Origin of the sequence: Streptomyces sp. T028 (assembly GCF_048159505.1) — a bacterium.
Lineage (GTDB): Bacteria > Actinomycetota > Actinomycetes > Streptomycetales > Streptomycetaceae > Streptomyces.
The window spans coordinates 1-57671 of record NZ_JBLRVZ010000038.1 but is presented as its reverse complement, the minus strand read 5'-3'; the positions used below and the strand labels follow the sequence as shown (position 1 = coordinate 57671).

The window sequence follows — 57671 nt, the reverse complement described above, 5'->3', positions numbered from 1 at the left end:
ACGGCGTACGCGGCCGGTCCCTCGCTCGCCGCGGCCGTCGCCGCCCACGGGCCGCTGCCCGAGCACACCGTACGGGTGCTGGGGGCGGGGCTCGCGGAGGCGCTGGCGGCCGTGCACGAACTGGGGCTGGTGCACCGGGACGTGAAGCCGTCCAACGTGCTGCTCACCGTGGACGGCCCGCTGCTCATCGACTTCGGCATCGCCCGCGCGACGGACGGCACCGCCTCGCTCACCTCGACCGGCGTCTCCGTCGGCTCGCCCGGCTACATGGCCCCCGAGCAGATCCTCGGCAAGGGCGTGTCCGGCGCGGCCGACGTCTTCTCCTTCGGCGCGGTGCTGGCGTACGCGGCGACCGGCGAACCGCCCTTCCCCGGCGACTCGTCGGCCGCGCTGCTCTACAAGGTCGTCCATGAGGAACCCGTGCTCGGGGAGCTGGAGCCGGGGCTGCTGCGGGAGGTCGTCGAGGGCTGCCTGGTCAAGGACCCGTCGGCCCGGCCGGCCCCCGGCGAACTGGCCCGGCGGCTCGCTCCGGAGGGGGCGGCGCGGCTGGTGGCGGGCGGGTGGCTGCCGGGGGCGCTGGTGGAGCAGGTCGGGCGGAGCGCCGTACAGCTGCTGAATCTGGAGGCGGCGGGGGCAGGGGGCGAGGTCTCGGCTTCCGGGCCGGTGGGGTTCAGCCGGGTGGCCGTGGCGGCCGAGCAGCCGGTGACGGTGGGGGAGTTCGGGCCGCCGCCGGTGATGGACGCGGTTCCGGGGCAGGGGCCGGGTCCGGGGCTGGGTCCGGCGACTCCCGTGGACGCGCCCGCGGACGCGCCCGTGCCTCGGCAGGGCGGCGGAGGTGAGGGTCCCGGGAACGAGCGTCCCGGGAACGAGCGTCCAGTGAACGAGCGTCCGGGGAGGGTGTCCGTCACCGTCTCCGCCGCGGCGGCGCCGGGGGAGGGCGGGCGCGGACGGCGGCTGAGCTGCACCGTCGCCCTGGCGGTCGCGGGGGCGCTGGCGGCGGTGACGGTCGGCTCGGTGTTCGTCCTCGACCTGCTGCCGGACGGCGGTGACGCGAACTCCGACGCCGGGAGCGGTGCGTACTCCGCGGCGCCCACGGCCGAGCAGAGCCCCGCCGACGGCGGGACGTCCGGCGCCCTGCCGGCACGCTACGTCGGCACCTGGGAGGGCGAGGGCACCGGACTCGGCGGCACGCTCCCCATGGGCACCTTCCGGGTGACCCTGAGCCAGGCCGCTGTGGGCGAGAAGGTGGGCGAGCTGCGGCAGACCGATGTGCTCGGCGGGGTGTGCGTCGACGTGCTGACGCTGAAGAAGGTGACCGCGAAGGAGGTCGTCGCCGGCTCGGTGGGCGCGAAGTCGAACCACTCCGGCTGCAACCCCGACCCGCACACGATCCGCTTCACCCCGACCGGCGACGACCTCACCTACAAGTCCGACAGCAGCGCGGAGGGCAACCCGACGGCGCGCCTGTCCAAGGTGGGGTAGGGGACGGCCGATGACGACACCTCCCTCCACCCTCACCCTGGTCGCCTTCGCCGCTCTGTGGGGCGCGCTGGCCGGGGCACTCCTGCCGCGGCCCGCCCACCGCTTCTCGGTCCCGTCGGAGCAGGCGGGCGAGGGGTGGCGCGGCACCTGTCCGACGGGGCACCCGTTGCGCGGGTGGCTCGGGCGGGCCAGCTGCGGAGAGTGCGGGCCCTGCGGACCGTCGTACGCCCCCGGCGCGCTCCTCCTCCCCACGGTCACCGCGCTCCTCTGCGCGGCTCTGGCCGCGGCCACCGGGATCCGCCCGGAACTGGCCGTATGGCTGCTGCTGGCGCCGGCGGGGGTGCTGCTGGCGGTCGTCGACGTACGGGTCCAACGGCTGCCCGACCCCCTCACCCTGCCCCTCGCGGCAGCCGCCCTGGCCCTCCTCGGCGCGGCCGTGCTGCTGCCCGAGCACGCCGGAAGCTGGACGACGGCCCTCCTGGGCTCCCTGGCCCTCGCCGCGGGCCATCTCGTCCTGCATCTCATCAACCCCGGCGGCCTGGCCTTCGGCGACGTGAAACTGGCCCTCGGGACCGGCGCCGTCCTCGGCTGGTACGGCTGGCCCACGCTCATGCTGGGCACCTTCGCCGCCTTCCTCCTCGGTGCCCTCTACGGCATGACCCTCGCCCTCGTCGGCCGCGCCACCCGCCGCAGCACCGTCCCCTTCGGCCCGTTCATGCTCACGGGAGCCTTTCTGGGCCTGCTGATCGGCGCGTACGCGGCCTGAGGTGAGGTGGGGGAAACCGCTGGCGTAGGCTGGTTCGGTCCTTCCACAACCCTTGACGAAAGGGACGCTGCCGGTGACCGAGAAGGCCGACCTCCAGTCTGTGCTCGACCGCGCCGCCGAGGGTGGGCGGATCACCCCGGAGGAGGCGCTCGACCTCTACCGCGACGCGCCCCTGCACGCCCTGGGCGCCGCCGCCGACGCCGTACGCCGCCGTAAGTACGCCGGGACCGAGCACATCGCGACGTACATCATCGAGCGGAACATCAACTACACGAACGTGTGCGTCACGGCGTGCAAGTTCTGCGCGTTCTACGCCGCCCCCAAGGACACGGCCAAGGGCTGGACCCGCGACCTCGACGACATCCTGCGCCGCTGTGCCGAGACCGTCGAACTCGGAGGCACCCAGATCATGTTCCAGGGCGGCCACCACCCCGACTACGGCGTCGAGTACTACGAGAAGCACTTCTCCGCCATCAAGGAGGCCTACCCCCAGCTGGTGATCCACTCGCTGGGCGCCTCCGAGGTCGAGCACATGGCCCGGATCTCCGGAGTGCCGGTCGAGGAGGCCATCACCCGTATTCACGCGGCCGGCCTCGACTCCTTCGCCGGCGCGGGCGCGGAACTGCTTCCCGCACGCCCCCGCAAGGCCATCGCGCCCCTCAAGGAGTCCGGCGAGCGCTGGCTGGAGATCATGGAGACCGCGCACAAACTGGGCGTCGAGTCCACGTCCACCATGCTCATGGGCACCGGCGAGACCAACGCCGAGCGTATCGAGCACCTGCGGATGATCCGTGACGTACAGGACCGGACGGGCGGCTTCCGCGCCTTCATCCCGTACACCTACCAGCCCGAGAACAACCACCTGAAGGGCCGTACGCAGGCGACCCTCTTCGAGTACCTGCGGATGATCGCCGTCGCGCGTCTCTTCATGGACAACATCCAGCACATCCAGGGGTCCTGGCTCACCACCGGCAAGGAGGTCGGCCAGCTCTCCCTGCACTACGGCGCGGACGACCTCGGCTCGATCATGCTGGAGGAGAACGTCGTCTCCTCGGCCGGCGCCAAGCACCGCTCCAACCGCCTGGAGATCATCGACCTGATCCGCAAGGCGGGCCGGGTCCCGGCGCAGCGCTCGACGACCTACGAGCACCTCGTCGTCCACGACGACCCCGCGAACGACCCCGTCGACGAGCGCGTGATGTCCCACATCTCCTCGACGGCCATCGAAGGCGGCACGGCCCACCCGGAGTTGAAGCTGCTCGCTTCCAACTAGGGCCTTCCTTCGGCATGCTGACGATTCACACCGCCGACCTGCTGGTGTTCGGCGATCCGAAGCGGCCTTCCCTGCCCGGCGGCGCGGTAGTGGTCGAGGGCAGGGAGATCGCCGCCGTCGGCCTGTACGAGGAGCTGGCGGACGCGCGTCCGACCGCCCGTGTGCGGCGCTGGCCGGGGCTCCTGGCTCCCGGGCTGCTGAACCCGTACGGCCCCGAACTCCTTGAGCAGGCCTACCATCCGGACCCGCGTGAGGCCGACGAGCTGGGCACCGAGCCGCTCACGGGCGCGGCCCTCGCGGCCCTGCCGATGACCGACGCCCGCTGGGGCGCGAGTGCGCGGCGGGGTGTACAGCGGCTGCTGGCCCACGGGACCGTGGCGGTCGCCGGAGACCTGTGGCGGCCCGGCGTGGTGGACGCCGTGCGCCGGGCGGGGTTGAGCATCGAGGAGCGGTTCGAGGACCCCGCGGGCCCGCCGGGTCTCGACCCGCTGGTCGGACGGAGCCTGGCGGACGCCGTCCTGATGCCCCTGTTTCCGCTCGCCGCCATGCCCGCCACCTTCACGGTCTTCGACGCGGAGGACGAGGCGACGTTGACGGCGAAGGGCGCGTCCTGCTGTGTGGCGACGGTGATCGAGGGCAGATTGCTGTACCGGTCCAGGTGAGGCTTCCGGCCTGCCACAGAACTCCCCTCCCCCTACCCCGAGAACGCCTCGGCGAACGCCCCCGAACTCTGCTCCACCCCACTGCAGTTGGTCAGCGCATCATCCGTATCCGTCCCGTCCTCACACTGCTGATCCCGAAACGTCGCCCACATCGAAACCCACGCGATCCCCTTCTCCGCGGCGAACTCCCGCACCTCGGCCGCATCGGCCAGCGTGAACGTCTCGTTGTCCACGTCATTCGTGCCGATCATCGAGGTGAGCGCCATCCCCTTCCACGCGGTCTCGTCCGACGTCCCGAAGACGTCCCTCAACTGCTCCTGCGCCGCCTTCGCCGAGGTGATCGCGTATGCCCCCATGTCCCCGGTGTACGACTCGCCGTAGTTCATCGTCATCAGATTGACCGTGGAGACCTGGACGTCGTACTTGTTCGCGGACTCCAGCAGCGCGAGCCCGTCGTCGTCCAGCCCTGACGGCATCACCGGGAGGGTGAAGGAGACCTCCAGGTCGGACCGCTCCTCCTGGAGCAGCGCGATCGCCTTGGAGCGCAGGGCGACCGAGTCCGAGTCGGTCAGCTCGTCGCCCTCGATGTCGAAGTCGGCCTGGGTGGAGCCGGCCGCGTCCAGGGCCGCGCCGTAGGCGTTCGCCAGCGCCGACGCGCTGTCGCAGGTGGACGCCAGCTCCTTGCCGGAGGCCCCGCCGAAGGAGACGCGGACCGTGGCCCCGGAATCGGTGAGCGCCGAGATACGGGAGGTGACCGCCGAGTCGTCGACGGCATCCGTGCCGTTCCACTTCGCCGTACAGCTGCTGCCGTCGGAGATGACGAAGGCCAGGTTGTACGTCACCGGCGAGCCCGCGGAGTCGTTGTCGGAGGCGTCCGACGCACTGACGTACGGCGCGTAGGACGTACCGGACGAAGCCTCCTCCGTGGCGCTCGCGGACGGGGACGACGAGCTCCGATCGGGCGGCTCGGGTGCCGCGTCCGAAGTGCCGTCGGACCCCGCGGAGCACCCCGCCGTGGCCAGGGCAAACAGGCAACTGAGCCCCGCCATCGGCTTCAGGAAACTCCTCATGTGGCATGCACCAGCTCTCGTGATTTGTGTCTCAGGGGAAAATAGGAGTACGTATTTCAAAGGAAAATGTCTCACACAATGCCGCACAAATTTTGGACAGGGAACGTACAGGGGCCTCACGGACACGGCACGGCAAAAACGGACAATCACCCCCTCAAGAGGGGCATTCAACCCTCCCTCATCGAGGGCTGCTCGCGCAGGCTTTCTCAGAGACTCTCAGGAAAGAGACAGGTTAAGGCGTTTCTCATGGGTCTCTCACATGGATTTCCGGGTTCCCGGCACATAAAGACTCCCTAATATCCGGGGAATGCATTCCGAGTCTTCCGAGCCTGCCGTCGATAGTCATGACGCCGTTCGCGGTCGCCGTCGCAAACGCGAGGGCAACGCCGCCGACGGTCCCGTGTTCGTGGACAACTCCGGACGCAGGTCCAAGCTGCTGCGCCGCATCGGCATCCTCCTCGGTGTCGGCTGCCTGGCCTACGCGACCGTCCTCGGCGCCGCCTTCATGGGCTGGGGCACCTCCCTCACACCGTCCTCGCTGCTGCCGTTCGGCGGAGACGGCCAGAACCGGCAGGGCCCCGCCGGCGGCATCCGCCCCAACGGGGGCCTGGGCAACGAGATAGGCGCGCCGGGCGGCGCCGGCCGCTCCTCGCTGCCCACCGGCACCGCCTCCCCGTCCGCCTCCGCCTCCGCCAACTGACGGGACCGCCACCACCGCCATGACCACGACGACGACTCCCTCCCGCGGGCGCCGCCGCGCCCCCACCCGTATGAAGCGGGCGGCGGGCAAGGCCGCGGCGCTGCAGAAACCGCGCGTCATCCTCGCCCTGCTGCTTCTGCTCGCGCTGACCAGCGTGATGCTGCTCGACGGCTATCTGCGCGCCGAGGTCGGCGGCGACCAGCGCGTGCGCACCGGCGCCAGCTCCAGCAAGGTCCCGGACGAGGTCCTGGACGGCGGCCCGATCCTCACCTTCCGGGGCGGCCAGGCGACGACCGTGTCCGTCCCGGACAAGACGATCGCGCTCACCTTCGACGACGGCCCCAACCCGACCTGGACGCCGAAGGTCCTGGAGATCCTCCAGGAGTACGACGTACCCGGCACGTTCTTCGTGGTCGGCTCGATGGTGTCCCGCTACCCGAGCATCGTGAAGACGATGGTCGACCAGGGAAATGAGGTGGGCATCCACACCTTCACCCACGTCGACCTCTCCTACCAGAGCGACACCCGCGTCGACCGGGAGATGCAGCAGACCCAGCTCGCGCTCGCGGGCGCCGCCGGTATCACGACCACGCTCTTCCGCGCCCCGTACTCCTCCGAGACGGACGCCATCGACAACTACAGCTGGCCCGTCTACAAGGAGCTCGGCGCGGACGGCTACACCAGCGTCTTCGTCGACACCGACAGCGACGACTGGAAGAAGCCGGGCGTCTCGAAGATCATCAAGTGGGCCACGCCGGACGACGATGAGGGCGCCTCGGTGCTCTTCCACGACGCGGGCGGCGAGCGGTCGCAGACCATCAAGGCGCTGCCGAAGTACATCAAGAAGATGAAGGCGAAGGGGTACACCTTCACCACCATCAGCGGTGTGCTGGAGGAGCAGAACGCCGACGGTCAGCAGGCTTCCGGCTCCGGTGCGGGGGCCGCGGCGGGGCAGCAGGCCGGCCAGCAGCCCGGTGGCGCGCCGAACGGCGAGGGCAACGGGAACGGCACCGGGAACGGCACCGCGAACGGGTACGGCACCGGGATCGGCAACGCCGGCGGCGGTTCGGGCGCGGCGGAGGCCCGCAACCCCCTCCAGGCCGCCCACCGCGAGGCCACCGGAGTCACCCTCTACGAGGGCAAGGCCCTCATCGGGGCGGTCGCGCTCGCCGAGTGGACGGTCCCGGCACTGTCGGTGGGGCTGATGGTCGTGGGCGTGGCCGTCATGGGCCGGTTCGGGATGATGCTCATCCTCGCCCGCCGCCACTACCGGCTGCGCAACAAGCGCCGCTTCAGCTGGGGGCCGACGGTCACCCGGCCGGTGAGCGTGATCGTCCCGGCGTACAACGAGAAGGAGTGCATCGCCAACACCCTTCAGTCGCTGGCGCAGAGCACCCACCCGATCGAGATCATCGTGGTCGACGACGGTTCGACGGACGGTACGTCCGAGATCGCGCGCGACGCGGCCGCCTCGCTCGGCATGAGGAACGTCCGGGTCATCCGGCAGGAGAACGCGGGCAAGCCCGCCGCCCTCAACAACGGGGTCCGCAACGCCAGTTACGACATCGTCATCATGATGGACGGCGACACCGTCTTCGAGCCCGACGCCGTGCACCAGCTGGTGCAGCCGTTCGCGGACCCGAAGGTCGGCGCGGTCGCCGGCAACGCCAAGGTCGGCAACCGCAACACCGTCATCGGCGCCTGGCAGCACATCGAGTACGTGATGGGCTTCAACCTCGACCGCCGTATGTACGACCTGCTGCGCTGCATGCCCACCATCCCCGGCGCGATCGGCGCGTTCCGGCGCGATGCCGTGCTGGAGGTCGGCGGCATGAGCGAGGACACCCTCGCCGAGGACACCGACATCACCATCGCCATGCACCGCGCGGGCTGGCAGGTCGTCTACCAGGAGCACGCCAAGGCCTGGACCGAGGCGCCCGGCTCGCTCAAGCAGCTGTGGTCGCAGCGCTACCGCTGGTCCTACGGCACCATGCAGGCGCTGTGGAAGCACCGCAAGTCGCTGACCGACAAGGGCCCCTCGGGCCGCTTCGGCCGCGTCGGCATGCCGCTGGTGGTCCTCTTCCAGATCGTCACGCCGGTCTTCGCCCCGCTGATCGACGTGTTCACCGTCTACTCGATGATCTTCGTCGACTTCCAGGCGGCCCTGCTGGCCTGGTTCGCGGTCCTCGGCATCCAGCTGGGCTGCGCGGCGTACGCCTTCCGCCTCGACAAGGAGAAGTACCGCTACCTGCTGATGATGCCGCTGCAGCAGCTGGCCTACCGCCAGATGATGTACCTCGTCCTCATCCACTCCTCCATCACCGCCCTCACCGGCGGCCGCCTCCGCTGGCAGAAACTGAAGCGGACCGGCGAGGTCGGCACCCCGGCAGGGGTGAGCGGATGAGCTGGGAACAACAGCAGACGTACGGCTACGACCAGCAGCAATACGGCTACGGCTACGACTACGGGCAACAGCCCCAGTACCCGTACACCTACGAGGACTACGGCCAGCAGCCCCAGCAGCCCCAGCAGCCCCAGCAGCCCCAGTACGCCGAGTACGTCGAGTACGCCCAGACTCCCGAGGCGACGACCCCACTCCCGGTGATGGACCCCGAGCCGCACCCGGAGCCGCAGCCGGCGGCCGAGGCCGCGATCGCGACCGCTGTGGGCAGTCGTTCCGCAGGGCGATGGGGGTCCCCCCGCTCGAGCGAAGCCGAGAGTGGGGGAGGGTGGGCACAGCCGACAGCACAGGGCACCGACGAAACGGACACCAAGGACCCCAACCCCCCGCCGCCCACAAGAGACCGCTACTTCGACACCCTCAGAGCCCTCGCCCTGATCCGGGTCGTCACCTATCACACCTTCGGCTGGGCCTGGGCCGGCATGGTCTTCCCCTCGATGGGCATCATGTTCGGCCTGGCCGGCACCCTCATGGCCAAGTCCCTGGAGCGCCCGGCCCCGAAGGTGATCAAGAGCCGCCTCCGCCGGCTGCTACCCCCGTTCTGGTTCTGGGGCGTCTTCGTCGTCCTGGCGATGCTGATCCACGACTGGATGCCGAACTGGGAGATCGTCTACTGGATCGTCCCGCTGGGCGACCCCCCGGGCAACGCCTGGGGCGAGCAGGCCTGGGAGATCCTCTGGTACCTGCGCACGTACCTCTGGTTCGTCCTGCTCTCCCCGCTCCTGCTGAGGGTGTTCCGCCTGGCCCCCCTCCCGGTCCTCGCGCTCTCCCTCACGCCCGTCCTCGTGCTGAACTTCGTCTGGTCCGGCCCGGACAACCGGCTGGGCAGCGCCCTGTGGGACCTGTCGACGTACCTCTTCTGCTGGATGCTCGGCTTCGCACACCGCGACGGCGTGCTCCAGAAGCTGAAGCCGGCCCTCGTCGTCGTGCTCTCGCTCGCCGCGGTCGGTTTCGGCGGCTGGTACGCCTTCGCGCACCAGGCGGACTTCGGCACCTACGACCTCGACGAGAACCCCCTCGCGCAGGCCTTCTGGTCGGCGGGCTGTGTGCTGCTGCTGATGTGGGCCAAGTCGTACTTCGGCATCGACTTCGCGTGGCTGACCCGCTTCCGCCGTACGAACCGGATCGTCACCGTCTTCAACGCGCGCGCGGTCACGATCTACCTCTGGCACGAGATCGCCCTGATCCTCGCCGTCCCGCTGATCGACCAGTTCTGGAACGTCCCGGCGTTCGAGAAGTACCTGCCGCTGGAGAGCCAGTGGTTCATGTTCGGCATCGGCTGGGTGCTGATCGCGGTCTTCGTGCTGCTGGCCGGGTGGGTGGAGGACGTGGCGGCGAAGAAGAAGCCGAGGCTGCTGCCCTGAGGGTGTCCTGCCGCGCGCCGAAGCCGTGCTGCAAGAATGGCGAGGTGACCCGCGCTTCCCTGAACAAGCAGCCCCACGAAGTCGCCTCGATGTTCGACCGCGTGGCGGAACGGTACGACCTGACGAACGACGTGCTGTCCCTCGGTCAGGACCGCAGATGGCGCAAGGAGGTCGCGAAGGCGGTCGACGCCCGCCCGGCGCAGAAGGTCCTGGACCTCGCCGCGGGCACGGCCACCTCCTCCCTGCCGTTCGCGGCGACGGGGGCGTACGTCGTCCCCTGCGACTTCTCCCTCGGCATGCTCCAGGTCGGCAAGAAGAAGCACACCTGGCTGCCGTTCACGGCCGGGGACGCGACACGGCTGCCGTTCAAGGACGACACCTTCGACGCCGTCACCATCTCCTTCGGCCTGCGCAACGTGCAGGACACCGACGCGGCCCTGCGCGAGATGTACCGGGTGACCCGGCCCGGCGGACGCGTCGTGATCTGCGAGTTCTCGCACCCGACCTGGGCGCCGTTCCGCACGGTCTACACCGAGTACCTGATGCGCGCCCTGCCTCCGGTGGCCCGCGCGGTCTCCTCGAACCCGGACGCGTACGTCTACCTCGCCGAGTCCATCCGCGCCTGGCCCGACCAGCCCGCGCTCGCCGAGCTGCTCCGCAAGGCCGGCTGGTCCCGGGTCGCCTGGCGCAACCTCACGGGCGGCGTGGTGACCCTCCACCGGGGCTTCAAGCAGGCCTGAGCGGGGCTGTCAGAGCGCGAGGGGCTCGAAGGGGTCCTTGGGCCGGTCCAGCTCGCGTTCCAGTCCTCCTCCGCCCGGTCTCGGCACGCGCGGCTCCCGTACGCCCGCGCCTCCGCCGCCCTCGCCCTCGGCGAAGTCGAACCACACGGTGACGACGGCCCCGCGCGGTATCTCCACCCCGGGCGGTGGGTACTGCCGTACGACGTAGTCGACGACGGCTCGGTGGAAGTCGGGCCGGTCCGGAGCGGCCAGCAGCACGCCCTGTGCCGCGGCCGTCTCGCGCGCGTCCACGGCCATCAGGCCGACGAACCGTGGCACACGCACATCGGGTGTTTTGGGTGGTATGAGCACAGATGTCACCCCCAGCGGTACTGGAAGGGTAACCGCACAGGTGTGCCGTTCGGAAGCGCTGTGTGTCCATCCGTGACTTTTCGCTACCCAGCGTCACGAATGCCGGGGCGGGACGGGGCGGGGCGGCGTCACCGGGGCTGGAGGTCCAGCCGGTAACAGTGGCCCTCCCGCTTCGACTCCGGCGTCGTGAAGACCTCCTCGAGCCGCATCCCCAGGCGCTGTGTGACCGCGATGGAGCGCGCGTTGTCCGCGGCGACCATGGCCACCACCGTCGGCACGCCCGCCGCCCGTACCCGCTCCAGCGTCATCTGCGCGGCCGCCGTGACGTACCCCTGGCCCCAGTGCTCCCGCCCGAGCCGCCACCCGATCTCGATCTCGCCCTTGGGCCCCCACTCCCGCGGCCAGGGCTGCGCGCCCGTGAAGCCGATCACCCGGTCGTCACGGTCCAGCATGGTCCACAGGCAGAAGCCGTACTCGGCGTCGTGCCGGCGCTGGCGGGCGGTGAGCTCCTCGTAGACGGAGAGTTCGGCCGGCCTGCCGCCCTGGAACTCCATCACGTCCGGGTGGGCGAAGACCCGGTGCCAGGCGACCGCGTCCTCGTCCGTGGGAACGCGCAGCCGTACTACGGGGAGAGCTCGGTTCACGGGGCAGCCCTTCAGCCAGGTGATCAATTCTGCTGAATAGACTGCCCATGTCCAGTGCCGGACGGCACGCAGATTACGAACTTGGGGAGATCCCGCCGTGACCGTCGAGACCGAGCCCCACTCCGAGTCCGCCTCCGAGTCGCTCTCCGCGAACACCGCAGACGTCATCGTCGTCGGCGCGGGGCCGGCCGGCTCCACGACCGCGTACTACCTCGCCAAGGCCGGACTCGACGTACTCCTGCTGGAGAAGACCCAGTTCCCGCGTGAGAAGGTCTGCGGCGACGGCCTCACCCCGCGCGCCACCAAGCAGCTCGTGGCCATGGGCATCGACATCTCCGAGGAGGCCGGCTGGCTGCGCAACAAGGGCCTGCGGATCATCGGCGGCGGCGTACGCCTCCAGCTGGACTGGCCGGATCTCGCCTCCTTCCCCGACTACGGCCTCGTCCGCAAGCGCGACGACTTCGACGAGCAACTCGCCCGCCAGGCCCAGAAGGCCGGGGCCCGCCTCCACGAGCGCTGCAACGTCGGCGCCCCGATCGTCGACGACCGCACCGGCCGGATCACCGGCGTCCACGCCAAGCTGGGCGAGGACAAGCGCGAAGTCACCTTCCACGCCCCGCTCGTGGTCGCCGCCGACGGCAACTCCACCCGGCTGTCGCTGGCGATGGGGCTGCACCGCCGCGAGGACCGCCCCATGGGCGTCGCGGTCCGCACCTACTTCACCTCCCCGCGCCACGACGACGACTACCTGGAGTCCTGGCTGGAGCTGTGGGACCGCCGCGGCCCCGGCGAGGACCGTCTCCTGCCCGGCTACGGCTGGATCTTCGGCATGGGCGACGGGACGAGCAACGTGGGGCTGGGCGTCCTCAACACCTCCGACTCCTTCAAGGAACTCGACTGGCGCGAGGTCCTCAAGGCCTGGTGCGCGTCGATGCCGGAGGACTGGGGCTACACCCCCGAAAACATGACCGGCCCGATCCGCGGCGCCGCCCTCCCCATGGCCTTCAACCGCAAGCCCCACTACACCAAGGGCCTGTTGCTCGTCGGCGACGCCGGCGGCCTGGTCAACCCCTTCAACGGGGAGGGCATCGCCTACGCCATGGAGTCCGGGCAGATCGCCGCCGACGTCATCGTCCAGGCCCACGCCCGCGCCACCCCCGCCCAGCGCGAACTCGCCCTGCGGCGCTACCCGCAGATCCTCGCCGACACCTACGGCGGCTACTACACCCTGGGCCGCGCCTTCGTGAAGCTCATCGGCAACCCGAAGGTCATGAAGGTCGCGACCCAGCGGGGTCTGACCCACCCGATGCTGATGAAGTTCACCCTGAAGATGCTCGCCAACCTCACCGACCCCACGGGCGGCGACGCGATGGACCGCATCATCAACGGCCTGAGCAAGGTGGCCCCGAAGGCCTGACGGGCCGTACGGAGCCCACGGACGACGCGTAGGGCCGCTGCCCCCGAGCGGCAGCGGCCCTTACGTGTGTGTGGGTGTCGTGGTGGCGAGTGGGGCGGGTCTCAGAGGACGCGCACCGCACCCGTCGCCGGGTATCCGGACAGCTGCTGGATGACAACACCCTTGGAGGGGTTGGCCGCGTCCAGGTACTGGCCGTTCCCGATGTAGACGCCCACGTGGTAGGCGGAACCCTTGGCGCCCCAGTAGAGGATGTCGCCGACCTGAAGGTTGGACAGGGAGACGTCCGTGCCGGACATCGACTGGTCCTCGGAGACGCGCGGCAGGTCGACGCCGACCTGCTTGAAGGCGGCCTGGACCAGGCCCGAGCAGTCCCACGCGTTGGGGCCGGTGCCGCCCAGGACGTACGCGTCGCCCACCTGTGCCTTGAGGAAGGCGATGACCGTGGCCACGCTGCCGCTGGCGGGCGCGGAGGCGGTCGTGGAGAGGGTGGAACGTCCCGCGGAGCGGGAGGCGGCCTCCGCGGCGGCCACACGGGCCTCCTCCGCCTTCTTCTTCGCCTCGGCCTTCTTGGCGGCGGCGAGGTCCTTCGCGGCCTCCTTGGCCGCCGCGGCGGCGGCCGCGTCACGCTCGGCCTCGAGCTGGTAGTTCGCGGCCGCCTGCTGCGTCGCCTGGGCGGACTGCGCCACCTGGGCCGCCAGGTCGCCCGTGAACATGGGCAGTTCCAGCGTCTGGGTCACCGGCTCGGCGGCGTTGGCCGAACCGGCCGCCGTGGCGACCGCCAGCGTGCCGAGGACACCACTGGCGACTCCGGCCCGCATCGCGATGTTCGACGCGCTGCGGCGGGGCTTCCGGTGGCTGCGTATGTGAGCGGTGTGGGACATGAGTCCAACCGGTATCAGGGGATCCTCCATACCTTCAAGAAACGTGTCCTGCGCCACATTTGTTCAACGTGGGCCTCAAACACCGTTCGCGCCACTCTTTATTGACGCCGTAACGGACATTGCGGACATGGGCATTCGAGCCTGTGATCACGGGCTTTCATTGATACGCCCGAATTGCCCTCGGCCTACCATTGGCCGGGATCGTTGGCCAAGCCCGGTTCTCAGAGGTCTCTCATTGATGTGGCGGAGGTCACGGAACGGTCACCGGTACGACCGCGTCACGCGCGTAGATCACTTTTCGTCCCGCTCGTGAACGCGTGCACGCGTTCACATCCGACCCCGGGTCCCCTCCGATGTGTGAACGCGTCCCTCTATCAACCCGTCGCGTCCACCACCAATTTGCATGCAAGGGAACTCTCTTGATATTGAGACGCCCCTCGCTGCCTGCGGTGACGAGCGCAAATGTCACTTCTTGTGATCACTCTGGCGCTTCCGGTGCGAAGATCGCCGCTGATATGACTTCATGATCCTTCGTTAGGTGGTGGAGATCACAAAGCTTCTGCAATACCCCGTGTCGCAGATCACAGAGCGGCGGGCATAGGATGCGGAGCAGTTGGGCTTGTGACCTGCTTCACATGTTCGCGATCTTCGCCGGGACGGGCGGGACTTGTGTAACGCGTGAGGCGGATGTGAGTCCGATGCCATCGCCAGCAGTCAGTGCCGACTGAGAGGAGCGAGGAGCGGTGAACGCGTATGCGCCCATCCTCGTACTGGGAGCCCTCGGGGCAGGCTTTGCGATCTTCTCCGTGGTCATGGCCACGCTGATCGGGCCGAAGCGGTACAACCGCGCCAAGCTCGAGGCCTACGAGTGCGGAATCGAGCCGACCCCCACGCCGGCCGGCGGCGGGCGCTTCCCCATCAAGTACTACCTGACGGCGATGCTCTTCATCGTCTTCGACATCGAGATCGTCTTCCTCTACCCCTGGGCCGTCACCTTCGACGCCCTGGGTGTCTTCGGGCTCGTCGAGATGCTGCTCTTCGTGCTCACCGTCTTCGTCGCCTACGCGTACGTCTGGCGGCGCGGCGGCCTGGAATGGGACTGAGGGGCCTTTAGCCATGGGACTCGAAGAAAAGCTGCCGAGCGGTTTCCTGCTGACCACCGTCGAACAGGCCGCGGGCTGGGTGCGCAAGGCATCCGTCTTCCCCGCCACCTTCGGCCTCGCCTGCTGTGCCATCGAGATGATGACCACCGGCGCCGGCCGCTACGACCTGGCCCGCTTCGGCATGGAGGTCTTCCGCGGCTCACCCCGCCAGGCCGACCTCATGATCGTCGCCGGCCGGGTGAGCCAGAAGATGGCACCGGTGCTGCGGCAGGTCTACGACCAGATGCCGAACCCGAAGTGGGTCATCTCCATGGGCGTGTGCGCGTCCTCGGGCGGCATGTTCAACAACTACGCGATCGTCCAGGGCGTCGACCACATCGTCCCCGTCGACATCTACCTTCCCGGCTGCCCGCCGCGCCCCGAGATGCTGATGGACGCGATCCTCAAGCTCCATCACAAGATCCAGAACTCCAAGCTGGGCGTGAACGCCGAGGAAGCGGCCCGCGAGGCGGAGGAAGCGGCGCTCAAGGCCCTGCCCACGATCGAGATGAAGGGGCTGCTGCGGTGAGCGACGCGAACGGCACGCATGCGGACGGCGTGAATCCCGAGAAGGATCTCTCCGCCTCCAACCTCCCCGGCCAGCGCGGCCAGGGCGGCGAGGAGGTCCGCGTCCAGCGGGGTATGTTCGGCGCCAACAACGGCGGCGACACCTCCGGCTACGGCGGGCTGGTCCGCTCCGTCCGCCTCCCGGGCCCGGCCGCCCGGCCCTACGGCGGCTGGTTCGACGAGGTCGCCGACGAACTCGAGGGCGCCCTGGAGGAACAGGGCCTGGTCCCCGAGAACGCGATCGAGAAGACGGTCGTCGACCGCGGCGAACTCACCTTCCACATCGAGCGTGAGCACCTGCTGCGCGTCGCGCGCACCCTGCGCGACGACCCTGCCCTGCGCTTCGAGCTCTGCACCGGTGTCAGCGGCGTCCACTACCCGAACGACAAGGGCCGCGAGCTGCACGCCGTCTACCACCTGCGCTCGATCACCCACAACCGGCTGATCCGCCTGGAGGTCAGCGCCCCGGACGCCGAGCCGCGCATCCCCTCCCTGGTCTCGGTCTATCCGACCAACGACTGGCACGAGCGCGAGACCTACGACTTCTTCGGGATCGTCTTCGACGGTCACCCGGCCCTGACGCGGATCATGATGCCGGACGACTGGCAGGGCCATCCGCAGCGCAAGGACTATCCCCTCGGCGGCATCCCCGTCGAGTACAAGGGCGCCCAGATCCCGGCTCCGGACCAGCGGAGGTCGTACTCGTGAGCACGCAGTCAGCAGCCGCCCGCGAAACCACCGAGGGCACCGTCTACACGGTCACCGGTGGCGACTGGGACGAGGTCGTCCAGTCCGCGTCCCGTGCCGACGACGAGCGCATCGTCGTCAACATGGGCCCCCAGCACCCCTCCACCCACGGCGTGCTCCGCCTGATCCTGGAGATCGAGGGCGAGACGGTCACCGAGGCCCGTTGCGGCATCGGCTACCTCCACACCGGAATCGAGAAGAACCTCGAGTTCCGCACGTGGACGCAGGGCACCACGTTCGTGACGCGCATGGATTACCTGACGTCCTTCTTCAACGAGACCGCCTACTGTCTCGCCGTCGAGAAACTCCTCGGCCTCGAGGACCAGATCCCCGAGCGCGCCAAGATCATCCGGGTGCTCCTGATGGAGCTGAACCGCATGTCCTCCCACCTGGTGTGCATCGCCACCGGAGGCATGGAGCTCGGCGCCACCACGATCATGATCTACGGCTTCCGCGACCGGGAGATGATCCTCGACCTGTACGAGCTCATCACGGGCCTCAGGATGAACCACGCGTACATCCGCCCCGGCGGACTCGCCCAGGACCTGCCGCCCGGCGCGGTGGACCAGATCCGCGAGTTCGTGAAGAAGATGAAGAAGAACCTCCCCGAGTACGACAAGCTCGCCACCGGGAACCCCATCTTCAAGGCCCGTATGCAGGACGTCGGCTACCTCGACCTGGCCGGCTGCATGGCCCTCGGCGCCACCGGCCCGATCCTGCGCTCCACCGGCCTGCCGCACGACCTGCGCAAGACCCAGCCGTACTGCGACTACGAGACGTACGACTTCGACGTCCCGACCGCGGACTCCTGCGACTCCTACGGCCGCTTCCTCGTCCGCCTGGAGGAGATGCGCCAGTCGCTGAGGATCGTCGAGCAGTGCCTGGACCGGCTGCAGCCCGGCCCGGTCATGGTCGGCGACAAGAAGATCGCCTGGCCGGCCCAGCTCGCCCTGGGACCGGACGGCCTCGGCAACTCCCTCGACCACATCAAGAAGATCATGGGCACCTCCATGGAGGCCCTGATCCACCACTTCAAGCTGGTCACCGAGGGTTTCCGCGTCCCGCCGGGACAGGCGTACGCGGCGGTCGAGTCGCCCAAGGGCGAACTCGGGGTGCACGCCGTGTCCGACGGAGGCACCCGCCCCTACCGGGTCCACTTCCGGGACCCGTCCTTCACCAACCTGCAGGCCATGGCGGCGATGTGCGAGGGCGGCCAGGTCGCCGACGTCATCGTCGCCGTCGCGTCCATCGACCCCGTGATGGGAGGCGTCGACCGGTGACCACCTCTTCTTCCGACCGGGGCGTCAGCCTGGGCATGCCCGAACTGCCGGCGCCCCCCTACCCGGACGACGTCCGGGCCAGGCTGGAGGCGGACGCGCGCGACATCGTCGCCCGCTACCCCGACTCCCGGTCCGCGCTCCTGCCGTTGCTGCATCTCGTGCAGTCGGAGGAGGGACACGTCACGCGCACCGGGATGCAGTTCTGCGCGGACGTCCTCGGCCTGACCACGGCCGAGGTCACCGCGGTCGCCACCTTCTACACCATGTACCGCCGCCGCAAGAGCGGCGACTACCAGGTGGGCGTCTGCACCAACACCCTCTGCGCGGTGATGGGCGGCGACGCGATCTTCGAGGCGCTCCAGGAGTACCTCGGCGTCGGCAACGGTGAGACCACCGACGACGGAAAGATCACCCTGGAGCACATCGAGTGCAACGCGGCCTGCGACTTCGCGCCGGTCGTGATGGTCAACTGGGAGTTCTTCGACAACCAGACCGTGCAGAGCGTGAAGCGCCTGGTGGACGACCTGCGGACCGGAGGTGAGGTGTCGCCCACGCGCGGGGCGCCGCTGTGCACCTTCAAGGACACCGCGCGGATTCTGGCCGGCTTCCCCGACGAGCGGCCAGGGGCCGTCGAGGCGAGCGGCAGTGCGGGACCGGCGTCGCTGGTGGGCCTTCGCCTGGCAAGGGGAGAGGCCGCACCCGCGCGCGTGGTCCATCCGCGGGAGGAACCCGAGGACGCGCGCCCCACGGACACGGTCACCGAGGAGGGGGAGTGATGACCTTGGCACCCGAGCTGAAAGGCAGCAGCCCCGAGAAGCTGCTCGCACCCGTGCTGTCGGCCTTCTGGGACGAGGAGAGGTCCTGGTCACTGGACGTCTACCGAAGGCACGAGGGGTACGAGGGACTCCGCAAGGCGCTCGCCATGTCCCCGGACGAAGTGATCGCGTACGTCAAGGACTCCGGTCTGCGCGGGCGCGGTGGCGCGGGATTCCCGACGGGGATGAAATGGCAGTTCATTCCCCAGGGTGATGGAAAACCGCACTATCTAGTTGTCAACGCCGACGAATCGGAGCCGGGCACCTGCAAGGACATCCCGCTCCTCTTCGCGAACCCGCATAGCCTCATCGAGGGCATGGTCATCGCGTGTTATGCCATCAGGTCGTCGCATGCGTTCATCTATCTGCGTGGTGAAGTCGTCCCCGTTCTGCGGCGGTTGCACGAGGCCGTGCGCGAGGCCCATGCGGCGGGCTACCTCGGCGAGAACATCCTGGGCAGCGGACTCGACCTCGACATCACCGTGCACGCCGGCGCCGGCGCGTACATCTGCGGTGAGGAGACCGCACTGCTCGACTCGCTCGAAGGCCGCCGTGGTCAACCGCGGCTCCGTCCCCCTTTCCCTGCGGTCGCGGGCCTCTATGCCTGCCCGACTGTGGTGAATAACGTCGAGTCGATCGCGTCAGTTCCCGCCATCCTGAAAAACGGGAAAGAATGGTTCAGGACGATGGGCAGCGAGAAGTCCCCGGGCTTCACGCTCTACTCGCTCAGCGGGCATGTCGCGAGCCCCGGCCAGTACGAGGCCCCGCTCGGCATCACCCTCCGTCAGCTCCTCGAGATGAGCGGCGGCATGCGACCGGGCCACCGCCTGAAGTTCTGGACGCCGGGCGGCTCCTCGACCCCGATGTTCACCGACGAGCACCTCGACGTCCCTCTTGACTACGAAGGAGTGGGTGCCGCGGGTTCCATGCTCGGCACGAAAGCACTCCAGTGCTTCGACGAGACGACGTGCGTGGTGCGCGCCGTCACCCGCTGGACCGAGTTCTACGCCCACGAGTCCTGCGGCAAGTGCACCCCGTGCCGCGAAGGCACGTACTGGCTCGTGCAGTTGATGCGTGACATCGAGGCCGGCAAGGGCGTGATGGCCGACCTCGACAAGCTGAACGACATCGCCGACAACATCAACGGCAAGTCGTTCTGCGCCCTCGGCGACGGCGCCGCCTCGCCGATCTTCTCCTCGCTCAAGTACTTCCGCGAGGAGTACGAGCAGCACATCACCGGCCGGGGCTGCCCCTTCGACCCGGCGAAGTCGACGGCCTGGGCCGACCGCCCGGAGGTGAACGCATGACCGTACAGCAGTCTGAAAGCGGCTCCGCCGCGGGCCAGCGTCCCTCGGGAGGGGGGGAGGCGGCGGTCCCGCCGGAGGACCTCGTGACGCTGACGATCGACGGCGCGGAGATCAGCGTGCCCAAGGGCACCCTGGTCATCCGGGCCGCCGAGCAGCTCGGCATTGAGATCCCCCGCTTCTGCGACCACCCCCTCCTCGACCCGGCCGGCGCCTGCCGCCAGTGCATCGTTGAGGTCGAGGGCCAGCGCAAGCCGATGGCGTCCTGCACGATCACCTGCACGGACGGGATGGTGGTGAAGACCCAGCTCACCTCGCCCGTGGCCGAGAAGGCCCAGCACGGAGTGATGGAGCTGCTCCTCATCAACCACCCGCTGGACTGCCCGGTCTGCGACAAGGGCGGCGAGTGCCCCCTGCAGAACCAGGCCATGTCCCACGGTCAGGCCGAGTCCCGCTTCGACGGCCGCAAGCGGACCTACGAGAAGCCGGTCCCGATCTCCACGCAGGTGCTGCTCGACCGCGAGCGGTGCGTGCTGTGCGCCCGCTGCACCCGGTTCTCCAACCAGGTCGCGGGCGACCCGATGATCGAGCTGATCGAACGGGGCGCGCTGCAGCAGGTCGGCACCGGCGAAGGCGACCCGTTCGAGTCGTACTTCTCCGGCAACACCATCCAGATCTGCCCGGTCGGCGCGCTGACCTCGGCGGCGTACCGATTCCGCTCCCGCCCCTTCGACCTGGTCTCCTCGCACTCGGTGTGCGAGCACTGCTCCGGCGGCTGCGCCACCCGCACCGACCACCGGCGCGGCAAGGTCATGCGGCGCCTGGCGGCCCCGGACCCCGAGGTCAACGAGGAGTGGATCTGCGACAAGGGGCGCTTCGCGTTCCGGTACGCGCAGCAGCGCGACCGGCTCGAGACGCCCCTGGTGCGCAACGCCGAGGGCGACCTGCAGCCGGCGTCCTGGCCGGAGGCCCTGCAGATCGCCGCTCAGGGCCTGCTCGCCTCGCGCGGCAGGACCGGCGTCCTGACCGGCGGCCGGCTCACCATCGAGGACGCGTACGCGTACAGCAAGTTCGCGCGCGTGGCGCTCGACACCAACGACATCGACTTCCGCGCGCGCGTGCACAGCACCGAGGAGGCCGACTTCCTCGCGGCCCGGGTGGCCGGCCGCGGCCGTGACCTCGACGGTACGGGCGTCACGTACACCTCCTTGGAGAAGGCACCCGCCGTCCTGCTGGTCGGGTTCGAGTCCGAGGAGGAGGCGCCCGGCGTCTTCCTGCGGCTGCGCAAGGCCTGGCGCAAGCACGGACAGAAGGTGTTCTCGCTGGCCACGCACGCCACGCGCGGCCTGGAGAAGGCGGGCGGCACGCTGCTGCCGGCCGCTCCGGGCACCGAGACCGAGTGGCTGGACGCGCTCGCCGGCGGGGTCGGCCTGGACGAGGCCGGCGGCCAGGCCGCTCAGGCGCTGCGCGCCGAGGGCGCGGTGATCGTCGTAGGGGAGCGGCTGGCGAGTGTGGCCGGTGGTCTGACGGCCGCCGTACGGGCCGCCAACGCCACCGGAGCCTCCCTGGTGTGGATTCCGCGCCGGGCGGGGGAGCGGGGCGCGATCGAGGCGGGTGCGCTGCCGTCGCTGCTGCCGGGCGGGCGTCCGGCGACCGACCCGCGCGCGCGGGAGGAGGTCGCGGCCGCCTGGGGGCTCGCCGAACTCCCGCACCGGCACGGCAGGGACACCGGTGAGATCGTCGAGGCCGCCGTGTCCGGCGAACTGCAGGCGCTGCTCGTCGCGGGTGTGGAGGTCGCCGACCTGCCCGATCCGCTGCGCGCGCGTGAGGCGCTCGCCGAGGCCGGCTTCGTGGTGTCGCTGGAGCTGCGGCCCAGCGAGGTCACGCGGCTCGCGGACGTCGTCCTGCCGGTGGCCGCGGTCGCCGAGAAGCCGGGTGCCTTCCTCAACTGGGAGGGCCGGGTCCGCTTCTTCGAGGCCGCGCTCAAGCCCGACCAGATGACGCGCCGTCCGGCGCCGTCCGACGCGCGCGTGCTGCAGATGCTCGCCGACGCCATGGACGTCCACCTGGGCCTGCCGGATCTGCGCACCGCGCGCGCGGAGCTGGACCGGCTGGGCGGGTGGGACGGCCCGCGGGCCACCGAACCCCTGGAGACCTCCGGTGTGCTGCCGAGGCCGGCCGCGGGGGAGGCCGTACTGGCCGGGCACCGGCTGCTGCTCGACCAGGGCCTCCTGCAGGAGGGCGACGAGGCGCTCGCCGGGACGCGGCACGCGGCACGCGCACGCGTGTCGGCCGCGACGGCCGCCGAGTCCGGGGTGAAGGACGGTGACGTCCTCGCCGTGACCGGCCCGCGCGGAGTCGTCGAACTGCCGCTCCAGGTCACCGAGATGCCCGACCGGGTGGTGTGGCTCCCGCTGAACTCCACCGGTGGCGGCGTCGCCTCCGACTCCGGGGCAAGGCCCGGCTCCCTCGTCCGCATCGGTCCGGCGACGCCCGCCGCCGAAGCCCCCAAGGAGGTGGAGGCATGAGCCCGTACCTTGCCGCTGAAGACCTCTCGATGTTCGGCCGCGACCCCTGGTGGCTGGTCGTGATCAAGGCGGTGTTCTGCTTCGCCTTCCTGATGCTGACCGTGCTGTTCTCCATCGTCTGGGAGCGCAAGGTCGTCGCCTGGATGCAGCTGCGCATCGGCCCCAACCGGCACGGCCCCTGGGGCATGCTCCAGTCGCTCGCCGACGGCATGAAGCTGATGCTCAAGGAAGACATCATCGTCAAACGCGCGGACAAGGTCGTCTACGTCCTCGCACCGATCGTCGCGGCCATCCCGGCCTTCATGGCGATCGCGGTGATCCCCTTCGGCCCGGCCGACAACGAGATCTCGATCTTCGGCCAGCGCACCACGATGCAGCTCACCGACCTGCCGATCGCGATGCTGTACATCCTCGCGGTCGCCTCGGTCGGCATCTACGGCATCGTCCTGGCGGGCTGGAGTTCCGGATCCACCTATCCGCTGCTGGGCGGCCTGCGCTCGTGCGCCCAGATGATCTCGTACGAGATCGCCATGGGTGCCGCGTTCGCCTCGGTGTTCCTCTACTCGGGGTCGATGTCGACGTCGACGATCGTCGAGCAGCAGACGGACCGCTGGTACATCATCCTGCTGCCGGTCTCGTTCATCCTGTACATCGTCACGATGGTCGGCGAGACCAACCGCGCCCCCTTCGACATGCCGGAGTCCGAGGGCGACCTGGTCGGCGGCTTCAACACCGAGTACTCGTCGATCAAGTTCGCGATGTTCATGCTCGCCGAGTACGTCAACATGGTGACCGTCTCGGCCGTGGCCACCACGCTCTTCCTGGGCGGCTGGCGCGCACCCTGGCCGATCAGCGCCTTCTGGGAGGGCGCGAACCACGGCTGGTGGCCGATGCTGTGGTTCGTCGTCAAGGTCCAGCTGCTGCTGTTCTTCTTCATCTGGCTGCGCGGCACGCTCCCGCGCGTGCGCTACGACCAGCTGATGAAGCTCGGCTGGAAGGTCCTCATCCCGGTGTCGGTGACCTGGCTGATGCTCGTCGCGACCGTACGGACCCTGCGCAACGAGAACTACGACTTCGCCCAGATCGCCCTCTACGTCGGCGGCGGTGTCCTGGCCCTGCTGCTGCTCTCCTTCGTCGTGGACATGTTCCGCAGCGGCGCGAAAGCGGCCCAGACCCCCGCCGAACCCGCCGGCTTCGACCCGATGGCGGGCGGATTCCCCGTACCGCCACTGCCCGGACAGGAGCTTCCCGCGGTGCCCAGGCGCCGTCCGCGCCGGGAGCGGGAGCTGATTGTCAGTGGTGGGTCGGACACTGTCAGTGACGGATCGCTGGATGGAAAGGAGGCGTCCGATGGCTGAGGAGCCAAAGGAGACCGGGCAGACGAAGCCCGGCTTCCAGAATCCCGTGGCCGGCTTCGGCGTGACCTTCAAGGCCATGTTCAAGAAGCGGCTGACCGAGCAGTACCCGGAGCAGAAGAAGACCACCGCCCCGCGGTTCCACGGACGGCACCAGCTCAACCGCCATCCGGACGGCCTGGAGAAATGCGTCGGCTGTGAGCTGTGCGCCTGGGCCTGCCCCGCCGACGCGATCTACGTCGAGGGCGCGGACAACACCGACGAGGAGCGCTACTCGCCGGGCGAGCGGTACGGGCGCGTGTACCAGATCAACTACGCCCGCTGCATCCTGTGCGGCCTGTGCATCGAGGCGTGCCCCACGCGCGCGCTCACGATGACGAACGAGTTCGAACTCGCCGACTCCAGCCGCGCCAACCTGATCTACACCAAGGAGCAGCTGCTGGCCGGCCTCGAGGACGGCATGGTCGACACCCCGCACGCGATCTACCCGGGGACCGACGAGCAGGACTACTACCGGGGCCTGGTGACCGAGGCCGCGCCCGGCACGGAGCGCCAGGTGGCTGTCTCCAAGGGCGAGGAGCCCTCCCCGGAGGAGGTGGAGGCATGAACGAGCTCGCCGCCTACTCCACCTCCACCGGAGAGGCCTTCCAGTTCTGGGTCCTCGGCACCGTCGCGGTGATCGGCGCCCTGTGCACCGTCTTCATGAAGAGGGCCGTCCACAGCGCGCTCTGCCTCGCGGGCACCATGATCATCCTGGCGATCTTCTATCTCGCCAACGGCGCCTACTTCCTGGGCATCGTGCAGATCGTCGTCTACACCGGCGCGATCATGATGCTGTTCCTGTTCGTGGTGATGCTCGTCGGCGTCACGGCGGCGGACTCCCTGAAGGAGACCATCAAGGGCCAGCGCTGGCTGGCCCTGGTGTGCGGTCTCGGCTTCGGTATCCTGCTGGTCGCCGGCATCGGCAACGCCTCCCTGACCGAGTTCACCGGCCTCTCCCAGGCCAACGCGAACGGCAACGTGGAGGGCCTCGCCGCCCTCATCTTCACCAAGTACGTCTTCGCCTTCGAAATCACCGGCGCCCTGCTGATCACGGCCGCCGTCGGCGCCATGGTGCTCACCCACCGCGAGCGCACCGAGCGGGCCAAGACCCAGCGTGAGCTGGCCGAACAGCGCGTCCGCGAAGGCAAGCACGTACCGCCGCTGCCCGCGCCGGGCGTGTACGCGCGGCACAACGCGGTGGACATCGCGGGCCTGCTGCCCGACGGCACCCCGTCGGAGCTCACGGTCAGCAGCACCCTGCGTGAACGCGGCCAGATCCGTGACGTGTCCACCCAGGCGCTGAACGACCTCAAGGCGCTGGAAGAGCGCGCGGAGGACCGTCTGGAGCGCGGCAAGAGCGAACCGCCGCGCCTCGAGCGGAGCTCCCGGCGGACCGAGGAGGCGTCGAAGTGAACCCCGTCAACTACCTCTACCTCGCCGCCCTGTTGTTCACGATCGGCGCGACCGGCGTGCTGATCAGGCGCAACGCGATCGTCGTGTTCATGTGCATCGAGCTGATGCTCAACGCCTGCAACCTCGCGTTCGTCGCCTTCTCCCGGATGCACGGCAACCTCGACGGCCAGATCATCGCCTTCTTCACGATGGTCGTCGCCGCAGCGGAGGTCGTGGTGGGGCTCGCGATCATCGTGTCGCTGTTCCGTTCCCGCCACTCGGCCTCGGTCGACGACGCCAGCCTGATGAAGCTGTAAGGGGTCGGAAGAATCGTGGAGAACCTGATCGCGCTGCTGATCGCGGCGCCCCTGCTCGGAGCGGCCGTCCTCCTGGTCGGCGGCCGCCGGCTCGACGCCGTCGGCCAATGGATCGGCACGCTCCTCGCGGCCGTCTCCTTCGTGTTCGGCCTCGTCCTCTTCGGCGACCTGCTCAGCAGGAGCGCCGACGACCGGACGCTCACCCAGCACCTGTTCACCTGGATCCCGGTCGAGGGCTTCCAGGCGGACGTCGCCTTCCGCCTCGACCAGCTGTCGATGACGTTCGTGCTGCTGATCACGGGCGTCGGCTCGCTGATCCACCTGTACTCCGTCGGGTACATGGAGCACGACGAGCGGCGCCGCCGCTTCTTCGGCTACCTCAACCTGTTCCTCGCGGCGATGCTGCTGCTCGTCCTCGCCGACAACTACCTGCTGCTGTACGTCGGCTGGGAGGGCGTCGGTCTCGCCTCGTACCTGCTCATCGGCTTCTGGCAGCACAAGCCCAGCGCGGCGACCGCGGCGAAGAAGGCCTTCCTGGTCAACCGAGTCGGCGACATGGGCCTGTCGATCGCCATCATGCTGATGTTCACCACCTTCGGGACCTTCGCCTTCGGCCCGCTGCTCGGCACCGAGCACGAGCCGGGCATCGCGGGCGACGCGACCGAGGGCAGGCTGACCGCCATCGCCCTGATGCTGCTCCTCGCGGCCTGCGGCAAGTCCGCCCAGGTGCCGCTGCAGTCCTGGCTCGGGGACGCCATGGAGGGCCCGACTCCGGTCTCGGCCCTCATCCACGCCGCGACGATGGTGACGGCGGGCGTGTACCTGATCGTCCGTTCCGCGGCCATCTTCAACGGCGCGCCCGACGCCCAGCTCGTCGTCACCGTGGTCGGAGCGGTCACTCTCCTGTTCGGTGCGATCGTCGGTTGCGCGAAGGACGACATCAAGAAGGCCCTGGCCGGCTCCACCATGTCGCAGATCGGCTACATGGTGCTGGCCGCCGGCCTCGGCCCGATCGGCTACGTCTTCGCGATCATGCACCTGGTGACGCACGGCTTCTTCAAGGCCGGGCTGTTCCTCGGCGCCGGCTCCGTCATGCACGGCATGAACGACGAGGTCGACATGCGCAGGTACGGCGGCCTCAGGAAGTACATGCCGGTCACCTTCGTCACCTTCGGCCTCGGCTACCTCGCCATCATCGGCTTCCCGGGTCTGTCGGGCTTCTTCTCCAAGGACAAGATCATCGAGGCGGCGTTCGCCAAGGGCGGCACCGAGGGCTGGATCCTCGGCGGCTGCGCCCTGCTGGGCGCGGCGATCACCGCGTACTACATGACGCGCGTGATGCTGATGACGTTCTTCGGCGAGAAGCGCTGGCAGCCCGACGCGGAAGGCCACGAGCCGCACCCGCACGAGTCGCCCAGGGTCATGACGATCCCCATGATCGTGCTCGCCTTCGGATCGGTCTTCGCCGGCGGGTTCTTCAGCATCGGCGACCGCTTCCTGCACTGGCTCGAACCGGTCACCGGTCACAGTGAGGGCGACTCGCCGCTCAGCGTGGCGACGGTCACCGGAGCGACCATGGTCTGCCTGGTCATCGGCGTCGCCATCGCCTACGCCCAGTACGGCCGCCGCCCGGTCCCGGCCGTCGCTCCGCGCGGGTCGCTGCTCACCCGGGCCGCCCGCCGCGACCTGCTGCAGGACGACTTCAACCACGTCGTCCTGGTCCGCGGCGGCGAGCACCTCACCCGCTCCCTGGTCTACGTCGACCACACCCTGGTCGACGGAGTCGTCAACGGTACGGCGGCCTCGGTCGGCGGCCTCTCCGGACGGCTGCGCCGACTGCAGAACGGCTTCGCGCGGTCGTACGCGGTCTCGATGTTCGGCGGTGCGGCGCTCCTCGTCGCCGTGACCCTGCTGATGAGGGCGGTCTGATACCGATGTCCTTTCCTCTGCTGACAGCGACGGCCGTGCTCCCGGCGATCGGGGCGGTCGCCACGGCCGCCGTCCCGGCCGCCCGGCGCAACGCCGCCAAATCGCTGGCCCTGCTCGTGTCGCTGGGCACTCTCGCCCTGGCGATCGCCATCCTGGTGCGCTTCGACCCGGACGGCAGCCGCTACCAGCTCACCGAATCCCACGCCTGGATCGCGGACTTCGGGGTCCGCTACGAACTCGGCGTGGACGGCATCGCGGTGGCCCTCGTCGCGCTCACCGCGCTGCTGATCCCCTTCATCATCCTGGCGGGCTGGCACGACGCCGACCCGCTGGAGACCGGCAGCAGGCGCTGGCGGCCCACCCAGGGCTTCTTCGCGCTGATCCTGGCCGTCGAGGCGATGGTGATCCTCTCCTTCGAGGCCACCGACGTCTTCGTCTTCTACATCTTCTTCGAAGCCATGCTCATCCCGATGTACTTCCTCATCGGCGGCTTCGGCGACCGCGCCCACGAGCACGGCGAGAAGACGGCGTCCACGCAACGGTCGTACGCGGCCGTGAAGTTCCTGCTCTACAACCTGGTCGGCGGCCTGATCATGCTGGCCGCGGTGATCGGGCTGTACGTGGTGGCCGGGAGCTTCTCGCTCACCGAGATCGCCGACGCCCGAGCGAGCGGCTCGCTGCACATGGCGACCAGCACCGAACGCTGGCTGTTCCTCGGCTTCTTCTTCGCCTTCGCGGTGAAGGCGCCCCTGTGGCCGCTGCACACCTGGCTGCCCAACGCCATGCAGGAGTCCACCGCCCCGGTCGCCGTGCTCATCACCGCGGTCGTCGACAAGGTGGGCACCTTCGCGATGCTCCGCTTCTGCCTCCAGCTGTTCCCGGAGGCCAGCAAGTGGGCGACGCCGGCCATCCTCGTACTGGCGCTGATCAGCATCATCTACGGGGCACTGCTCGCCGTCGGCCAGCGCGACATCAAGCGGCTGGTGGCGTACGCGTCGATCTCGCACTTCGGCTTCATCATCATGGGCATCTTCGCGATGACCAGCCAGGGCCAGTCCGGCGCCACGCTCTACATGGTCAACCACGGCATCTCGACAGCCGCCCTGATGCTGGTCGCCGGCTTCCTGATCTCCCGGCGTGGCTCGCGGCTCATCGCCGACTACGGCGGTGTGCAGAAGGTCGCCCCGGTGCTCGCCGGCACCTTCCTGATCGGTGGTCTGGCGACGCTGTCGCTGCCCGGGCTCGCCCCGTTCGTGAGCGAGTTCCTGGTCCTCGTCGGCACGTTCTCGCGCTATCCGGCGATCGGCATCATCGCCACCTTCGGCATCGTGCTCGCCGCGCTCTACACCCTCGTCCTCTACCAGCGGACGATGACCGGCCCGGTGAAGCCCGAGGTCTCCGCGATGCCCGACCTCCGCGCGCGTGAGCTCGCGGTCGTCGCGCCGCTGATCGTGCTGCTGATCTTCCTGGGCGTCTATCCGAAGCCCGTCACGGACATCGTCAACCCGGCGGTCCAGCAGACCCTGTCCGACGTACATCAGAAGGACCCCCGGCCCGAGGTGGAGGCGGCCAAGTGAGCGCATCAGCCGTCCACAGCCTGTGGACAACGGCGGCCGAGCCGATCGCCAAGATCGACGCGCCGAAGATCGAATACGGGCAATTGTCGCCCACCTTGATCGTCGTGGGTGCGGCGATCGTCGGAGTGCTCGTCGAGGCGTTCGTGCCGCGCAAGCACCGCTACTACGCACAGCTGTTCGTGTCCGTCGTCGCGCTGGCCGCTGCCTTCGCCGCGGTCGTCGCCCTCGCGGCGGACGGCTACGGCACCACCAAGGCGCGCATCGCCGCCATGGGTGCGATCGCGGTCGACGGACCGGCCCTCTTCCTGCAGGGCACGATCCTGCTGGCCGCCCTGGTCGGCCTGTTCACCTTCGCCGAACGCCGCCTCGACCCCGAGGCGCACGGCAACCGGGTCGACTCCTTCGCCGCCCAGGCGGCCTCCGTGCCCGGCAGCGACAGCGAGAAAGCCGCGGTCAAGGCCGGTTTCACCACCACCGAGGTCTTCCCGCTGCTGCTGTTCGCGGTCGCCGGCATGCTGGTCTTCCCGTCGGCCAACGACCTGCTGACCCTCTTCATCGCCCTGGAAGTCTTCTCGCTCCCCCTCTATCTCCTGTGCGCCCTGGCCCGCCGCAAGCGGCTCATGTCGCAGGAAGCCGCGGTCAAGTACTTCCTGCTCGGCGCCTTCGCCTCCGCCTTCACCCTCTTCGGCATCGCCCTGCTGTACGGGTACGCCGGCTCGGTGTCGTACGCGACGATCTCCCAGGTCGTCGACGGCACCGTCAAGAACGTGAACCCGGCGCTCGCCGACACCATGGGCAACGACGCGCTGCTGCTCGTCGGCACCGCGCTGATCGTCATGGGCCTGCTGTTCAAGGTCGGCGCCGTGCCGTTCCACATGTGGACGCCGGACGTCTACCAGGGCGCGCCGACCCCGGTCACCGGCTTCATGGCCGCGGCGACCAAGGTGGCCGCCTTCGGCGCGCTGCTGCGGGTCCTCTACGTCGTCCTGCCCGGCCTGCGCTGGGACTGGCGGCCGGTCATGTGGGGCGTCGCGATCATCACCATGCTGGGCGGCGCGATCGTCGCGATCACCCAGACCGACATCAAGCGCCTGCTGGCGTACTCGTCCATCGCGCACGCCGGATTCATCCTCGCGGGTGTCATCGCGACCACCCCCGACGGTGTCTCGTCCGTGCTGTTCTACCTGGCCGCGTACTCCTTCGTGACCATCGGCGCGTTCGCGGTGGTGACCCTGGTGCGCGACGCCGGCGGCGAGGCCACGCACCTGTCCAAGTGGGCGGGGCTGGGCCGGCGCTCGCCGCTGGTCGCGGCCGTGTTCGCGGTGTTCCTGCTGGCCTTCGCAGGTATCCCGCTGACCTCCGGGTTCGCCGGGAAGTTCGCCGTGTTCAAGGCGGCCGCCGAGGGCGGGGCGGGGCCGCTGGTCGTGGTCGGTGTGATCTCGTCGGCGATCGCCGCGTTCTTCTACATCCGGGTGATCGTGCTGATGTTCTTCAGCGAGCCGAAGCCGGAGGGTCCGACCGTCGCCGTGCCGTCTCCGCTGACGATGGCTGCCATCGGCGTGGGGGTCGCGGTCACGCTGGTGCTCGGTGTGGCGCCGCAGTACTTCCTGGACCTGGCGAACCAGGCCGGGGTGTTCGTGCGCTGACCCGCGAGACGCGTGTACGGCGGGTCCGGCTCCCTCGGTTTCCGAAGGGCCGGGCCCGTCCGCGTGTTCGAGTGAGGCACGTTGTACACAGGGTGACCTGAGCGAGCCTGTGGATAACTCCGGCGGTGTCAGTCCGGACCCCTATCGTGGAGGCAGTGGTCGAGGGACGACGTACGGGGGACGAGACGATGGGTGGGACGGGCGGGATCGGCGAGATGACAGGGATCACCGGGACACCGGGGCGGACGGAGAGCGAGGCACTGGCCACGCTGCACCGGGTCTTCGGATACGAGGCCTTCCGCGGCGAGCAGGAAGAGGTCATCGAGCATGTGGTGGCCGGCGGGGACGCGGTCGTCCTCATGCCGACCGGCGGCGGCAAGTCGCTGTGCTACCAGATCCCGGCCCTGGTCAGACCGGGCACGGGAGTGGTCGTCTCGCCGCTGATCGCCCTCATGCAGGACCAGGTGGACGCACTGCGGGCGCTCGGCGTGCGCGCCGGGTTCGTCAACTCCACGCAGGACTTCGACGAGCGGCGCGTGGTCGAGGCCGAGTTCCTCGCGGGCGAACTGGACCTGCTCTACCTGGCGCCCGAGCGGCTGCGCCTGGACTCCACGCTGGATCTGCTCTCGCGCGGCAAGATCTCGGTGTTCGCGATCGACGAGGCGCACTGTGTGTCCCAGTGGGGCCACGACTTCCGCCCCGACTATCTGTCCCTCTCCCTGCTCGGTGAGCGCTGGCCGGACGTCCCGCGCATCGCGCTCACGGCGACGGCCACCCGCGCGACCCACGAGGAGCTCACCCAGCGGCTGAACATGCCGGCCGCCCGGCACTTCGTGGCGAGCTTCGACCGCCCCAACATCCAGTACCGGATCGTGCCCAAGGCCGACCCGAGGAAGCAGCTGCTGGGCTTCCTGCGCGAGGAGCACCCGGGCGACGCGGGCATCGTGTACTGCCTGTCGCGCAACTCGGTCGAGAAAACCGCCGAGTTCCTCTCGAAGAACGGCGTCGAGGCGGTCCCGTACCACGCGGGTCTGGACGCGGGCACCCGCGCGGCGCACCAGGCGCGGTTCCTGCGCGAGGAGGGCCTGGTCGTCTGCGCGACCATCGCCTTCGGCATGGGTATCGACAAGCCGGACGTCCGCTTCGTCGCCCACCTCGATCTGCCCAAGTCGATCGAGGGCTACTACCAGGAGACCGGCCGCGCGGGCCGTGACGGACTCCCCTCGACGGCCTGGATGGCCTACGGCCTCAACGACGTCATACAGCAGCGCAAGCTGATCCAGTCCGGCGAGGGCGACGAGGCGTTCCGGCGGCGGGCCACCGCCCACCTGGACTCGATGCTGGCGCTGTGCGAGACCGCCCAGTGCCGTCGGAGCCAGCTCCTCGCCTACTTCGGGCAGGAGGCCGGCCCGGCGGGCTGCGGCAACTGCGACACTTGTGTCGCCCCGCCGGAGACCTGGGACGGCACGGTCGCCGCCCAGAAGGTGCTGTCGACGGTGGTGCGGCTGCAGCGGGAGCGCGGGCAGAAGTTCGGCGCGGTGCAGATCGTCGACATCCTGCTGGGCAAGCGCACGGGCAAGGTCATCCAGTTCGACCACGACCAGCTGTCCGTGTTCGGCATCGGCGAGGAGCTCGCCGAGGGTGAATGGCGGGGCGTCGTCCGGCAGTTGCTGGCGCAGGGTCTCCTCGCGGTCGAGGGGGAGTACGGCACCCTGGTGCTGACCGAGGCCAGCGGGGCGGTCCTGCGGCGCGAGCGGGAGGTGCCGCTGCGCAAGGAACCGAAGAAGCCGGCGACGGCGAAGGCGTCGGGCTCGTCCTCCACCGGGAAGGGCAAGGCCAAGGCGTCCGCGGCCGAACTGCCCGAGCAGTTGCTCCCCGCCTTCGAGGCGCTGCGCGCCTGGCGCGCCGAACAGGCCCGCGAACAGGGCGTCCCGGCGTACGTCATCTTCCACGACGCCACGCTGCGGGAGATCGTCACCGCGTGGCCGACATCGGTGCGGCAGCTGGGCGGGATCAGCGGCGTCGGCGAGAAGAAGCTCGCGACGTACGGGGAGGGCGTCATCGCGGTCCTGGCGGAGCTGGGGAGCGCGCCGGGGGCGGCTGCGGAGGTCGGCGGGGAGACGGGGAGCGCCGGAGGGCCAGCGGGCGGTTCCGGCGCCGCGGCCGGAGCCGTGGCCAAGGCCGGTGCTGACGACGACTGGCCCGAGATGGACATGGAGCCCGAGCCGGACGACTGGATATAGGCGCCGGGCCGGACCCGACCACAGGTCGGCCGCGCGCACTCGGGCGGGGTGTGCGCGGCCGTGTGGACCGACGGCGACCGACGGCGACCTCACCACGCCCGTGCTGTACGGGGTGGGCCGAACAGGTGGTGCGGAAGTGCTGCGCCGCCCCTTACGGCGGCGGCGCGGTGCCGGTGTCACGCCAGGGCGTTGAGGCCCGGCGCGAAGGCGATCAGCAGGGGGAGCAGGGGGATCAGCCCGGCCACCGCCGTCGTCAGCGCCCGGTGTCTGCGGCCCAGCCGGGGCGGCGGCTCGAGGAGCCGGTCGACGCGCTCGCCGAGGAGGCGATGACTGGAGGCGCAGGACAGGACACCCCGGTGCTGGTTCAGCTCTATCAGCGCCAGGGCGGTGGTCAGGTGGCCGCAGCGACGGGACGCGGTGTCGTCGGCGGCGAGTTCGACCAGGCGGTGCGTCTGGTCGCAGAAATGGGAGAAGAGCGGAATGCGGGGGAATCCGGTGGCCAGGGCGGTCGAGAGGTGCAGCAGCCAGTCGTGGTGGGCGCGGGCGTGGCCGCGCTCATGGGTCAGGACGGCGTCCAACTGGTGGGAGGTGAGGCGGTGCAGGGCCCCGGTGGTGACGATCAGCTGGGGCGGGTTGCCGGGCATCCACCAGGCGTCGGGGTACTCGTCCTCCAACACCAGCAGCGGGCCACGGGCGGACGGCAGGCCCGCGGGCAGGTCGGGGGCGCGTTCACGCAGGTGGGCGCGGGCCTGGCCGCGGCGGCGGCGCGCCTCCACGAGCTCCCGGGCCAGCATCGCGGTGGTCCAGGCGGCCCCGCAGGCCAGCAGCAGGGTGAGCGCCGTAGCCCAGGGCGGGGCCGCGGAGAGGTCGTACGCCTCGGTCACCGCGGGCGGAGCGGGGGCGAAGACCTGGACGCGGACCGTGTGGAAGACGGCGGCCGTGCCGAGTACCAGCGCCGCCAGACAGCACAGCAGCACCGTGGCGACCAGGCACTGCCACACCCACAGCGCCACGACCGGCTCCCGCTCGGGCCACTCGGCCCGGGTCAGCGCACGCGGCGCCGGCACGGCGGCCGTCACCGCGACGGCGCTCAGCAGGAGCAGGCAGACGGTCATGCCATCGGTCATGCCAGGGGCTCCGGATCCTGGTCGGAGAGGACGGACGAGGGACGCAAGGGGTGGGGCGGGCTTGCGCTCCGGGAGCGGAGGGCCGGCCGGTGGTGCGACGGACGTGCGGCGGGAGCGGCACGAGGACGGCGCCCGCCGCCAGTATGACGGCGGTGACCGCCGGAGTCAGCCTGCTGGAAGCAGGCCCGTCATCCCGCCACGATCCGCCCGCTCACCACTCCCAGCCCCACCCGCAGGCCGCCGGACCCCGGGGCCCATGCCGACAGGGTCACCTCGTCGCCGTCCTCCAGGAAGGTCCGCTTGCCGTCGGGGAGTTCGAGGGCGTCGCGGCCGTTCCAGGTCAGCTCCAGGAGGGAGCCGCGCTGGTCCGGGGCCGGGCCGCTGACCGTGCCCGAGCCGTAGAGGTCGCCGGTGCGCAGGGAGGCGCCGTTGACGGTCATGTGGGCGAGCTGCTGGGCGGCGGTCCAGTACATCGAGGCGAAGGGGGGTTCGGACACGACATGGCCGTTGATCGCCACCGAGATCCGCAGGTCGTAGCCGGCGGGTTCGGCGGCGGAGTCGTCCAGGTAGGGCAGCAGTGGCTGGGTGCGCTCCGGCGGGGCCACGCGCGCCTCCTCCAGCGCCTCCAGCGGGGTGATCCAGGCCGACACCGAGGTGGCGAAGGACTTGCCGAGGAACGGGCCGAGGGGGACGTACTCCCAGGCCTGGACGTCCCGGGCGGACCAGTCGTTGAGCAGGCAGAGGCCGAAGACGTGGTCCCGGAAGGCGCCCGCGGCCACCGGCTCGCCCATCGCCGACGGCACGCCCACCACGAAGCCGACCTCGGCCTCGATGTCGAGGCGGACGGACGGGCCGAACACCGGGGTGGGATCGGCGGGGCCCTTGCGCTGGCCCGACGGGCGGACCACGTCCGTGCCGGAGACGATCACCGTGCCCGACCGGCCGTGGTAACCGATGGGCAGATGCTTCCAGTTCGGGGTGAGGGAGTCGGCCGCGTCGGGGCGGAAGATCTGGCCGACGTTCCGGGCGTGGTTCTCGGAGGCGTAGAAGTCGACGTAGTCCGCGACCTCGAAGGGCAGGTGCAGGGTCACCGAGGACAGGGGGCGGAGGAGCGGTTCGAGAGCGGCGCGGTGCGCGGGGTCGGTGACGGCCTCGGTGAGCGTGCGCCGGACCTCCGACCAGGTGGTGCGGCCCGCCGCCAGCAGGGGGTTGAGGGTCGGCCGGGCGAGCAGGGCGGCGTGCGGCGAGCCGAGCGCGCGGGCCGCGGCGCCCGCGTCCAGGACGTGGTCGCCGAGCCGTACGCCGACGGTCCGCTCCGCGGAGCCCGGGAGGGAGAAGACGCCGTACGGAAGGTTGTGCGGGCCGAAGGGATCGCCCTCGGGGATGTCGAAGGGGGGCATCGGGTACTGCCTCTCTTTCGTGCTCACCATGTCGTGCTCGCGTGCGCTCCGCGGGTGCGGGCAGCCGGGCCACACGTTACGTCCGACCCCGTGCCGACGGGATGGGGCGGGGACCCGCGGGTTGTGCGGGGACGGGACCCGCGGGGCACCCCGGGGTGCGATGCGGGGTGTGCCTGAGCGGGGGATCCGCGGGGCGGGCGATGGCAGCTCTCCGCTTTTGTCTGCTTACCGGAAGTTGTCGACGGGAGGGTGCGCAATCTTGACGGAGCGGTGCGAAAGGGGACACTCTGAGCGGGTGCCGGAAGGCCTCGGGGAGGGGGCGTTCCCATGGCACACCTGGGGGGCGGATGGCCATTGGGGAGGCCGGCCTCGGGTCGGCGCGGCGTGGTGCACGGCCGAAGCGGCTGGAAGCGACCATGCGCGGCAGACTCGGCCGGGAATGCGTGTACGTGCCGTCGTGCAGATTCGGGCTGTACGTGGCCCTGCGCCACTGGTGCCCGCCCGGCGGCCGGGTACTGATGTCGCCGGTCAACGACGACGTGATTTTCTTCGTGGTGCTCGCGGCCGGGCTGAGACCCGTGCAGGCGCCGTTGAACCCGTTGGACGCGTCGATCGACGTCGACGCCGTGCCCGACGAGACGTGGGGCTCGCTGTCCGCCGTGCTCACGACGAATCTGTACGGCAACCCGGACGACACGCCGTGGCTGCGGGAGAAGTGCGACGCGCTGGGCATCCCGCTGTTCGAGGACGGGGCCCACGCGATCGGCAGCGAGGTGGGCGGGAGACCGGTCGGGTCCTGGGGGGACGCCTCCGTCTTCAGCCTGTCCAAGCATGTCGGTGCCAAGGCCGGGGGTTTCCTGGCCTTCGCCGACCCCGGGCTGCGCGACGCGTTGGAGAAGAGCTGCGCGGACCTGCTGCTGCCGGGCAGGCTTACGGCGGAACTCGCCTACACGGTCCGGCCGTACGCGGAGGCCGCCGTGCGGGGTCTGGGGCTGCGACGGGCGGCCTGGGCCACCCTGCGGCTGCTCGGGCTGATGGAGCGCGAGGAGATCAGGATGCCGCTGTGCCCGCAGGAGCTGGCCCGGGCCGTGGCGGCGGCGCCGGACCTCACCGCGCACGACTCCTGGGTACGGGTCGACATGCACGACTACCGGCTGCGTTCCGGTGCGCTGCGGCTCGGGCGCATCGGGCGCAGGCTGGACCGCCTGGACGGGGTGCTGGCCGCCTGCCGGGCCGGCACGGAGCTGCTGCTGTCCACGCCGTGGGCGAGACCGCACAGCAAGGTCGGGCCCGTTCCCGCCCAACCCCTCTTCCGGGTGCCCCTGTTCGTGGCCGACCGGGACGCGGCGAGGGCGGCGCTCGAACGGCGGGGCATCGTCGTGGGGTACCTCTATGACCCGCCGCTCGACGACTACGCGGGGGAGCGGTTCACGGATCCGTCGCCCGACCCGGCCGGGGCCCGCTGGTTCGCGCGGCACGCGCTGCCCGTGGACCCGCTGCGGGCCCGTCGGATCGTCGAGGCGCTGGACGACGCCAGGGTGCGGCCGGCCGAGGTACCGGGAGGGCTGGGACCGACCCGTGGCTGAGACACAGGCCGAGATCCAGGTACCCGGGCGCCCGGCGCCGCCCGCCGGGAAGGGGACGCACGGGCCGGCACCGGCCGACGACGGCCACGGCAGCGACTCGCTGTTCAGGAACGCCTACTTCCTGATGCTCAGCACCGGTGTCTCGGCGGTGCTGGGCCTGGGATTCTGGCTGGTGGCAGCCCGCTACTACTCCGAGGAGGCCGTCGGCCAGGGGTCGGCCGCGATCGCCGCGATGCGGCTGCTCGCCAGCATCACGGCGACCACGATGATCGGCGCCGTCGTCCGCTTCGTCCCGCGCGCGGGACGCGCCACCGGCTCGCTGGTGTGGCGCGCGTACGCGGCGAGTTCGGTGGTCGTGGCCATGGCCGCCGCCGTCTTCCTGTTCACGCTCGACCTGTGGGGTGCGTCCTACGCGCCCCTGGGGACACCGGCGGCGGGCGCGGCGTTCGTCGTGGCGTGCGTGGCGTGGGCGCTGCTCACGCTGCAGGACGGGGTGCTCACCGGGCTGCGCAGATCGGGCTGGGTGCCGATCGGGAACGCGATCTTCTCGGGTGGCAAGCTGATCCTGCTGGTCGTCTTCGCGACGGCGCTGCCGGTGCTCGGCATCTTCGTGTCCTGGGCCGTGGCCATCGCGTTCTCGACGCTCCCGCTGGGCTGGCTGATCTTCCGCAGGCTCATCCCGCGCCAGGCCGACGCCGATCGGGACCTGGAGCCGCCGAAGCTGCGGGAGATGGGCCGTTTCCTGGCCGGGGACTCGCTGGGCGCGCTGTTCAGCCTGGCGATGATCAACCTGCTGCCGGTGATGGTCGCGGTCCGCTTCAGCGCGGCGGAGAACGGCTACTTCTACGTGGCGTACACCGTGGGCGGCACGATGGAGTTCATGGCCATCAACATGGCCTCCTCCCTCACCGCCCACGCCTCGCACGACCCGCGCCGGCTCGCCGACGGGGTGCGCGGGGCGCTGCGCCGGATGACGCTGCTGCTGGTGCCTGTGGTGCTGGTGCTGGTGCTGTTCGCGCCGCAGATCCTCACGCCGTTCCACGAGGACTACGCCGAGCACGGCACCACCGTGCTGCGACTGCTGGCCGCCGGGGCGCTGCCCCGGGTCGTGGTCGAGTTGTACATCGGGGTGCTGCGGGTGCAGGGCCGCACCGGGGTGCTCGCCGCGCTCCAGGGCGCCATGTGCACGCTGGTACTGGGCAGCGCGGCCGTGTTGTTCGCGCCGACCGGGATCGACGGCGCGGGCTGGGCGGTGCTGATCAGCATGACGCTGATCGCCGCGGTTTCGGTGGTGGGCCTGCGCTCCGCCCTGCGCCGCAACGACCGGCTGCCCCCCGACGGTCCCGCCACCGCCCCGGCCGCGAAGGACACCCGCCTGGCCCGTCTGAACGCCACCGCCGGGTACGGCACCAACTGGGCGCGCAGGGCGGCGTACGAGCGCGAGGGGCTCGACGAGGACACGGTCACGCTGTTCATCGGGCGTCCCGGGTACGAACGCGAGGCGCTGCAGGCGGACACGCTGGCGCTGATCGCCCGGCCGCGGCGGTCCGGCGCGGGGAGCGAGGAGGCCCCTCGGTCCGGCCGGGAACGGACCGCGCCGGCCGACTCCGTGGAGCGGTGGACCACGGGCGCCCTGTGGGGGCTGCTCGGTGTGGCCACGGCCGTCTTCTGGGCGGCGTTGCACGGTCTGCCGTGGCTCGACGGCCCGTACGAGGACGTACTCACCGGGCAGCACATGCTGACGGCGCTGCCGCCCGCGGCGCTCGCGGCGGGCGGGGTGCTGCTCGTGGTGTTCGTCGGCTCGGTGACCCTGCGCAACGCGCGGGACGTGTGGCTGCCGGGGGCGGCGCTGGCGTCGGCGCTGCTCGCCCTGGACGCCGTACCCATGGCCTTCGGATGGGAACCGCGGCCGGTCGGCGGGGAGTTGTACTCGCGGGTGGCCGGGTTCCTCGCGGACGGGGTGGGGCTGGACGGGCCCGAGCCGCTGCTGCGGTGGGTACCGCCGGTCGCGCAACTGCTGTGCCTCATACCGGTGTGGCTGCTGCTGGGGCGGGTGGGCGCGCGGTGGACGTGGCCGGGGCGGTGGGGTGTGCTGTATCTCCTCGCACTGGGCGGCTGGGTGTGGCGGCAGGAACTCGCGCCGGCGGCTCTGCCCCTGCTCGCCGTCCTCGGTCTCGCCGTCCTGGCCCTGGCGTTGCACGGGAGAGTGGCGCGCGCCCACTCCTGAAGCGCCGGTCCGCCGCGTCAGTGGGACATTCCGCCGCGTGAGGGGACCTTCCGAGGTGTCAGCGCGTCGGCACCGGCTGGTGGAAGTAGCTGTTCCGGCCGGCCTCGCGGTAACCCTCCAGTCCCGGGCCGTCGTTGACGGTGAGGTCGCACTCGGGCTCCTCGGAGGTGGGCCGGTTCCAGTGGACCAGGGCCTTCACGTCGGGGAGCTTCTTCACGGAGGCGGGGATCCGGGTGTACCAGTCGCGCTGGCGCACCGGGTCGTCCGCGTCGGGCGCGGTGGCGTACTCGGCGAGCATCACGGGCTTGTCGTCGGTGACGTTCTCGCGGAGCCATTCGTAGCTGGGGCGTTGGCTGCGCAGGAAGTCCTTCCAGTCGCTGGTGCCGTGGCACTGGTAGTAGTTGTACTGGTCCATGGCGATCCAGTCGACGTACCCGTCACCGGGGTACAGCGCCTTCATGTCCCTGGCGCTGCCGAGATAGCCGGAGACGGTCCACACCCACACGACGTTGTCGGCGCCCAGTTCCCGGAAGCGGTCGCGCAGATGGCGGTAGGCCGCGACGAACTCCTCCGGGGTGCCGGCGCCTTCCTTGATACGGGCGTCGGTCTCCTGGTCGAAGGAGAGGAAGACGCGTTTGCCGTAGGCCTTGATACGGCGGATCTGCGGATCGAGGATCTTCTCGTCGTACTTCCCCGAGGCGATGTTCTTCCAGCCGAGCTGGGTCTCCGTCCAGTTCTCGTGGTGCGGTTCGGTCCAGACGGTGGACTCCCAGGCGAGCATGAGGAGCCGGTCCCGGCCGAGGTCCTGTTCGTCGGGGGTGAGGAGTTCCCCGTCGAGCCTTGTGCCCGACATGTCGTGGTAGTTGTAGACGAGGTCGAGCTTGCGGCCGATGCGCTTCTCGAAGCCGAGCACGGCGTCCTTGAGGGAGCCGTTCCCGGCGTACGGCACTGCGGCGCCCCACCAGGCGCCGCAGGGCGGAACCAGTGTGCCGGTGGGGGCGCAGGCACCGGTGGGCAGCGCGCCCGAGGCCGCGTTGTCCGGCAGGGGGTCCCCGGCGGACGCACGGTCGCCGGGGCGGTTGGCCCACAGGCCCAGCCCGGCGAGCAGCGCGGCCACCGCCACCAGCACGACGGACGTGTAGGTGCGCCTCACCCCTTCCCGCTTCACTCCTTCCCACTCCCTCACTTCGTTGTCGTTCCCCTCGCTGTGCCTTCGGTGCCGTCCCGTCACGTGGCACTACCGCCCAAGGGCCTGCGCCGGCCGGGCTCCACCGCGCCGCGCCGGGCGGCGGGCAGCGGGAGGCCCGGAAGGGCGGCGACGACCGTGGTGAAGACGGCGAGCGAAACGAGGAAGGCCACCTCCGAGAAACCCTTCACCAGGAACAGCGAGGTGGCGGTCAGCACGCCCAGCGAGAGGCTGATGGGTGCGGCGAGCGCGACCGCCTCCAGCCGGGCCCCGGAGGCCAGCCCGCCCGGCTGCGGATACAGCGCCGCACAGCCCGGCCCGAACAGGACGAAGAGCAGCACCGGGATCCAGCGCAGCGGAGAGGGCCCGGGTACGGCGGTGGCGGCCAGCGCGAGCCAGCCGGAGACTCCGACGAGGACTCTGAGCCGCGTCGCGGTGACCCGGACACGCCGTGCCTCCCCGGGGTCACCGGTGACCCCCCTGACCGCGGTGTCCTCGTCGCCGGTGTTGCCGATGCCGCCGTTCTCGCCGCTGTCCGCGGATTCCGTGGTCGTCACTTCGATCACCTTGAGTCCTACTAGTGGGCGGTCAGCGGGCGGCCGGGCGGTACTCCAGGACGACGCCGTACGGATGGCTCTCGACGGTCCGGAAGAGCGGTGAGGCGGCAAGCTTCGACCGCAGGGTCTCGAAGCCACCGGCCGGCAGCAGGCCCTCGCCGGCGGCGTAGATGTCCTGGGTGCGGGTGAGGACGACGTACGCCTTCGTGCCCGGTGGGATGCCGTCGACGAGGTAGGACACGGGGTCCTTGAGCATCTTCTCGTTGTCGGGCAGCGGCTGTTCGGCGAAGAACCAGTGTTCGAGACGGTCGTAGCGGTGGAGCGCCTGCGGGAAGGAACCGCTGGTGGCGAGGATCAGGGAGCCGTCCGGGGCCTGGTCCAGGGCCCTGGTGACCAGCGCGGTCTCCTCGGGCGGTGTGTAGAACATCCTCTCCTTGCCGTAGTACGACGGCAGGAAGCCGGCCAGCAGCACCAGCAGGACCGCGGGCAGTACGAACGCCGAGGCCCTGCGCCAGACCGCCCTCGCGCGGGTGCGATGGCTGCCCGCGAGGGCCGGGACGAGCGCGGCGGCGGCGAAGAAGGCCGCGCCGGGCAGGGCGAACAGATAGACCCGGAAGAGCATTTCGCCGCCGTAGTCGTTGACGGCGAACAGCGGCACCGGGGCGACCGACACCAGCAGCAGCGGCAGGGCACTGCGGGTCAGCCGGCGCCGCAGCACGACGGCCGTCCCGGCGAGGACGGCGACCAGGAGCACCATCACGATGTTGGCGGTGCCCGCGAGTTCGGGGCCGGGGCCGGTGAGCTGTCCCGCGTAGCCCGCGCGGGAGTTCTGCGTCAGCTCGCCGATCGACTTCCTGACGGTGGCGAGTGTCTCGACGAACAGCGGCCGCCCCATGGTCAGGTCCCAGGTCAGCATCAGCAGCGCGGTGACGACCAGCAGCCCGTAGTTGCGGTAGCGGCGGGTGAAGCTGAGCGCGAGCAGACAGATGGTGAGCATCACCGGGGTGAGCTGGTGGGTGGCGTTGACGGCGGCTATCAGCGGGGCGAGGATCGCCACGCAGATCGCGCGCTGCCGGTTGTCCGTGGGCGGCGGCACGGGGGCGGCCACCGGGTCCAGGAAGGTGCGGTCGCGCAGCCGTCCGGCGGAACCGGGCCGTACGAAGTGCCGCAGCACCACGGCGAGGACCGTCAGATGCAGCAGGTACGCGAGGGCCTGCGGGGCGAAGTAGTCCTGGCCCACCCAGTTGGCGAGCTGGAAGATCCACACGGCGGTCCAGATCAGCCGCCAGTCCTCGCAGAAGGTGCGGTAGATCAGCACCAGCACCGGCATCATCAGCAGACCGAGGACGATCGGCGCCCAGTTGGCGTAGGCGACGGCGCTCTCCACGCCGAAGGCGCGCACCAGGCCCGCGTTGAGGGTGAAGAAGCCCGGCCACTGGTCGTAGGCGGACATGTTGCCCGACAGTGCCGCGTTCGGCCGTAGCTCACCGCCTGCGAGCAGCGTGTTGACGATGGCGTCGTGTTTGGAGGCCCACGGGTAGCGGACCGCGTCGTACAGGATCGCCGGTGGCGCCTTGAGCGCGAACAGGAGCGCGGCGCAGTGTGCGGCCGGCCACCAGGGCGCGGTGCCGGCGCGGCGCAGACTGAGGACGAAGCCCGCGGTGAGGACCAGCAACGACAGGTAGTAGGCGACCGGCAGGCGGTCCAGCAGGCCGTAGTCGTCCATGTGCCGGAAGCCGATGCGGGGCAGCGAGTACGCCCACAGCCCGGCGGCGAGCAGCAGCGTCAGCAGGGCGGCGTCCGGCGGGCGGCGCGGAAGCCGCCAGGGTCTGCGGTCGCCGCCGCGGGTGGCGGGGGGCGGGGCGGGCCGCACGCTGCTCTCTGTGCTCGGTACGGACACATGTTGCTGCATGCCGAGGCTCCCTCCCCCAGGCCAACTATAGGAATTACGTCTGCTTTTCACACCAAAAGACCTGATTGATCTTCAAGGAGTCGCCGTCGAGCCGTCGTAGCCGCACGTCAGCCCGCGAAGACAGGCCCCCGTACGACCGCGCGCGCACGCCGGTACCACCGCCAGCCCACCGTTTTCGGCCCGTCCCGGTACGGGGCGATCCGTGCGCCGCGCCCCGCCAGCCAGCCCTCGACATCGGCGACGGTGTGGCTCCGCCGCACGATGAGCCGGGCGATGCGGTAGTGCTCGTCGCGGTCCGAACTGAGCGCGTGGCGTACGGCGGTGGCGGTCTCGTAGCCCGCCGCGGCCGCCATCCTGCGCACCCGGCCGCTGTTGTAGCCGTGCGGATAGGCGAGATGCCGGACGCGGTGGCCGAGGGCGTCCTCCAGCACCGAGCGGGACGCGCGCAGCTCGTGGGCCAGCGCCCGGGGCGCGAGGGTGTCCAGCTGGGCGTGGGTGACGGTGTGGCTGCCGACCTCCATGCCGTACTGCTCCAGGGACGCCGCCTGCTCCAGTGTCATCATCGGCGCGGGCGGCAGCAGACTGCGCCCGCCCGCCGTGATGGCGCCGGTGGTGAGGTAGGCGGTGGCGGGCAGCCCCCGCCCGGCCAGCGCCTCGGCGGTGGGACCGGGCAGGTCGGCGAACCCGTCGTCGAACGTGAGCAGCACCGGCCGGGGCGGCAGCGGCACCCGCCCGGCCAGGTGGTCGGCGAGCGCGCCGATCGTGACCGGCGTACGGCCGCTGTCGACGACGGCGTCCAGATGCTCCCCGAACTGCTTCGGGCCGACAGTGAACTCCGCGATCCAGTCCGGCGGTTCCTCCATCACGGCGTGGTAGAGGAACACCGGGATGCCCGGCACACCGGCGCCACGGGCACCTCTGTGCGCGCCCCCCGCGCCCACCACGCCCCCCGTCATCGCGCGACCCCCCGCAGCGCGAGCCGCGCCCGCAGATAGCCGACCGGGCCGTACAGCATCCCGCGCCGCTGGAGCCGCGACAGCCGACCGGGCCAGGCGTGAGTGCGCCGGTCGTGCGCGCCGGGCGCGTTGCCCTTCTCGGCCTCCTCCTCCCGGCTCGCCGTGAGCGTCCGCGCGTACGCCAGCCCCCTCGGCAGCCGCGCCAGGAACCCCGGCAGCAGCGCGGGCCGGTTGACCAGGACCGCCGTGAGGTAGGCGGTGAGGCCGGCGCCGTAGCCGTACGCCTGGGTCTCCAGGTCGCGCCAGGTCTCGCGGTGGTGGTGCCAGACCAGGGCGTACGGCGTGTAGTGCAGCCGGTGCCCCTCGGCGAGGACGCGGACGAACCCGTAGAGGTCGTCGCCGCCCCGTGCGAGCGTGCCCGCGCCGGTCGCCGGGTCGAAACAGCCCACCGCCCGCAGCGCCGCCGTACGGAAGGCCATGTTGGCGCCGGAGCCGAAGCGGCCCGCGGTGAACGGGAACAGCGGCTCGTCGGCGGGCGGGTCGGCGGGGTCGTACGTGCGCGGGGCGAACCCCTTCGCGAAGCCGCCGTGGCTCTCCAGGAGGACCTGGGCGGGGGTGCGCAGCCGGGCCGGCAGGATCAGGCCGGTGGCGCAGCCGAGGCCGGGGTCGGCGGCGAAGGGCGCGGTGAGTTCGGTGAGCCAGCGCGGGTCGGCGACCACGTCGTCGTCCGTGAACGCGACCACCTCGCCGTGCGCGGCCTCCACGCCGGTGTTGTGCGCGACGGCGAGCCCGGGCACCGGCTCGGTCACGTACCGCACGCGCTCGGCGTACTTGCGCGCCACCAGCTCCCGGGTCGCGTCCGTCACGGGCGCGTTGTCGACGACGACGATCTCGAAGCCCGGGTGGTCCTGGGCGAGGAGCGAGTCGAGCGCGTGGGCGAGCTGCTCGGAGCGCTCGCGGGTGGCGATGACCACCGTGGTGGACGGCACCGACACGGCGACGGGCGGGCCGTCGGCGTACCGTGAGCCCTCCGCGAGGGCCGCCGCCCTGAGCACCGTTTTCGGATCCGCCCCCTCCGGTACGTGCGCGAGCAGCGTCCCCATCGGCCGCCCGCCCTTCCTGACCAGCACGAACACCTCGCCATGCGTGATCGGCGGACTGCCGGGGCCGGGTCTGAGGACACCTCGCTCCGTCAGCTCCAGCTCGGCGATCTGCACCGGCCCGATGCCGAGGAACCTCTCGATCTCCTGTTCGGTACGTGTCGCGCGTGACATGAACCCCCCTCGTGCCGAGCGACTCGGACGACCTGCGACGACCTGCGACGACCTGCGACGATCAGGCAACAACCCGCGACCGGGCTGCGACGGCCTCTACGGCCGGCGCAGTCGGCCCGCCCCCTTCAGGGTCCGTGCGGCCAGCGCGGCGAGCCTCGGCCGGCCGCGCACGAAGTGGTGCGCCCGGCGCGAGGGCTCACGGCCGAGCCAGTGGAGCGCGGCGCCCACCCCCGGACGCGTCCACGCCCCCTCGTACACGGGGACCTCCCCGGTCTTCAGCGAGTCCTTGTACTCGGCCGCCCCCCGCCCCAGGTCGAGCAGCCCGATTCCCGCGGCCGCGGCCGCCTCCGCCATCCGCAGATGCAGCACCAGCCCCGGCGAGTACTTCGAGAACTCCGTGTCGTACGACGGGAACCAGCAGGCCAGCACGGTCGCCGACCGCAGCCCGAAGTGCGCGGCGATCGGCCGGTCACCGGCGTACAGGACGGACAGCGTGCCGGCGCACTCCGGCGCGCGCGTCTCGTGCAGGGTGTGCACGAGCCGGGTGATCCAGTCCTGGGCGAACCGGTCCCGTCGGCCGGTCCTGCGGTACTGCGCGGACTTCCACGCCATGAGTGTGCGCAGCGCGGCCGGGTCGCGTTCGTCGAACACGAACCGTGTCTCCCCGGCCTGCCGGCCGAGCCTGCGCTCCTTGGCGAGCGTCGTCTTCAGGAACTTCGGTGACTGGGCCCGCAGGACGGACTCGTACGTCTCGTAGCCCTTCTCCACGTCGATGACGTAGGAGGCGTACTCGGCCGCCGAGTGCGGGACGAACAGCCCCTGTTCCGCCTCCAGGTTGTCGAAGGCGAAGGTGGACAGGGAAGCGGCCCGCAGCAGTTCGTCGGCGTTGAGCCCGAGACCCGGCGCCAGTACGGCGCCCTGCGCGTCCGAGACGCCGTACGCGAGGGCCTGGCCCCGGCCGAGCCGGCCACGCTCATGGGGCAGGAAGCCGACCGGCTCGCGCCCCTCGTACACCACCGCCACGCGCGCGCGTGGCCGCACACGGCTCACGGCGTCGGTGAACTCCGGTTCCATGAACGGGTTGCGCGGCGCCGTCGACATGGCACGCAGCGCGCGCCACCGCTCCCGATCCCCCTCGCCGAGATCCTCCGGACTCAGCACACGGATACGTCCACTGCTCAACCTGACCCCCCGATCAAGTCCCCCCTGGACACCTGGGACGGTACCCCTCCAGACCGGGCGCGCGGTAGGGAGTGGAGCATCTTGTTGCCAACCGGTGCAGAGGCCTTTAACCGGTCGCTACCCGGCGATGTGGTGGAAAGCTGTTTCTCGGGCCCCTGTTCAACAGTGATCGGTGAGTGATCGGTCAACAAAAGAAGGGGAGTTGACAGAAGGGGGCCGGACTCCGTCCTGGTCCGGTTCGCGTCGAGTCCGGGGGTGCGGGATCCGTATTCTCTGATCATGGCCGCACCCACCGCATACGCCGAGCGCACCGCGTACTCCCTCGTCGCCACCGACCTGGACGGAACGCTGCTGCGCGGCGACGACACGTTCTCCGACCGGTCGCTGGACGCGCTCGCGCTGGTGGCGGCGGCCGGCGCTCGCCACCTGGTCGTGACCGGCCGGCCCGCGCCCCGCGTACGCCCGCTGCTCGACCTCCTGCACGGCAGGGGGCTCGCGGTGTGCGGACAGGGCGCGCAGTTGTACGACGCCGGCGCGGACCGTCTGCTGTGGTCGGTCACCCTGGACCGGGAACTCGCGGAGACCGCGCTCGGCAAGATCGAGGCCGAGGTCGGGCTCGTGTACGCGGCCGTCGACCAGGACGGCGTCGACGGGCTGACGCTCATCGAGCCGGGCTATCTGATGCCGCACCCGACCCTGCCCGCGCTGCGCGTGGAGCGGCGCGACGACCTGTGGTGCGAGCCGATCAGCAAGGTGCTGCTGCGCCATCCGGCGCTGTCCGACGACGAGTTGGCGGCGACGGCCCGCGCGGTGGTCGGCTCGCTCGCCACGGTCACCATGTCGGGGCCGGGCACGGTGGAGCTGCAGCCGTGCGGGATCACCAAGGCGACGGGGCTGGCCCTGGCCGCCGAGCATCTGGGCATCGGGCCCGAGGACACCATCGCCTTCGGCGACATGCCCAACGACATCCCGATGTTCGACTGGGCCGCCCGCGGGGTCGCGATGGCCAACGCCCATCCGGAGCTCAAGGCCGTGGCCGACGAGGTGACGACGTCGAACGAGGACGACGGCGTGGCCGTCATCCTCGAACGTCTGTACAGGTAGCTGCTGTACAGGTAGCAGCCGGATGGTGGCTGCCGGGCTGCTCAGTACGCGCCGAACACGTTGTCGATCGAGCCGTACCGCGCGGCGGCGTAGTTGCAGGAGGCGGTGATGTTCGCGACCGGGTCGTACGGATTCCAGGACGTGCCGGACACGTGGTACGCGTTGAACGTCGGGTCGATGATCTGCAGCAGCCCCTTGGAGGGGGTACCGGCGGCCGCGTTGGAGTCCCAGAGGTTGATGGCGGACGGGTTGCCCGAGGACTCCCGGATCACGTTGCGGTAGATGCCGTTGTAGGTGCCGGGGATCCCGTGCTGCGCCATGACCTGGAGCGAGGCGCGGATCCAGCCGTCGAGGTTGTTGGCGTAGCCGAGGCTGGTGGCGGTGGCCACGGTCGGGGTGGCCGCGGAGGCGGTGGTCGCGCCGAGGATCGGCAGGGCGAGCACGGTGACGCCGGTGGCGGCGACGGCGAGCGTGCGGGCGAGGCGGCGGGCACGGCGGGGCTGAGCGGGCATGGCGAAGTTCCTCTCCGTCGCCTGCGAGGTGAGCTGTCGGGTTCGGGCGGGAGCTGCCCGGCCGTGCCCTCACGGACACGGCTTCACCCCGAGCTGCACCGGTCTGTCCTGGGCATGCCCAAAGGCATGGCCCGGCTGGACCCGTGCGGCGACTTACCTGGTTCCCCCGCTCCTGCCGTGGTGTTCTCGGTGGGTGTTCGGGCGGCGGCAGGATTAGGCGTCCGCCCGACAGGCCGGGAACGTATGCGAGAGCACATGTCCGAAACAAGTGGCGAATTCACAGTTAGCCCCTATTGACCTTGGTCTGTGGCCTATGGGGATGCTTGATCCTTTGTTGCTGCAAAGCATCAACTCGCCTGAGTGGGCCGAGGTGTCGGGGCGCGGTGGAGGGGAACGGGGAAGGGGCTGGTTCGGCTGGGCGAGTGAGGCAACTCACCGACATCCACAAGACGGGTGAATCGGGCAATAAACCCAGATGGCTGCTTAAGGGGTGCCCCTTCTCATAGGGCCTGTCCGGGCTGTAACCGTGGGGGCTCGTGGTGATCGAAACCTGACCGGATACGCTGACTTGAGTGAGCGCAGAGACCTATCGACAAACCGCGTAGCCGCCGATAGACACCAGCAGACAGGAGACTCCTCGTGACCGTCGTCGAGCCGTTTGGGCTGAGCGTGCGGGACCAGGCTCTGGAAGCCGATGTCCAGGCCGGATTGGCGGCTGTCGAGGAAGGCTTGCTCGAGGCCACCAAGAGTGAGGTCCCGTTCATCACGGAGGCGGCCCAGCACCTGCTGCGGGCCGGCGGGAAGCGGTTCCGGCCGCTGCTCGTGATGCTCGCGGCGCGCTTCGGCGACCCGTACGCGCCGGGGGTCGTCCCCTCCGCCGTCGTCGTCGAGCTCACCCATCTGGCGACCCTGTACCACGACGACGTGATGGACGAGGCCGCGGTGCGGCGCGGGGTGCCCAGTGCGAACGCCCGCTGGGGCAACTCGCTCGCCGTCCTCACCGGCGACTTCCTCTTCGCGCGCGCCTCGCACATCCTGGCCGACCTCGGCCCGGAGGCGGTGCGGGTGCAGGCGGAGGCGTTCGAGCGCCTGGTCACCGGCCAGATCCTGGAGACGGCCGGCCCGGTCGACGGCCGCGACCCGGTCGACCACTACCTCGACGTCCTCGGCGGCAAGACCGGCTCCCTGGTGGCGGTGTCCTGCCGCTTCGGCGCGATGATGTCGGGCGCCGACGAGACGGTGGTGGACGTGCTCACCCAGTACGGGGAGCGGCTCGGGGTCGCCTTCCAGCTCGCCGACGACGTCCTGGACATCGCCTCCGACTCCCACGAGTCGGGCAAGACACCCGGCACGGACCTGCGCGAGGGCGTCCCCACCCTTCCGGTGCTGCGGCTGCGCGAGCGCGCTGCCCAGCAGGCGCTGCCCGAGGACATCGCACTGTGCGAGCTCCTCGACTCCGACCTGAGCGACGACGCCAGGCTCGCCGAGGCGGTCGCGGCCCTGCGCGCCCACCCGGCGCTGGAGCGGGCCCGCCGTGACACCGTGCGCTACGCCGAGGAGGCCCGCGCGGCGCTGGCCCCTCTCGCGGAGTGCGACGCGAAGGCGGCCCTCATGGAACTCTGCGACGCGGTGGTGCACCGGGCCGGCTGACGTCGCGCTCCGCTGGGGCACGATGTGTCTTCGTTCGTCTGCGGCGTCGTTGTGGCTGGTCGCGCAGTTCCCCGCGCCCCCTTGGGGTGCTGTCGAACCGTAGCCGACATTGCCTCACCGCCCCTCCGGTCATCCCCTACCCCTACGGGTCGGACGACCCGGGTCTCTCTCGCGTCATACCGCAGGCGTACGCGGAGTTGAGTCCGTGGGGTGACGCTTCCTCATGCGGCATTTGGTCAGATGGGAATCACGGAAAACACCACTCCTCACCGATTCGGGTGAGAATGGCGGCACGGGGTGGGGACGCTCCACGTGAGATGACCAGCCGCCGCCGACGACGGAGGTAAGGCAGACATGGCACCGAACGCAACCGACGACAGCACGACCGCCGGGGAGACGGACGACCTGCGCGTCGGGCGGCGCAAGGCCGTGCGGTACGTCGTCCCGGTCACCGTGATCGGCGTCGCCGCGGCGACGATCGGCCTGGTCCCGGCGCTCGCCGACTCCGGTGACCCGGACCTGCCGAAGATCACCGCCCAGCAGCTCCTCGACAAGATCGCCGCCTCGGACGTGCAGCAGCTGTCCGGCACCGTGAAGATCACCACCGACCTGGGCCTGCCCGAGCTCGGCGGCCTGGAGAGCGGCCTGCTCTCGGGCGCCGCAGGCAACGGCGGTGACGGATCGTCCGCCGACCCCTCGACCAAGCTCACCGAACTCGCCTCCGGCACCCACACCCTGCGGGTGGCCACCGACGGCCCCGACCGGCAGAAGCTGTCCCTGATCGAGGACGCCGCCGAGTACAGCGTCATCCACAACGGCAAGGACGTGTGGGGCTACGACAGCGCCTCCAACGAGGTCTACCACTCCACCGTGGACGAGAGCGCCGAGGAGGCACAGCCGCCGGCCACCCCCAAGGACCTCACCGAGGACGCCCTGAAGGCGGTCGACGACACCACCTCCGTGACCGTCGACGGCACGGTCCATGTCGCGGGCCGTGACGCCTACAAGCTGCTGATCAAGCCCAGGCAGTCAGGTTCCACGGTCGGCGCGATCAGTGTGGCGGTGGACGCGAAGACCGGGCTGCCGCTGAAGTTCACGCTGACCCCGTCGAGCGGCGGCGCCGCCGTCGTGGACGTCGGTTTCACCCAGGTCACCTTCGCCAAGCCCGCCGCCTCCACCTTCGACTTCACCCCGCCCAAGGGCGCGAAGGTCACCGAGGCCGACGAGGCCGCGGAGCACTCCGGCAAGCCGGGCGCGTCCGACGGGGACCTCGCCGAGGACCTGCCCAAGGACCTCGACGGCCTCGACGGCCTCACCCCCGCCGAGGAGGCCGAGGGCTTCGACGTCCTCGGCAAGGGCTGGACCTCCGTCGCCGTCATCGAGACCGGCGGCAAGGGCGTCCCCTCCGACTCCGAGCTCAACTCCGAACTCGGCTCGGACGCCGGCGGCGCGCTCAGCGGCTTCCTGGGCTCCTTCGGCGACAAGGTGAGCGGCAAATTCGGCTCCGGTACCGTCTTCTCCACCCGCCTGATCAACGCCCTGGTCACGGACGACGGCACGGTCTACGTCGGCGCCGTCACCAAGGACGCCCTGGTGAAAGCGGCCGACTCGGCGAAGTAAGTACCCTACGGAGCCGGTGGACGAAGGGGGAGCCCATGGCTGACGAACCCGTCATCCACACCCATGCCCTCACCAAGCGCTACCGCGGTGGCCAGCTCGCCGTGGACCGCCTCGACCTCACCGTCCCGGCGGGCAGCGTCTTCGGCTTCCTCGGCCCCAACGGCTCAGGCAAGACCACCACGATCCGCATGCTGATGGGCCTGATCGAGCCCACGTCCGGCGCGGCGCGCGTCCTGGGGCAACCCGTGCCCCGGGCCGCGCGCACCGTGCTGCCGCAGGTCGGCGCACTGATCGAGGGCCCCGCGCTGTACGGCTTCCTCTCCGGCCGCGACAACCTCCTGCGCTACGACGCCGCCGACCCGACCGCCGACCCCCGCACCCGGCGGACCCGCGTCGCCGCAGCGCTGGAGCGGGTCGGACTGACGGCCGCGGCCGGCAAGAAGGCCAAGGCGTACTCGCTCGGCATGAAACAGCGGCTGGGCCTGGCCGCGGCCCTGCTCCAGCCCCGTCGGCTCCTCGTCCTCGACGAGCCGACCAACGGCCTCGACCCGCAGGGCATGCGGGAGATCCGTTCCCTCGTGCGGGAGCTGGCATCCGACGGCACGACCGTGTTCCTCTCCTCCCACCTCCTCGACGAGATCGAGCAGGTGTGCACGCACGCGGCGGTGATGGCGCAGGGCCGGCTGATCACGCAGGGCTCGGTGGCCGAGCTGGCGGCGGGCGCGCGCGGCCGACTGGTGGTGATCACGCCCGACACCGCCGAGGCGGCGCGGGTGCTCAAGGAACAGGGTGCGGCGGACGTGGTCTCCGACGAGGACCGGGTTGCCGCCGAGCCCCCGGACCGCGACCTCGCCGAGGTCAACGCCGCGCTGGTGACGGCCGGTGTGCGCGTCCGGGGCTTCGCCGTCGAACGGGCCTCCCTGGAGGACGCGTTCGTGGCGCTCACGGGGGAGGGGTTCGATGTCGCGGGCTGAGACGACGGAGGCGGAACCGGCCGAAGACATGCGCGAAGGCGCGACAGCCGGAGCCGTCCGCAGGCCGGGCCCCCTGTGGTCCCTCGGTCTGCTCCGCAGCGAACTGCTGATCACCTTCCGCCGCTGGCGCACCCTCGCGCTGCTCGGTGTCCTGGCGGCCGTACCGGTCCTGATCGGCATCGCGGTCAAGATCGAGACCGGCGACAGCTCCTCCGGCGGACCGGGGGGACCAGGCGGTGGCGGAGGGGACGCCGGCCCGGCGTTCATCGCACAGGTCACCAACAACGGCCTGTTCCTGGTCTTCACCGCGCTGGCCGCGACACTGCCGTTCTTCCTGCCGATGGCCATCGGCGTCATCGCGGGCGACGCCATCGCCGGCGAGGCGAACGCCGGCACCCTGCGCTACCTCCTCGTCGCCCCCGCCGGCCGCACCCGCCTGCTCCTCACCAAGTACGCGACCGTGCTGGCCTTCTGTCTGGTGGCCACCCTCGTGGTCGCGCTCTCGGCCCTGACGGTGGGTGCGCTGCTGTTCCCCCTGGGGGACGTCACCACCATCTCCGGCACGACGATCGGCTTCGCCGACGGACTCGGCCGGGCCCTGCTGATCGCCCTGGTCGTCGCCGCCTCACTGACCGGGGTGGCGGCGCTCGGCCTGTTCGTCTCCACGCTGACCAGCAGCGGCATCGCCGCGATGGCGACCACCGTAGGTCTGCTGACCACGGTCCAGATCCTCGACCAGATCCCCCAGCTCCACGCGATCCAGCCCTACCTCTTCTCCCACTACTGGCTGTCCTTCGCCGACCTGGTCCGCGACCCCGTCTACTGGGACGACCTGGTGAAGAACCTCGGCCTCCAGGCCCTCTACGCGGCGGTGTTCGGCTCGGCGGCCTGGGCGCGGTTCACGGCGAAGGACATCACGGCGTAGCCGTTCAGCGCGTCTCGTACGTCTCGTACGTCTGGTACGGGAAGCGGGCGAGCGGAGCCTCGCCCGTGAAGAACGACTTGGCGCGGGTCAGCGCGTCCGTGTCGCCGAGTACGTCACCGGGCTTGCTGCCGTTGCCGAGCAGGACCCCGCCGAACCGCATCCCCAGATAAGCGGCCGAGTTGTTGAGCGTGCCGACCAGCGGATCGGCGACCGAGGCCTTCGGGTCGGCGAGCACGGTCACTCCCCAGAGCGTGCGCCCGGCCATGGTCGCCCTGAACTCGACGCCGGACGTGCGCAGCCAGCCCGACCAGTGGTCGAGGTAGCGCTTGACGTGGGTGGACACCGAGTACCAGTACAGCGGCGAGGCGATCACGACGTCCGTCGCGGCCAGGGTCGCGTCGAGCAGCAGCGCGAGACTCCCTTCGGTGGGCCGGACATGGTCGCTGCCGTGCCGCAGGTCCTCGAAGTCGGGCAGCGGGTGCTCGGCGAGGCTGATCCAGGTCTGCTCGACGGAGGGGTCCAGCTGTTCGGCGGCCCGGCGGGCCAGCGCCTCCGTGTTGCCGTCCGCACGGCTGCTGCCCAGTACGAAGAGAAAACGACGTTCCATGACTCCCCCAGGTGATCGGCGTGCGGTAATAATCCGCGCCTGCATCATATGCGCATGCAAGTATCTGAGGGAAGAGCGCCAGCGTTCTCGGCCGCCCGGGCCACCGCCAGCAACAGCTCCTCCCGGCCCCGCGCGGCGACCAACTGCACCCCCACCGGACAGCCGTCGGCCCCGATTCCCGCCGGGAGAGTGGCCGCTGGATGCCCACTCAGATTGAACGCCCAGGTCAGCGCGGTGGAGTAGCGCTCGCCCGGGCCTTCGTGACCATGCGCCGCGTTCGGCGTGGTCGGTGTCAGCAGCAGGTCGGCCCGGGCGAAGAGACCGTCCAGCCGCCGATCGTTGGCCTCCCGGATCCGCCCGGCCTCGCCGAGATCACCGGCCCCCGACCCGCGCAACGCGAGCCAGGCGGGCGCGGGATCCTCCAGCCGTACGGACGCCCCGCCCGGCAGCAGCCGTACGACACCGGAGGCGGCGAGCCGCTCGACAGCGGACCGGGCGAGGGCCAACGGCTCGGGGTCGGGGGAGGCGGAGGCGATGCCGAGGTCGGAGGAGAACAGTGCGGTGACCGGCGAGGGCACCGCCTCTCCGGCTTCGGCCGTCACCCCCGTCATCGCCCGCCAGTACGCCTCCGCGTCCGCCGCGTGCCGCACCAGCACGCCGGGGGCCGCGAGACCCGTGCGGTCGGGAGACGGCAGCCGGCCGTTCGTCGCCTTCAGGCCGATCACCCCGCACCAGGCCGCCGGGATCCGCACCGAGCCCGCCCCGTCGCTGCCCGTCGCCAGCGGCACCAGCCCGGCCGCCACCGCCACCGCGGACCCGGCCGAGGACCCGCCCGGGGTGCGGTCCGCCCGCCAGGGGTTGACGGTACGGCCGTACGCGCCGACACCCCAGGTCTGCCAGGAGGTACCGGGCCCGGGCACCGCCGTCGCCCCCACCGGCACACAGCCCGCGGCGAGCAACGGCCCCGCCGCCCGCAGCCCGTGCCGCCCCTTGACCCCGATCGGCACCCCGGCCAACGGAGGCCGTTCACCCGCCGCGGCCCGCGCGTCCACCGCACGGGCCCGTTCGACCGCCTCCCCCTCCCACACCTCGGCGAAGGAACTCAGGGAGGGGTCCACCCGGGCGATCCGCTCCAGTGCCTCCGCGACCACGTCCACGGCCCGGAATCGCCCGTCCCGTACGGCCGAGGCGATCTCGACGGCGGACGGCGCCCGGCGCGTCCTCCCGCTCAGCGCCTCGCCCCGGTGAGCCGGGTCAACGCCTCGGTCTCCCGGGGCGGTCCGCCGCCCAGGTCACCGAGGCGCCACTCGGTCACCCACGGGACGCGGTACACGTCGACGGCCGACTCGATGACCCGGATCCGCTGCACCAGCGGCCGCGGCAGCCGCCCCGGAGCGTCCGCGACCAGCACCACCGCGTCCAGGTCGAACCCGTGCGGTGCCTCGCCGCGCCGGAAGACCTCCAGGGCGCGCAGGGCCGACTCCAGTCCGGTGGCGTGTGTACGCGCGACGAGCAGGACGGACGGCGGGTCCCCGGGGGCGGGCCAGTCCCGTCCGCAGTCGTGGCCGCCGTAGACCGCGGCGAGCGTGGAGGCGCCGGCCCCGCCGTGCGTGGCCAGCCAGGAGAAGCGGCGGGAAACCGACGGGTACGGCCCCGGCCCCGGCTCCGGTACGGGGACCGGTCCGCGCAGCCAGATCTCCGGCCCCGGCTGCCTCTCCGGTGCCTCCGTCGTCCCCGTCGTCCGCATGGCCGTACGCCCTCCTTCTGGTCGCCGTCCCTCCGGGGCGCTCCCGACGAGCCGGGCGTGGATCGTTGGAACGAGGCTGTGACGTCGTGGTGACGCGCCGACCGGGAGCGAACCTGGAGACTCAACAGTACGTGCACGCGCACACGCACCTGGACGACCGGAGCGTGACGACGCATCCGAGTGAGGAACCGATGTCTCGACTCAGCCGCGAGAAGAAGCGGGAACAGAACCGCACCGGGCGGCCCACCGCCGCGGTCGCACCGCTCGACGTCCATGTCCGCGCGGGCGGACCAGCGACGATAAGCGGTGTACCGGTCGCGGCGACCGACAGCGAGGAGATCCAGCACGCCGTCCTCGGTCACCTCCACCGCATCGCCCTCGCCACCGGACACCCCGTCCTCGCCACGGTTCACGACGAACGCATCGGCTACGTCGTCCCCCTCCGCGTCGACACGGACGGCTCCAGCCACTTCACGGCGGAGCCGCTGCGGGCGTCGGTGGTGTCACCGGTTCAGGTGATTTCACCGGCGCCGGTCGCTCCGGCCGGACCGGGTGTCCCGGCGGCCCCGGCGGCCCTTCCGGTCCCGGAGGCCCCGGCGGAGTCGGCACCGGAAGCCCCGGCGCCGGCGCCCGGCACGGTCGTAGCCCCGACGGGAGTCTTCGGACCGCCCCCGACGATGGACCCCCAGCCCCACCCCCAGCCCCACCCCCTACCTCACCCTCACCGGGAGTCCGGGGCGCCCGCCACCCGAGAGCGCGCCCCGGAGTTCATCCCGGATCCCGCCCCCGGCGCCCCTGCCGCCCCCGAGCCCAGGCGCAAGCCCCTCCTCACGCACACCCCCGACCCCGAGCCGGCCGCCGAGCTCGACCCCGATGCCAAGCCCACCCCCGCCCGTGGCTTCGACGCCGTGGCGGAGGCGGTGCTCGGTGACGACCCCCGAACCCTCCCCGGCGACGACGGCGCCCCCGCGCTCCTCGGGGAGCCGACGGCGCGGATCAACGAGGCCGTGCGGGCCGGCCGGATCGACGTGGCAGCCGGGCTCGCCGAGCGGACCGTGCTGGAGGCCTCGGGAACGCTGGGGCCGGAGCACCCCGAGGTGCTCCGGCTCCGTGAACTCGGCGCGTACATCGCCTACTTGGCGGGCGATCCGGTGCGCGCCTTCCATGTCTCCCTCGACCTGGCCCGGATCGGCCGCCGCGCACGGGACGGCGAGGCCGCGTACGGCAACGTCCAGAGCGCGGCAGCGGCCTGGCGTGCCGTACGCGACCCCTTGCAGGGCCTGAACCTCGGGACCGAACTCCTCGGCCTGTGGACGGAGTTGACCACCGAGGAGGGCCCGGCCGCCGACGACGTCGAAGAGCTGGAGTCGGCCCGCGCCCGTATGGTCCGGCTGGCGGAACGCGCCCGCAGGGCCGGAGCACAGGGCCGGTAGGAGAGCGACAGGGCCGGTAGGAGAGCGACAGGGCCCGTAGGAGAGCAAGGGCCGCGAGCCGGTCAGGACGACAGCGTCCACACCGCGTACGCGAGCGCGTCCGCGTTGCGGTCCAGGGCGGTGTCGTTGATGTTGGCGGTGGTGGCCCTTTGGCCGGGGGGCCCTGGAATGCCGGGGTGTGTCGGTCACTCTCACGGGTGATGGTGGTCGAAGACGTACGCGGGAGGGAAACGGGGTGGCTAGTTTCGTGGCATGTCGCGTTTCCGGCTGTGCCCGACGCCCGTGCAGGAGCGGCAGATGCTGCTGCACTGCGCGCACGCACGGTACGTATGGAACCTGGCAGTAGAGCAGCACGCGCACTGGCGCCGGTGGCGTAAGAGTGCGCCCGGTTTCGCGGAGCAGTGCCGTCAGCTGACCGAGGCCCGGCGGGAGAACGAGTGGCTGGCCGCCGGGAATGCGGATGTGCAGCAGCAGGCGCTGAAGGACTTCGCCCAGGCCAGGAACGCCCGTTTCACGTCCGGGTTCGGTGAGCCGACCTGGCGCAGGAAGTTCCGGCATGAGGGTTTCAGGGTCATCGGCACCGACCGCGTGCCCGAGTGCGACGCGGACGGGGCGCCGAAGCTGAACGCGAAGACCGGCAGGCAGGTCATGGGCCGCTCGGTGGTCGTGCAGAGGCTGAACCGGCGGTGGGCCCAGGTCAGGGTGCCCGGCTGCGGCTGGGTGCGTTTCCGCCTCAGCGCCAGGGGCAGGGGCGCCGAGCTGCCCGACGCGAAGACGTTCCGGGTCACCTACCGCAACGGTCAGTGGCACGCGGCGTTCGCGGTCGTCCCCGACCCGATCGCGGCGCCCGGCACGGGCGACGTGATCGGCATCGACCGGGGTGTCACGATCACCGCTGCCCTCTCGGACGGCCGGAAGCTGAACTGCCCGCAGCTCACCGTCAAAGAACGCGCCCGGATCCGCAAGCACGAGCGGCGGGCGGCCCGGGCGAAGAAGG

General features: G+C 70.8%; 49 protein-coding genes and 1 riboswitch (1 of these 50 running past the window's edge). Of the genes, 33 read left to right on the top strand and 16 right to left on the bottom strand.

Annotated elements, in window-relative coordinates; genetic code table 11:
- From ACLZN2_RS33510 to ACLZN2_RS33495, 4 genes are all read left to right on the top strand, one after another.
- Positions 1-1482, top strand: partial view of a serine/threonine-protein kinase gene (locus ACLZN2_RS33510; protein WP_416983166.1) — the 3' portion only. 270 nt of this gene lie to the left of the window's left edge; the window shows 1482 of its 1752 coding nt (coding positions 271-1752); its start codon lies beyond the left edge, outside the window; its stop codon occupies positions 1480-1482.
- A gap of 10 nt (positions 1483-1492) precedes the next feature.
- Positions 1493-2248 carry a prepilin peptidase gene (locus ACLZN2_RS33505; protein ID WP_416983165.1) on the top strand — a complete coding sequence of 252 codons (756 nt, stop codon included), beginning with the start codon at positions 1493-1495 and terminating at the stop codon, positions 2246-2248.
- 73 nt (positions 2249-2321) lie between these two features.
- Entirely contained in the window at positions 2322-3521 is a 1200-nt protein-coding gene (gene mqnC / locus ACLZN2_RS33500; protein WP_416983164.1) for a cyclic dehypoxanthinyl futalosine synthase, read from the top strand.
- A gap of 14 nt (positions 3522-3535) precedes the next feature.
- Positions 3536-4183: a hypothetical protein gene (locus ACLZN2_RS33495; RefSeq protein WP_416983163.1), complete on the top strand. Its 648-nt coding sequence runs from the start codon at positions 3536-3538 to the stop codon at positions 4181-4183.
- Positions 4184-4215: 32 nt separating this feature from the next.
- Here ACLZN2_RS33495 and ACLZN2_RS33490 read toward each other — a convergent pair whose 3' ends face one another.
- Positions 4216-5253, bottom strand: coding sequence for a chitinase (locus tag ACLZN2_RS33490; protein WP_416983162.1), 1038 nt, complete (start codon positions 5251-5253; stop codon positions 4216-4218).
- A gap of 307 nt (positions 5254-5560) precedes the next feature.
- Between ACLZN2_RS33490 and ACLZN2_RS33485 the strand changes: the two genes are divergently transcribed.
- From ACLZN2_RS33485 to ACLZN2_RS33470, 4 genes are read left to right on the top strand one after another with little or no spacing between them, the layout of a single operon-like run.
- Positions 5561-5953 carry a hypothetical protein gene (locus ACLZN2_RS33485; RefSeq protein WP_416983161.1) on the top strand — a complete coding sequence of 131 codons (393 nt, stop codon included), beginning with the start codon at positions 5561-5563 and terminating at the stop codon, positions 5951-5953.
- A 19-nt stretch (positions 5954-5972) separates the two neighbouring features.
- Complete coding sequence (locus ACLZN2_RS33480; protein WP_416983160.1) at positions 5973-8357, top strand: bifunctional polysaccharide deacetylase/glycosyltransferase family 2 protein; 2385 nt, start codon at positions 5973-5975, stop codon at positions 8355-8357.
- On the top strand, positions 8354-9778 hold the full coding sequence (locus ACLZN2_RS33475) for an acyltransferase family protein (protein WP_416983159.1): 1425 nt from the start codon (positions 8354-8356) through the stop codon (positions 9776-9778). Before ACLZN2_RS33480 ends, ACLZN2_RS33475 begins: the two co-directional genes overlap by 4 nt.
- Before the next feature lie 44 nt (positions 9779-9822).
- Entirely contained in the window at positions 9823-10518 is a 696-nt protein-coding gene (locus ACLZN2_RS33470) for a demethylmenaquinone methyltransferase (RefSeq protein ID WP_416983158.1), read from the top strand.
- Positions 10519-10527: 9 nt separating this feature from the next.
- Here ACLZN2_RS33470 and ACLZN2_RS33465 read toward each other — a convergent pair whose 3' ends face one another.
- A complete protein-coding gene (locus ACLZN2_RS33465; RefSeq protein WP_416983157.1) occupies positions 10528-10842 on the bottom strand; it encodes a PASTA domain-containing protein in 315 nt (104 codons plus the stop codon).
- Between the two features lie 155 nt (positions 10843-10997).
- On the bottom strand, positions 10998-11540 hold the full coding sequence (locus ACLZN2_RS33460) for a GNAT family N-acetyltransferase (RefSeq protein WP_416983156.1): 543 nt from the start codon (positions 11538-11540) through the stop codon (positions 10998-11000).
- Positions 11541-11610: 70 nt separating this feature from the next.
- On the opposite strand from ACLZN2_RS33460, the gene ACLZN2_RS33455 reads away from it, so the two are divergent.
- The gene (locus ACLZN2_RS33455) at positions 11611-12930 is read left to right on the top strand and encodes a geranylgeranyl reductase family protein (protein WP_416983155.1); all 1320 of its coding nucleotides are present in this window, start codon (positions 11611-11613) and stop codon (positions 12928-12930) included.
- Between the two features lie 101 nt (positions 12931-13031).
- Here the strand turns inward: ACLZN2_RS33455 and ACLZN2_RS33450 are convergent, their stop codons facing one another.
- The gene (locus ACLZN2_RS33450; RefSeq protein WP_416983154.1) at positions 13032-13841 is read right to left on the bottom strand and encodes a C40 family peptidase; all 810 of its coding nucleotides are present in this window, start codon (positions 13839-13841) and stop codon (positions 13032-13034) included.
- A gap of 713 nt (positions 13842-14554) precedes the next feature.
- Here ACLZN2_RS33450 and ACLZN2_RS33445 point away from each other — a divergent pair.
- The 15 genes from ACLZN2_RS33445 (at position 14555) to recQ (ending at position 32695) form a co-directional block, all read left to right on the top strand.
- Entirely contained in the window at positions 14555-14914 is a 360-nt protein-coding gene (locus ACLZN2_RS33445; RefSeq protein ID WP_007383963.1) for an NADH-quinone oxidoreductase subunit A, read from the top strand.
- Positions 14915-14927: 13 nt separating this feature from the next.
- A complete protein-coding gene (locus ACLZN2_RS33440) occupies positions 14928-15482 on the top strand; it encodes a NuoB/complex I 20 kDa subunit family protein (RefSeq protein WP_055635348.1) in 555 nt (184 codons plus the stop codon).
- Positions 15479-16228: an NADH-quinone oxidoreductase subunit C gene (locus tag ACLZN2_RS33435; RefSeq protein WP_416983153.1), complete on the top strand. Its 750-nt coding sequence runs from the start codon at positions 15479-15481 to the stop codon at positions 16226-16228. The genes ACLZN2_RS33440 and ACLZN2_RS33435 overlap by 4 nt, the downstream gene beginning before the upstream one ends.
- Positions 16225-17547 (top strand): NADH-quinone oxidoreductase subunit D, encoded by a 1323-nt coding sequence (locus ACLZN2_RS33430; protein ID WP_416983152.1) that lies wholly within the window; start codon positions 16225-16227, stop codon positions 17545-17547. The genes ACLZN2_RS33435 and ACLZN2_RS33430 overlap by 4 nt, the downstream gene beginning before the upstream one ends.
- Positions 17544-18323, top strand: a complete 780-nt coding sequence (gene nuoE, locus ACLZN2_RS33425) for an NADH-quinone oxidoreductase subunit NuoE (protein WP_416983151.1) — start codon at positions 17544-17546, stop codon at positions 18321-18323. Before ACLZN2_RS33430 ends, nuoE begins: the two co-directional genes overlap by 4 nt.
- Positions 18320-19669 (top strand): NADH-quinone oxidoreductase subunit NuoF, encoded by a 1350-nt coding sequence (gene nuoF / locus ACLZN2_RS33420; protein ID WP_416983150.1) that lies wholly within the window; start codon positions 18320-18322, stop codon positions 19667-19669. The genes nuoE and nuoF overlap by 4 nt, the downstream gene beginning before the upstream one ends.
- Positions 19666-22194: an NADH-quinone oxidoreductase subunit G gene (locus ACLZN2_RS33415; RefSeq protein ID WP_416983149.1), complete on the top strand. Its 2529-nt coding sequence runs from the start codon at positions 19666-19668 to the stop codon at positions 22192-22194. Before nuoF ends, ACLZN2_RS33415 begins: the two co-directional genes overlap by 4 nt.
- On the top strand, positions 22191-23552 hold the full coding sequence (gene nuoH / locus ACLZN2_RS33410) for an NADH-quinone oxidoreductase subunit NuoH (RefSeq protein ID WP_416983148.1): 1362 nt from the start codon (positions 22191-22193) through the stop codon (positions 23550-23552). The genes ACLZN2_RS33415 and nuoH overlap by 4 nt, the downstream gene beginning before the upstream one ends.
- A complete protein-coding gene (gene nuoI / locus ACLZN2_RS33405; RefSeq protein WP_416983147.1) occupies positions 23545-24156 on the top strand; it encodes an NADH-quinone oxidoreductase subunit NuoI in 612 nt (203 codons plus the stop codon). The genes nuoH and nuoI overlap by 8 nt, the downstream gene beginning before the upstream one ends.
- Entirely contained in the window at positions 24153-25004 is an 852-nt protein-coding gene (locus ACLZN2_RS33400) for an NADH-quinone oxidoreductase subunit J (RefSeq protein ID WP_416983146.1), read from the top strand. Before nuoI ends, ACLZN2_RS33400 begins: the two co-directional genes overlap by 4 nt.
- Complete coding sequence (nuoK, locus tag ACLZN2_RS33395) at positions 25001-25300, top strand: NADH-quinone oxidoreductase subunit NuoK (protein WP_003974374.1); 300 nt, start codon at positions 25001-25003, stop codon at positions 25298-25300. The genes ACLZN2_RS33400 and nuoK overlap by 4 nt, the downstream gene beginning before the upstream one ends.
- 15 nt (positions 25301-25315) lie before the next feature.
- Entirely contained in the window at positions 25316-27229 is a 1914-nt protein-coding gene (gene nuoL, locus ACLZN2_RS33390; protein ID WP_416983145.1) for an NADH-quinone oxidoreductase subunit L, read from the top strand.
- A 5-nt stretch (positions 27230-27234) separates the two neighbouring features.
- Positions 27235-28806 (top strand): NADH-quinone oxidoreductase subunit M, encoded by a 1572-nt coding sequence (locus tag ACLZN2_RS33385; protein WP_416983144.1) that lies wholly within the window; start codon positions 27235-27237, stop codon positions 28804-28806.
- A complete protein-coding gene (gene nuoN / locus ACLZN2_RS33380; RefSeq protein WP_416983143.1) occupies positions 28803-30452 on the top strand; it encodes an NADH-quinone oxidoreductase subunit NuoN in 1650 nt (549 codons plus the stop codon). Before ACLZN2_RS33385 ends, nuoN begins: the two co-directional genes overlap by 4 nt.
- A 188-nt stretch (positions 30453-30640) precedes the next feature.
- The gene (gene recQ, locus ACLZN2_RS33375; RefSeq protein WP_416983314.1) at positions 30641-32695 is read left to right on the top strand and encodes a DNA helicase RecQ; all 2055 of its coding nucleotides are present in this window, start codon (positions 30641-30643) and stop codon (positions 32693-32695) included.
- Positions 32696-32871: 176 nt separating this feature from the next.
- Here recQ and ACLZN2_RS33370 read toward each other — a convergent pair whose 3' ends face one another.
- On the bottom strand, positions 32872-33810 hold the full coding sequence (locus tag ACLZN2_RS33370; RefSeq protein ID WP_416983313.1) for a M56 family metallopeptidase: 939 nt from the start codon (positions 33808-33810) through the stop codon (positions 32872-32874).
- A gap of 200 nt (positions 33811-34010) precedes the next feature.
- Positions 34011-35222, bottom strand: coding sequence for a fumarylacetoacetase (gene fahA, locus ACLZN2_RS33365; RefSeq protein WP_416983142.1), 1212 nt, complete (start codon positions 35220-35222; stop codon positions 34011-34013).
- Positions 35223-35569: 347 nt separating this feature from the next.
- Between fahA and ACLZN2_RS33360 the strand changes: the two genes are divergently transcribed.
- Together ACLZN2_RS33360 and ACLZN2_RS33355 are read left to right on the top strand one after the other, a co-directional pair.
- Positions 35570-36808: a DegT/DnrJ/EryC1/StrS family aminotransferase gene (locus ACLZN2_RS33360; protein WP_416983141.1), complete on the top strand. Its 1239-nt coding sequence runs from the start codon at positions 35570-35572 to the stop codon at positions 36806-36808.
- Entirely contained in the window at positions 36801-39035 is a 2235-nt protein-coding gene (locus ACLZN2_RS33355; protein WP_416983140.1) for a lipopolysaccharide biosynthesis protein, read from the top strand. Before ACLZN2_RS33360 ends, ACLZN2_RS33355 begins: the two co-directional genes overlap by 8 nt.
- Before the next feature lie 58 nt (positions 39036-39093).
- Here the strand turns inward: ACLZN2_RS33355 and ACLZN2_RS33350 are convergent, their stop codons facing one another.
- From ACLZN2_RS33350 to ACLZN2_RS33325, 6 genes are all read right to left on the bottom strand, one after another.
- Positions 39094-40188 carry a glycoside hydrolase family 26 protein gene (locus ACLZN2_RS33350; protein ID WP_416983139.1) on the bottom strand — a complete coding sequence of 365 codons (1095 nt, stop codon included), beginning with the start codon at positions 40186-40188 and terminating at the stop codon, positions 39094-39096.
- Between the two features lie 74 nt (positions 40189-40262).
- Positions 40263-40778: a hypothetical protein gene (locus ACLZN2_RS33345; protein WP_416983138.1), complete on the bottom strand. Its 516-nt coding sequence runs from the start codon at positions 40776-40778 to the stop codon at positions 40263-40265.
- Between the two features lie 31 nt (positions 40779-40809).
- Positions 40810-42690: a hypothetical protein gene (locus ACLZN2_RS33340; RefSeq protein ID WP_416983137.1), complete on the bottom strand. Its 1881-nt coding sequence runs from the start codon at positions 42688-42690 to the stop codon at positions 40810-40812.
- A 107-nt stretch (positions 42691-42797) separates the two neighbouring features.
- Complete coding sequence (locus ACLZN2_RS33335; RefSeq protein WP_416983312.1) at positions 42798-43553, bottom strand: polysaccharide deacetylase family protein; 756 nt, start codon at positions 43551-43553, stop codon at positions 42798-42800.
- Positions 43554-43642: 89 nt separating this feature from the next.
- Positions 43643-44920, bottom strand: coding sequence for a glycosyltransferase (locus ACLZN2_RS33330; RefSeq protein ID WP_416983136.1), 1278 nt, complete (start codon positions 44918-44920; stop codon positions 43643-43645).
- 96 nt (positions 44921-45016) lie between these two features.
- Positions 45017-46087 (bottom strand): GNAT family N-acetyltransferase, encoded by a 1071-nt coding sequence (locus ACLZN2_RS33325; RefSeq protein ID WP_416983311.1) that lies wholly within the window; start codon positions 46085-46087, stop codon positions 45017-45019.
- A 294-nt stretch (positions 46088-46381) separates the two neighbouring features.
- On the opposite strand from ACLZN2_RS33325, the gene ACLZN2_RS33320 reads away from it, so the two are divergent.
- The gene (locus ACLZN2_RS33320; RefSeq protein WP_416983135.1) at positions 46382-47206 is read left to right on the top strand and encodes an HAD family hydrolase; all 825 of its coding nucleotides are present in this window, start codon (positions 46382-46384) and stop codon (positions 47204-47206) included.
- A gap of 41 nt (positions 47207-47247) precedes the next feature.
- Here ACLZN2_RS33320 and ACLZN2_RS33315 read toward each other — a convergent pair whose 3' ends face one another.
- Entirely contained in the window at positions 47248-47718 is a 471-nt protein-coding gene (locus ACLZN2_RS33315) for a transglycosylase SLT domain-containing protein (RefSeq protein ID WP_416983134.1), read from the bottom strand.
- A gap of 3 nt (positions 47719-47721) precedes the next feature.
- Positions 47722-47920, bottom strand: a riboswitch (cyclic di-AMP (ydaO/yuaA leader).
- A gap of 437 nt (positions 47921-48357) precedes the next feature.
- Between ACLZN2_RS33315 and ACLZN2_RS33310 the strand changes: the two genes are divergently transcribed.
- The 4 genes from ACLZN2_RS33310 to ACLZN2_RS33295 all read left to right on the top strand — a co-directional run bounded on the left by ACLZN2_RS33310 (position 48358) and on the right by ACLZN2_RS33295 (position 52887).
- Positions 48358-49368 carry a polyprenyl synthetase family protein gene (locus ACLZN2_RS33310; protein ID WP_416983133.1) on the top strand — a complete coding sequence of 337 codons (1011 nt, stop codon included), beginning with the start codon at positions 48358-48360 and terminating at the stop codon, positions 49366-49368.
- Between the two features lie 354 nt (positions 49369-49722).
- Positions 49723-50988 carry a LolA family protein gene (locus ACLZN2_RS33305; protein WP_416983132.1) on the top strand — a complete coding sequence of 422 codons (1266 nt, stop codon included), beginning with the start codon at positions 49723-49725 and terminating at the stop codon, positions 50986-50988.
- Positions 50989-51023: 35 nt separating this feature from the next.
- The gene (locus ACLZN2_RS33300) at positions 51024-51962 is read left to right on the top strand and encodes an ABC transporter ATP-binding protein (protein WP_416983131.1); all 939 of its coding nucleotides are present in this window, start codon (positions 51024-51026) and stop codon (positions 51960-51962) included.
- A complete protein-coding gene (locus ACLZN2_RS33295) occupies positions 51949-52887 on the top strand; it encodes an ABC transporter permease (RefSeq protein WP_416983130.1) in 939 nt (312 codons plus the stop codon). Before ACLZN2_RS33300 ends, ACLZN2_RS33295 begins: the two co-directional genes overlap by 14 nt.
- A gap of 4 nt (positions 52888-52891) precedes the next feature.
- On the opposite strand, the gene ACLZN2_RS33290 is transcribed toward ACLZN2_RS33295, so the two are convergent.
- The 3 genes from ACLZN2_RS33290 to ACLZN2_RS33280 all read right to left on the bottom strand — a co-directional run bounded on the left by ACLZN2_RS33290 (position 52892) and on the right by ACLZN2_RS33280 (position 55241).
- Positions 52892-53494 carry a flavodoxin family protein gene (locus ACLZN2_RS33290; protein ID WP_416983129.1) on the bottom strand — a complete coding sequence of 201 codons (603 nt, stop codon included), beginning with the start codon at positions 53492-53494 and terminating at the stop codon, positions 52892-52894.
- Positions 53495-53538: 44 nt separating this feature from the next.
- On the bottom strand, positions 53539-54651 hold the full coding sequence (locus tag ACLZN2_RS33285; RefSeq protein WP_416983128.1) for an amidase family protein: 1113 nt from the start codon (positions 54649-54651) through the stop codon (positions 53539-53541).
- 71 nt (positions 54652-54722) lie between these two features.
- Entirely contained in the window at positions 54723-55241 is a 519-nt protein-coding gene (locus tag ACLZN2_RS33280) for a DUF6668 family protein (protein ID WP_416983127.1), read from the bottom strand.
- 191 nt (positions 55242-55432) lie between these two features.
- Between ACLZN2_RS33280 and ACLZN2_RS33275 the strand changes: the two genes are divergently transcribed.
- Both ACLZN2_RS33275 and ACLZN2_RS33270 read left to right on the top strand, forming a co-directional pair.
- Positions 55433-56674 (top strand): tetratricopeptide repeat protein, encoded by a 1242-nt coding sequence (locus ACLZN2_RS33275; RefSeq protein ID WP_416983126.1) that lies wholly within the window; start codon positions 55433-55435, stop codon positions 56672-56674.
- A 252-nt stretch (positions 56675-56926) separates the two neighbouring features.
- Positions 56927-57671: RNA-guided endonuclease InsQ/TnpB family protein (locus ACLZN2_RS33270; RefSeq protein WP_416983125.1), on the top strand; the 745-nt coding region annotated here is incomplete at its 3' end.

What these genes read in the sequence shown, in the direction of transcription:
- ACLZN2_RS33505 (WP_416983165.1), top strand. Translation starts at nt 1,493, where the DNA reads ATGACGACACCTCCCTCCACCCTCACCCTGGTCGCCTTCGCCGCTCTG.
- ACLZN2_RS33495 (WP_416983163.1), top strand. Translation starts at nt 3,536, where the DNA reads ATGCTGACGATTCACACCGCCGACCTGCTGGTGTTCGGCGATCCGAAG.
- ACLZN2_RS33490 (WP_416983162.1), bottom strand. Translation starts at nt 5,253, where the DNA reads ATGAGGAGTTTCCTGAAGCCGATGGCGGGGCTCAGTTGCCTGTTTGCC.
- ACLZN2_RS33485 (WP_416983161.1), top strand. Translation starts at nt 5,561, where the DNA reads ATGCATTCCGAGTCTTCCGAGCCTGCCGTCGATAGTCATGACGCCGTT.
- ACLZN2_RS33480 (WP_416983160.1), top strand. Translation starts at nt 5,973, where the DNA reads ATGACCACGACGACGACTCCCTCCCGCGGGCGCCGCCGCGCCCCCACC.
- ACLZN2_RS33475 (WP_416983159.1), top strand. Translation starts at nt 8,354, where the DNA reads ATGAGCTGGGAACAACAGCAGACGTACGGCTACGACCAGCAGCAATAC.
- ACLZN2_RS33450 (WP_416983154.1), bottom strand. Translation starts at nt 13,841, where the DNA reads ATGGAGGATCCCCTGATACCGGTTGGACTCATGTCCCACACCGCTCAC.
- ACLZN2_RS33440 (WP_055635348.1), top strand. Translation starts at nt 14,928, where the DNA reads ATGGGACTCGAAGAAAAGCTGCCGAGCGGTTTCCTGCTGACCACCGTC.
- ACLZN2_RS33415 (WP_416983149.1), top strand. Translation starts at nt 19,666, where the DNA reads ATGACCGTACAGCAGTCTGAAAGCGGCTCCGCCGCGGGCCAGCGTCCC.
- nuoH (WP_416983148.1), top strand. Translation starts at nt 22,191, where the DNA reads ATGAGCCCGTACCTTGCCGCTGAAGACCTCTCGATGTTCGGCCGCGAC.
- nuoI (WP_416983147.1), top strand. Translation starts at nt 23,545, where the DNA reads ATGGCTGAGGAGCCAAAGGAGACCGGGCAGACGAAGCCCGGCTTCCAG.
- ACLZN2_RS33400 (WP_416983146.1), top strand. Translation starts at nt 24,153, where the DNA reads ATGAACGAGCTCGCCGCCTACTCCACCTCCACCGGAGAGGCCTTCCAG.
- ACLZN2_RS33385 (WP_416983144.1), top strand. Translation starts at nt 27,235, where the DNA reads ATGTCCTTTCCTCTGCTGACAGCGACGGCCGTGCTCCCGGCGATCGGG.
- recQ (WP_416983314.1), top strand. Translation starts at nt 30,641, where the DNA reads ATGGGTGGGACGGGCGGGATCGGCGAGATGACAGGGATCACCGGGACA.
- ACLZN2_RS33370 (WP_416983313.1), bottom strand. Translation starts at nt 33,810, where the DNA reads ATGACCGTCTGCCTGCTCCTGCTGAGCGCCGTCGCGGTGACGGCCGCC.
- fahA (WP_416983142.1), bottom strand. Translation starts at nt 35,222, where the DNA reads ATGCCCCCCTTCGACATCCCCGAGGGCGATCCCTTCGGCCCGCACAAC.
- ACLZN2_RS33360 (WP_416983141.1), top strand. Translation starts at nt 35,570, where the DNA reads ATGGCCATTGGGGAGGCCGGCCTCGGGTCGGCGCGGCGTGGTGCACGG.
- ACLZN2_RS33340 (WP_416983137.1), bottom strand. Translation starts at nt 42,690, where the DNA reads ATGCAGCAACATGTGTCCGTACCGAGCACAGAGAGCAGCGTGCGGCCC.
- ACLZN2_RS33335 (WP_416983312.1), bottom strand. Translation starts at nt 43,553, where the DNA reads ATGGAGGAACCGCCGGACTGGATCGCGGAGTTCACTGTCGGCCCGAAG.
- ACLZN2_RS33330 (WP_416983136.1), bottom strand. Translation starts at nt 44,920, where the DNA reads ATGTCACGCGCGACACGTACCGAACAGGAGATCGAGAGGTTCCTCGGC.
- ACLZN2_RS33320 (WP_416983135.1), top strand. Translation starts at nt 46,382, where the DNA reads ATGGCCGCACCCACCGCATACGCCGAGCGCACCGCGTACTCCCTCGTC.
- ACLZN2_RS33315 (WP_416983134.1), bottom strand. Translation starts at nt 47,718, where the DNA reads ATGCCCGCTCAGCCCCGCCGTGCCCGCCGCCTCGCCCGCACGCTCGCC.
- ACLZN2_RS33305 (WP_416983132.1), top strand. Translation starts at nt 49,723, where the DNA reads ATGGCACCGAACGCAACCGACGACAGCACGACCGCCGGGGAGACGGAC.
- ACLZN2_RS33300 (WP_416983131.1), top strand. Translation starts at nt 51,024, where the DNA reads ATGGCTGACGAACCCGTCATCCACACCCATGCCCTCACCAAGCGCTAC.
- ACLZN2_RS33295 (WP_416983130.1), top strand. Translation starts at nt 51,949, where the DNA reads ATGTCGCGGGCTGAGACGACGGAGGCGGAACCGGCCGAAGACATGCGC.
- ACLZN2_RS33290 (WP_416983129.1), bottom strand. Translation starts at nt 53,494, where the DNA reads ATGGAACGTCGTTTTCTCTTCGTACTGGGCAGCAGCCGTGCGGACGGC.
- ACLZN2_RS33280 (WP_416983127.1), bottom strand. Translation starts at nt 55,241, where the DNA reads ATGCGGACGACGGGGACGACGGAGGCACCGGAGAGGCAGCCGGGGCCG.
- ACLZN2_RS33275 (WP_416983126.1), top strand. Translation starts at nt 55,433, where the DNA reads ATGTCTCGACTCAGCCGCGAGAAGAAGCGGGAACAGAACCGCACCGGG.